Annotated in this window: 50 protein-coding genes (1 of these 50 only partly in view); 7 read left to right on the top strand and 43 right to left on the bottom strand. The window is 67.5% G+C overall.

All coding sequences use genetic code 11. The features are described 5' to 3' along the window. A protein-coding gene (uvrA, locus tag AVME950_RS09535) for an excinuclease ABC subunit UvrA (RefSeq protein WP_284429639.1) crosses the window boundary here: on the bottom strand, nt 1-1202 show its 5' end (the start). It extends 4645 nt beyond the left edge of the window; only the first 1202 of its 5847 coding nucleotides appear in the window; its start codon is at nt 1200-1202; its stop codon lies off the left edge, out of view. A 237-nt stretch (nt 1203-1439) separates the two neighbouring features. Between uvrA and AVME950_RS09530 the strand changes: the two genes are divergently transcribed. Both AVME950_RS09530 and AVME950_RS09525 read left to right on the top strand, forming a co-directional pair. Continuing rightward, complete coding sequence (locus tag AVME950_RS09530; RefSeq protein WP_272569813.1) at nt 1440-2540, top strand: ABC transporter substrate-binding protein; 1101 nt, start codon at nt 1440-1442, stop codon at nt 2538-2540. Nucleotides 2541-2730: 190 nt separating this feature from the next. Further along, nucleotides 2731-3840, top strand: coding sequence for an ABC transporter substrate-binding protein (locus AVME950_RS09525; protein ID WP_284429638.1), 1110 nt, complete (start codon nt 2731-2733; stop codon nt 3838-3840). Between the two features lie 101 nt (nt 3841-3941). On the opposite strand, the gene AVME950_RS09520 is transcribed toward AVME950_RS09525, so the two are convergent. From AVME950_RS09520 to AVME950_RS09465, 12 genes are all read right to left on the bottom strand, one after another. Continuing rightward, nucleotides 3942-4142, bottom strand: coding sequence for a hypothetical protein (locus AVME950_RS09520; protein ID WP_284404718.1), 201 nt, complete (start codon nt 4140-4142; stop codon nt 3942-3944). A 121-nt stretch (nt 4143-4263) separates the two neighbouring features. Next, nucleotides 4264-5226, bottom strand: a complete 963-nt coding sequence (locus tag AVME950_RS09515; protein WP_272565303.1) for a porin — start codon at nt 5224-5226, stop codon at nt 4264-4266. A gap of 241 nt (nt 5227-5467) precedes the next feature. After that, on the bottom strand, nt 5468-7126 hold the full coding sequence (locus AVME950_RS09510) for an MFS transporter (RefSeq protein ID WP_284404716.1): 1659 nt from the start codon (nt 7124-7126) through the stop codon (nt 5468-5470). Nucleotides 7127-7513: 387 nt separating this feature from the next. Next, a complete protein-coding gene (locus tag AVME950_RS09505; RefSeq protein ID WP_284429637.1) occupies nt 7514-8164 on the bottom strand; it encodes a 2-hydroxychromene-2-carboxylate isomerase in 651 nt (216 codons plus the stop codon). Further along, nucleotides 8161-8436 (bottom strand): DUF1289 domain-containing protein, encoded by a 276-nt coding sequence (locus tag AVME950_RS09500; protein WP_284429636.1) that lies wholly within the window; start codon nt 8434-8436, stop codon nt 8161-8163. Before AVME950_RS09500 ends, AVME950_RS09505 begins: the two co-directional genes overlap by 4 nt. After that, nucleotides 8433-8939, bottom strand: a complete 507-nt coding sequence (locus AVME950_RS09495) for a YbaK/EbsC family protein (protein WP_284429635.1) — start codon at nt 8937-8939, stop codon at nt 8433-8435. The genes AVME950_RS09500 and AVME950_RS09495 overlap by 4 nt, the downstream gene beginning before the upstream one ends. 85 nt (nt 8940-9024) lie before the next feature. After that, nucleotides 9025-10434, bottom strand: coding sequence for a M20 family metallopeptidase (locus tag AVME950_RS09490; RefSeq protein WP_284429634.1), 1410 nt, complete (start codon nt 10432-10434; stop codon nt 9025-9027). A 54-nt stretch (nt 10435-10488) separates the two neighbouring features. Beyond that, nucleotides 10489-11340 carry an ATP-binding cassette domain-containing protein gene (locus AVME950_RS09485; RefSeq protein WP_284404706.1) on the bottom strand — a complete coding sequence of 284 codons (852 nt, stop codon included), beginning with the start codon at nt 11338-11340 and terminating at the stop codon, nt 10489-10491. After that, complete coding sequence (locus AVME950_RS09480; protein WP_284429633.1) at nt 11337-12323, bottom strand: ABC transporter ATP-binding protein; 987 nt, start codon at nt 12321-12323, stop codon at nt 11337-11339. Before AVME950_RS09480 ends, AVME950_RS09485 begins: the two co-directional genes overlap by 4 nt. A 13-nt stretch (nt 12324-12336) precedes the next feature. Further along, nucleotides 12337-13254, bottom strand: a complete 918-nt coding sequence (locus tag AVME950_RS09475) for an ABC transporter permease (protein ID WP_272565313.1) — start codon at nt 13252-13254, stop codon at nt 12337-12339. A gap of 22 nt (nt 13255-13276) precedes the next feature. Continuing rightward, nucleotides 13277-14194, bottom strand: a complete 918-nt coding sequence (locus AVME950_RS09470) for an ABC transporter permease (RefSeq protein WP_272550879.1) — start codon at nt 14192-14194, stop codon at nt 13277-13279. A gap of 46 nt (nt 14195-14240) precedes the next feature. Beyond that, nucleotides 14241-15722 carry an ABC transporter substrate-binding protein gene (locus tag AVME950_RS09465; RefSeq protein WP_272569814.1) on the bottom strand — a complete coding sequence of 494 codons (1482 nt, stop codon included), beginning with the start codon at nt 15720-15722 and terminating at the stop codon, nt 14241-14243. Nucleotides 15723-15956: 234 nt separating this feature from the next. Between AVME950_RS09465 and AVME950_RS09460 the strand changes: the two genes are divergently transcribed. Further along, nucleotides 15957-16901 carry a LysR family transcriptional regulator gene (locus tag AVME950_RS09460; protein WP_349817231.1) on the top strand — a complete coding sequence of 315 codons (945 nt, stop codon included), beginning with the start codon at nt 15957-15959 and terminating at the stop codon, nt 16899-16901. A gap of 30 nt (nt 16902-16931) precedes the next feature. On the opposite strand, the gene AVME950_RS09455 is transcribed toward AVME950_RS09460, so the two are convergent. The 9 genes from AVME950_RS09455 to AVME950_RS09415 all read right to left on the bottom strand — a co-directional run bounded on the left by AVME950_RS09455 (nt 16932) and on the right by AVME950_RS09415 (nt 27283). Further along, nucleotides 16932-17846 (bottom strand): hydroxymethylglutaryl-CoA lyase, encoded by a 915-nt coding sequence (locus AVME950_RS09455; RefSeq protein ID WP_284404702.1) that lies wholly within the window; start codon nt 17844-17846, stop codon nt 16932-16934. A gap of 41 nt (nt 17847-17887) precedes the next feature. Beyond that, nucleotides 17888-18808, bottom strand: a complete 921-nt coding sequence (locus tag AVME950_RS09450; protein ID WP_284429632.1) for a 2-hydroxyacid dehydrogenase — start codon at nt 18806-18808, stop codon at nt 17888-17890. Between the two features lie 37 nt (nt 18809-18845). Next, entirely contained in the window at nt 18846-20867 is a 2022-nt protein-coding gene (locus AVME950_RS09445) for an acetyl/propionyl/methylcrotonyl-CoA carboxylase subunit alpha (protein WP_284429631.1), read from the bottom strand. Further along, complete coding sequence (locus tag AVME950_RS09440; protein WP_284429630.1) at nt 20860-20982, bottom strand: hypothetical protein; 123 nt, start codon at nt 20980-20982, stop codon at nt 20860-20862. The genes AVME950_RS09445 and AVME950_RS09440 overlap by 8 nt, the downstream gene beginning before the upstream one ends. Further along, nucleotides 20983-21702, bottom strand: coding sequence for a DUF4126 domain-containing protein (locus AVME950_RS09435; RefSeq protein ID WP_284429629.1), 720 nt, complete (start codon nt 21700-21702; stop codon nt 20983-20985). A gap of 174 nt (nt 21703-21876) precedes the next feature. Next, entirely contained in the window at nt 21877-22659 is a 783-nt protein-coding gene (locus AVME950_RS09430; RefSeq protein WP_284429628.1) for an enoyl-CoA hydratase/isomerase family protein, read from the bottom strand. Nucleotides 22660-22738: 79 nt separating this feature from the next. After that, on the bottom strand, nt 22739-23905 hold the full coding sequence (locus tag AVME950_RS09425) for a dienelactone hydrolase family protein (protein WP_284429627.1): 1167 nt from the start codon (nt 23903-23905) through the stop codon (nt 22739-22741). A 37-nt stretch (nt 23906-23942) separates the two neighbouring features. After that, nucleotides 23943-25547: a carboxyl transferase domain-containing protein gene (locus AVME950_RS09420; RefSeq protein WP_272565326.1), complete on the bottom strand. Its 1605-nt coding sequence runs from the start codon at nt 25545-25547 to the stop codon at nt 23943-23945. Beyond that, nucleotides 25544-27283, bottom strand: coding sequence for an AMP-binding protein (locus tag AVME950_RS09415; protein WP_284429626.1), 1740 nt, complete (start codon nt 27281-27283; stop codon nt 25544-25546). The genes AVME950_RS09420 and AVME950_RS09415 overlap by 4 nt, the downstream gene beginning before the upstream one ends. A 141-nt stretch (nt 27284-27424) precedes the next feature. Between AVME950_RS09415 and AVME950_RS09410 the strand changes: the two genes are divergently transcribed. After that, the gene (locus tag AVME950_RS09410) at nt 27425-28501 is read left to right on the top strand and encodes an AraC family transcriptional regulator (RefSeq protein WP_284429625.1); all 1077 of its coding nucleotides are present in this window, start codon (nt 27425-27427) and stop codon (nt 28499-28501) included. Nucleotide 28502: 1 nt separating this feature from the next. Here the strand turns inward: AVME950_RS09410 and AVME950_RS09405 are convergent, their stop codons facing one another. The 3 genes from AVME950_RS09405 to AVME950_RS09395 all read right to left on the bottom strand — a co-directional run bounded on the left by AVME950_RS09405 (nt 28503) and on the right by AVME950_RS09395 (nt 31833). Further along, nucleotides 28503-29723 carry a hypothetical protein gene (locus AVME950_RS09405; protein WP_284429624.1) on the bottom strand — a complete coding sequence of 407 codons (1221 nt, stop codon included), beginning with the start codon at nt 29721-29723 and terminating at the stop codon, nt 28503-28505. 203 nt (nt 29724-29926) lie between these two features. After that, nucleotides 29927-30610: an HAD family hydrolase gene (locus AVME950_RS09400; RefSeq protein ID WP_284429623.1), complete on the bottom strand. Its 684-nt coding sequence runs from the start codon at nt 30608-30610 to the stop codon at nt 29927-29929. 152 nt (nt 30611-30762) lie between these two features. Further along, complete coding sequence (locus tag AVME950_RS09395) at nt 30763-31833, bottom strand: hypothetical protein (RefSeq protein ID WP_284429622.1); 1071 nt, start codon at nt 31831-31833, stop codon at nt 30763-30765. Nucleotides 31834-32116: 283 nt separating this feature from the next. On the opposite strand from AVME950_RS09395, the gene AVME950_RS09390 reads away from it, so the two are divergent. Beyond that, nucleotides 32117-32818: a LuxR C-terminal-related transcriptional regulator gene (locus tag AVME950_RS09390; protein ID WP_284429621.1), complete on the top strand. Its 702-nt coding sequence runs from the start codon at nt 32117-32119 to the stop codon at nt 32816-32818. Between the two features lie 25 nt (nt 32819-32843). On the opposite strand, the gene AVME950_RS09385 is transcribed toward AVME950_RS09390, so the two are convergent. The 3 genes from AVME950_RS09385 to AVME950_RS09375 are packed head-to-tail and all read right to left on the bottom strand — an operon-like array spanning nt 32844 to nt 35900. Next, entirely contained in the window at nt 32844-34718 is a 1875-nt protein-coding gene (locus tag AVME950_RS09385) for an ATP-binding response regulator (protein WP_284429620.1), read from the bottom strand. Between the two features lie 10 nt (nt 34719-34728). Beyond that, complete coding sequence (locus AVME950_RS09380) at nt 34729-35196, bottom strand: YchJ family protein (protein WP_502869388.1); 468 nt, start codon at nt 35194-35196, stop codon at nt 34729-34731. Then, on the bottom strand, nt 35193-35900 hold the full coding sequence (locus AVME950_RS09375; RefSeq protein WP_284429619.1) for a DUF4197 domain-containing protein: 708 nt from the start codon (nt 35898-35900) through the stop codon (nt 35193-35195). Before AVME950_RS09375 ends, AVME950_RS09380 begins: the two co-directional genes overlap by 4 nt. A gap of 119 nt (nt 35901-36019) precedes the next feature. Between AVME950_RS09375 and AVME950_RS09370 the strand changes: the two genes are divergently transcribed. Then, nucleotides 36020-36499: a DUF421 domain-containing protein gene (locus AVME950_RS09370; protein ID WP_272565338.1), complete on the top strand. Its 480-nt coding sequence runs from the start codon at nt 36020-36022 to the stop codon at nt 36497-36499. Nucleotides 36500-36633: 134 nt separating this feature from the next. Further along, complete coding sequence (gene pepE, locus AVME950_RS09365) at nt 36634-37356, top strand: dipeptidase PepE (RefSeq protein ID WP_284429618.1); 723 nt, start codon at nt 36634-36636, stop codon at nt 37354-37356. A gap of 51 nt (nt 37357-37407) precedes the next feature. On the opposite strand, the gene AVME950_RS09360 is transcribed toward pepE, so the two are convergent. The 15 genes from AVME950_RS09360 to AVME950_RS09290 all read right to left on the bottom strand — a co-directional run bounded on the left by AVME950_RS09360 (nt 37408) and on the right by AVME950_RS09290 (nt 56122). Continuing rightward, nucleotides 37408-39060, bottom strand: a complete 1653-nt coding sequence (locus AVME950_RS09360; protein ID WP_284429617.1) for a hypothetical protein — start codon at nt 39058-39060, stop codon at nt 37408-37410. Nucleotides 39061-39212: 152 nt separating this feature from the next. Continuing rightward, nucleotides 39213-40754 (bottom strand): hypothetical protein, encoded by a 1542-nt coding sequence (locus tag AVME950_RS09355; RefSeq protein ID WP_284429616.1) that lies wholly within the window; start codon nt 40752-40754, stop codon nt 39213-39215. Between the two features lie 120 nt (nt 40755-40874). Then, complete coding sequence (locus AVME950_RS09350) at nt 40875-41507, bottom strand: hypothetical protein (protein WP_284429615.1); 633 nt, start codon at nt 41505-41507, stop codon at nt 40875-40877. Between the two features lie 16 nt (nt 41508-41523). Beyond that, entirely contained in the window at nt 41524-43218 is a 1695-nt protein-coding gene (locus AVME950_RS09345; RefSeq protein WP_284429614.1) for a hypothetical protein, read from the bottom strand. A gap of 135 nt (nt 43219-43353) precedes the next feature. Next, nucleotides 43354-44808, bottom strand: a complete 1455-nt coding sequence (locus AVME950_RS09340; RefSeq protein ID WP_284429613.1) for a hypothetical protein — start codon at nt 44806-44808, stop codon at nt 43354-43356. Nucleotides 44809-45158: 350 nt separating this feature from the next. Then, entirely contained in the window at nt 45159-46754 is a 1596-nt protein-coding gene (locus AVME950_RS09335) for a protein kinase family protein (RefSeq protein ID WP_284429612.1), read from the bottom strand. Between the two features lie 307 nt (nt 46755-47061). Continuing rightward, on the bottom strand, nt 47062-48192 hold the full coding sequence (locus AVME950_RS09330) for an acyl-CoA dehydrogenase family protein (RefSeq protein WP_284429611.1): 1131 nt from the start codon (nt 48190-48192) through the stop codon (nt 47062-47064). A 100-nt stretch (nt 48193-48292) separates the two neighbouring features. Next, nucleotides 48293-49432, bottom strand: a complete 1140-nt coding sequence (locus tag AVME950_RS09325) for an acyltransferase family protein (RefSeq protein ID WP_284429610.1) — start codon at nt 49430-49432, stop codon at nt 48293-48295. Between the two features lie 8 nt (nt 49433-49440). Beyond that, nucleotides 49441-50112 (bottom strand): SDR family oxidoreductase, encoded by a 672-nt coding sequence (locus AVME950_RS09320; protein ID WP_284429609.1) that lies wholly within the window; start codon nt 50110-50112, stop codon nt 49441-49443. A gap of 91 nt (nt 50113-50203) precedes the next feature. Beyond that, nucleotides 50204-51388: an acetyl-CoA C-acyltransferase gene (locus tag AVME950_RS09315; RefSeq protein WP_284397705.1), complete on the bottom strand. Its 1185-nt coding sequence runs from the start codon at nt 51386-51388 to the stop codon at nt 50204-50206. 77 nt (nt 51389-51465) lie between these two features. After that, nucleotides 51466-53277, bottom strand: a complete 1812-nt coding sequence (gene aceK / locus AVME950_RS09310) for a bifunctional isocitrate dehydrogenase kinase/phosphatase (protein WP_284429608.1) — start codon at nt 53275-53277, stop codon at nt 51466-51468. Nucleotides 53278-53305: 28 nt separating this feature from the next. After that, nucleotides 53306-53968, bottom strand: a complete 663-nt coding sequence (gene can / locus AVME950_RS09305) for a carbonate dehydratase (protein WP_284429607.1) — start codon at nt 53966-53968, stop codon at nt 53306-53308. A 29-nt stretch (nt 53969-53997) separates the two neighbouring features. Beyond that, nucleotides 53998-55185: an isovaleryl-CoA dehydrogenase gene (locus AVME950_RS09300; protein ID WP_284429606.1), complete on the bottom strand. Its 1188-nt coding sequence runs from the start codon at nt 55183-55185 to the stop codon at nt 53998-54000. 36 nt (nt 55186-55221) lie between these two features. Then, nucleotides 55222-55683, bottom strand: a complete 462-nt coding sequence (locus AVME950_RS09295; protein ID WP_284429605.1) for a PaaI family thioesterase — start codon at nt 55681-55683, stop codon at nt 55222-55224. A 40-nt stretch (nt 55684-55723) separates the two neighbouring features. After that, entirely contained in the window at nt 55724-56122 is a 399-nt protein-coding gene (locus AVME950_RS09290; protein ID WP_284429604.1) for a MerR family transcriptional regulator, read from the bottom strand. Nucleotides 56123-56568: the final 446 nt, after the last annotated feature.

Raw genomic sequence — 56568 nt, 5'->3', positions numbered from 1 at the left:
GCGCCACCGCAGGTGGGGCACGGCGTATAGCTGCGGTACTTGGACAGCAGCACGCGGATGTGCATCTTGTAGGCCTTGCTCTCCAGGTACTCGAAGAAGCGCTTGATGCCGTACCACTGCTTGTTCCACTGCCCGTCCTTGTAGCCGGGCGCGCCGCCGATGACCCACTGCTTCTGGTCCTCGGTGAGCTTGTACCAGGGCGTGTCGCGCGGGATGCCGGCGGTTTCGGCGTGCCGCATGAGGTCGTCCTGCGCCTCCTTCCACGCCGGCGTCTGGATGGTCTTGATCGCGCCCGCGCGCAGCGTGAGCTTCTCGTTGGGGATCACGAGCCCATAGTCCACGCCGATCACGCGGCCGAAGCCGCGGCAGGTGTCGCACGCGCCCACGGCGGAGTTGAACGAGAACATCGACGGAATCGGCTCGCTGTAGCGCAGGTCGCTGTCCGGGCAGTGCAGGCCGGTGGAAAACCGCCACAGTTCCGGCTCGCCGTCGTCCACCAGCCGGTACACGTTCAGCCGCCCGGTGCCGCGCTTGATCGCCACCTCGATGGCCTCCACCACCCGCGCCTTCTCGGCATTGCCCAGGCGGAACCGGTCGGCCACCACATCGAGCAGCTTGCGGGGCCCGGTGGGCGTCGCGACCTCGCGCTCGGCCTGGACCTTGGTGAAGCCGCTGGCGGACAGCCACTGCTCGACCTGCTCGGGCGAGGTGTTGGCGGGCAGCTCGACGGGGAAGGTCAGCACCACGCGCGGGTCGCCGGCCTCGGCGCAGCGGCGCTGCAGCTCGGCGTAGATGGTCTCGGGCGAATCGTGGCGCACCGGCTGCGCGGTCTGCCGGTCGAACAGCTGGCCGGCGCGGGCGAAGAGCAGCTTCAGGTGGTCGTTCAGCTCGGTCATCGTGCCGACCGTGGAGCGGCTGGAGCGCACCGGGTTGGTCTGGTCGATGGCGATGGCGGGCGGCACGCCCTCCACCTTGTCCACGGCGGGCTTGTCCATGCGGTCGAGGAACTGGCGCGCGTAGGCGCTGAAGGTTTCCACGTAGCGGCGCTGGCCCTCGGCGTAGAGGGTGTCGAACACCAGGCTGGATTTGCCCGAACCGCTGGGGCCCGTCACCACCGTCAACTCACCCGTGCGGATGTCCAGATCGAGGTTTTTGAGGTTGTGCTGGCGTGCACCGTGGATGCGGATCAATCCCTGGGTCATCGGGGGTCTTTCGGGTAGGGGAGGCGGAGCATTCTAGGGACGGCTTCCGCGCGCGGAAGGTAGGGCGATTTCCCATATCGGGGCGAGGCCGCCGTTGGCAACCGCCCGCGGCATGGAAAAGGCCTTCGACCCAGGGTGTTACCTATTGTCACGAATCGCCAACTTCGGCAAGGTGGCGCCCAGGCAGAGGGCTTTCCTCGGCAACCCCTCACGGATTGGAGACACACCATGGCATTCATGCGCAACACCGGCGCCGCACTGGTCCTGGCCGCCTTGCTGTCGGCGGCCCAGGCACAGATTCTCATCGGCCAGACCGCCGGATTCTCGGGGGCAGTGGCCTCGGGCGTGCAGGAGACGACCGAGGGCGCCAAGCTGTATTTGGACGCCGTCAACGGCCGGGGCGGGGTCCACGGGCAGAAGGTGGAGCTGGTCTCGCTGGACGACAAGTTCGATCCGCAACTGTCCGTCGCCAATGCCCGCAAGCTGATCGAAGAGCAGAACGTCTCCGCCCTCTTCCTCACGCGCGGCACGCCCCACACCGAGGCCATCATTCCGCTGCTGGACAAGCACGGCGTGGCCCTGGTCGGCCCCTCCACCGGCGCCATGGTGCTGCACAAGCCGGTGCGCAAGAACGTCTTCAACGTGCGCGCCACCTACCAGCGCGAAGCCGAAAAGGCGATCTCCCACCTGGTGTCCATGGGCATCACCCGGATCGCCGTGGTGCAGGCGGACGACAGCTTCGGGGCCGACGGCATGGTCGGCGCGCAAAAGGGGCTGGAAGCCGCCAAGCTCAAAGCCGTGCTGCAGGAAAAGTTCGACCGCTCCAAGCCGGACTTTGCGCCCATTGCGCCCAAGATCGTGCAGTCGCAGGCCCAGGCCGTGCTGATGATCGCCTCGGGCACCGCCGTGGCCGAAGGCTATGCGGCATTTCGCGCCGCCGGATCGGGCGCGCAGATGGTCACGCTGTCCAACAACGCCTCCGCCGGCTTTGCCAAAAGCCTGGGCGCCAACGCCCGCGGTGTGATCGTCACCCAGGTGTTCCCCAACGAACGGGCCATGAACTTCCCCCTGGTGCGCGAGGCGCAGGACCTTGCCAAGGCCCAGGGCAAGGAAATCAGCCCCGCCATGCTGGAAGGCTATGCCGCCGCGAAGGTTCTGGTGGAAGGCCTGCGCCGCGCCGGCCCCAAGCCCTCCCGCGACCGCATCCAGGCGGCCCTGGAAGGGCTGCAGAAGTTCGACCTGGGCGGGCTGGAGGTCAGCTACAGCCCCGAGGACCACACCGGCCTGGACTTCGCCGACCTGTCTATCATCGGAACCGACGGAAAATTCCGCCGCTGAAGGCCCGGGCAGCATGCCCGGGCGGCCGCAGTGGCCCGGCCCATCCGGGGGATATGAGGAAAGCCGCGGCCATCGCCTCGGCACGATCCTCGTACCTTTGGGTTACGTTCTTTCCTGAGAAGCGCTATCGCCGGACATGCCGGGGCCGGAGCGAGTCCGGCACGCCCCTCCATCCTTTGACCAGAGAGCTATGAGAACCCTCCAGAAAATCAGCGCGGGCGTGGCCTTGACGGCGCTGCTGTCGGCCGCGCAGGCGCAGATCCTCATCGGACAGACTGCCGGTTTTTCCGGCACGGTGGCCGCAGGGGTGCAGGAAACCACCGACGGCGCCAAGCTGTACCTGGACGCCATCAATGCGCGGGGTGGCATCCACGGGCAGAAAATCCAGCTCATCTCGCTGGACGATAAGCTCGACCCCCAACTGGCCGCAGCCAATGCCCGCAAGCTGATCGAAGAGCAGAACGTCTCCGCTCTCTTTCTCACGCGCGGCACGCCGCCCACCGAGGCCGTCATCCCGCTGCTGGACAAATACGGCGTGGCGCTGGTCGGCCCCTCCACCGGTGCCATGGTGCTGCACCGGCCCGTGCGCCGGAACGTCTTCAACGTGCGGGCGCCCTACCAGCGCGAAGCCGAGAAGGCCATCGCGCACCTGGCATCCACCGGCATCACCAAGATCGCCGTGGTCCATGCGGACGACAGCTTCGGCGCGGACGGCCTGGTCGGCGCGCAAAAGGGGCTGGACACCGCCAAGCTCAAAGCCGTGCTGCTGGAGAAAGTCGACCGCACCAAGCCCGATTTCGGAGCCCTCGTGCCCAAGATCGCGCAGTCGCAGGCCCAGGCCGTGCTGATGATCGCCTCCAGCACCGCCGTGGCCGAAGGCTACGCGGCCCTGCGCGCCGCAGGATCCACGGCCCAGGTGGCCACGCTGTCCAACAATGCCTCCGCGGGTTTCGCCAAAAGCCTGGGAGCCAACGCTCGCGGTGTGATCGTCACCCAGGTGTTCCCCAATGAGCGCGCCGTGAACGTGCCGCTGGTGAGCGAAGCGCAGGGCCTCGCCAAGAGCCGGGGCAAGGAAATCAGCCCCGCCATGCTGGAAGGTTTCGCGGCCGCCAAGGTGCTGGTCGAAGGCCTGCGCCGCGCCGGCCCCAAGCCCACCCGGGAGCGGATCCACGCCGCGCTGGAAGGCTTGCAGAAAGTCGATCTGGGCGGCCTGGAGGTGAGCTACGGCCCCGACGACCACACCGGGCTGGACTTTGCCGAACTGTCCATCCTCGGCGCGGACGGGAAATTCCGCCGCTGAGGGGCTGAAAACCTCGCTTTCGCCCGCCCGACCGTCTGCGCTCGGCAAAAAAGCCCGCATCAGCGGGCTTCTTCACGTCTGCATCGGGCAGCCGCCTGTTTTCAGGAAGCGCTGCTGGCTCCCGAGGCGGGCACCGCGGGCGCCGATGCGGGGCTGCTGGCTGCGGGGGCCGCCGTTTCAGGCACATGCACGGCATCGGCCCCGTGCTTTTCACCGCTCATGTCCACTTTGTCTCCGGCTTTCATGATGACGAAGAGCGACAGCGCTGCGAACAGAACGAAGCCCACGACAATTTTCCACATACCTATCTCCTTTTTAGTGAAACGAACGGCTGAAAAAAAGCCCCACACCCCTTTCGGGATGTGAGGCTCGGATCGTCTGGAACACGGGTTGGCAGCCGGGGCCGCCGACCCGCGTCAACCATCAGAATGCGTGGCGAACGCCCACGGCCACGGAGCTGAAGTCAGCGCCGGCGATGCCCGTCATGTAAGCGGCATTGCGGCTGTTGTTCACCTTCGTGTAGTAGCCGTACACCTTGGTGCGCTTGCTCAGGTTGTAGTTGTAGCCCAGCGTGTATTGCGTAGCGGCGCTGTCAGCCACGTTCTTGTACTTGCCGGCACGGCCCACGTTCACGTGGAATTCCGAAGCGCCCATCAGGTAGGCACCCGACAGACGGAACGTGTTGCGCTTGCCGCCATTCAGGACGTATGCGTCTTCGTCACGTTGGTAGTAACCGCCGAACATGAACGAACCCATCGTGTACAGGCCGCGCAGTGCGAACTGGTTCACGTCGCCTTGCTTGCTGTAGCCAGCGCCCAGGGCCAGAGCGCCCAGGTTGTAGTTGGCAGCCAGGTCATAGGCGTTCTTCACGCCGACAGCTTGCTCGTGCAGCGCCACGGCGCCTTCGACGGTCAGGCCGCCGAAATCGGGCGTGCGGTAGGAAATCTTGTTGGCATCGGGCATCACGTAGGCGTAGAACGCATCGGACGACGAACCGGTGTCGTGGTTGTGCAGGCTGACGTAGTCGGCCGTAGCGTAGTAGGACTCAGCCGTGAAGCGGCCCAGGCGCAGGGCGCCGAAACCACCCGACAGGTTCACTTCGCTTTGACGGGCGAAGAAGCCACGTGCATCGGAAGAACCGGTGTCGGAAGCGAAGCCGCTTTCCAGTTGGAAGCCAGCCTTCAGGCCACCGCCGAGGTCTTCCACGCCCTTGAAGCCGAAACGCGAAGCGTTGTTGAACAGACCGGTGGTCTTGGTGTCGCCCACTTCTTGGCGTTCCACCGTGGTGTTCACACGGCCATACAGCGTGACGCTGCTTTGGGCGAAGGCAGCGGTGCTACCCAGGAGAGCCAGCACAGCCAGTGCCAAACGATTCGTCTTTTGCATGTGATTTCCTTGAATGCTTTTATCCGTCAGATGGTGTGGTAGGCACTGCAGAGCGGGTGGCCGCCGGGCGTTGGTGCAACTACTTACGAAATTCTAGGGGGTGGCGCCTCAATACCACCCCCAAAAGTCATTTTCATAACAGCCTTGATGCATCGCCACCACACTTTGGCGTTTTTTGCCAACACATGCAGCCCTTTTCCATGCTGCGGGCCCCGGATTCCCGGGCGCCCGCGCGGTTCCATCAGTCGTTGGCGTAGATGTCCACGTCCTTGGTTTCGCGGATGAACAGCGTGCCGATCACCGCCGTGGCGCCCGCGATGATGATGGGGTACCACAGGCCGTTGTACATGTTGCCGGTCTGCGCCACGATGGCGAACGAGGTGGTGGGCAGCAGGCCACCGAACCAGCCATTGCCGATGTGGTAGGGCAGGCTCATCGACGTGTAGCGGATGCGGGTGGGGAACATTTCCACCAGCATGGCGGCGATGGGGCCGTACACCATGGTCACCAGCAGCACGAGGTAGGTCAGCAGGGCGACCATCATCCCCTTGTTCATCTTGGCGGGGTCGGCCTTCGTGGGGTAGCCATCGGCCTTGAGCGTGTCGGCCACCGTTTTCTTGAACTCCGCATCCTTGGCCTTGACCTGGTCGGCGGGCAGGCCCTTGGCGCTGTAGCTCGCGATGGTGGTGGCACCGATCTTGATCACGGCAGGCGTGCCGGCTGGCGCGACTTCATTGTCATAACTCACCGAACCGGCGGCCAGCACCTGTTTGGCGATGTCGCACGAACTCGTGAACTTGGACGTGCCCGTGGGGTTGAACTGGAACGAGCACTCGGCAGGATCGGCAACGATCACCACCTTGTTCTTGGCCTGCGCGGCGGCGAGGTCGGGATTGGCCGCTTCGGTCAGGGCCTTGAACACCGGGAAGTACGTCAGCACGGCGAGCACGCAGCCCAGCATGATGATGGGCTTTCGGCCGATCTTGTCCGACAGCGAACCGAACACGATGAAAAACGGTGTGCCGATCAGCAGCGCGGCGGCGATCATCAGGTTGGCCGTAACGGCGTCCACCTTCAGCTGCTGCGTAAGGAAGAACAGCGCATAGAACTGCCCCGTGTACCAGACCACGGCCTGGCCGGCGGTCAGGCCGATCAGCGCGAGGATCACGATCTTGAGATTCTTCCACTCGCCGAACGACTCCGACAAAGGCGCCTTGGAGGTCTTGCCTTCGGCCTTCATCTTCTGGAAGGCGGGCGATTCCGACAGCGACAACCGGATCCACACCGAAATGCCCAGCAGCAGGATGGACACCAGGAACGGAATGCGCCAGCCCCAATCACCGAACTGCTGCTCGCCCATCACGGTGCGGGTGCCCAGAATGACCAGCAGCGACAGGAACAGGCCCAGCGTGGCGGTGGTCTGGATCCACGAGGTGTAGGCGCCGCGCTTGCCCTGGGGCGCGTGCTCGGCCACATAGGTGGCGGCCCCGCCGTACTCTCCGCCGAGGGCCAGGCCCTGTAGCATGCGCAGCGCGATCAGGATCACCGGCGCGGCCACGCCGATGCTGGCGTAGGTCGGCAGGATGCCCACGATGAACGTGGACAGGCCCATGATCAGGATGGTGACGAGAAAGGTGTACTTGCGCCCGATCATGTCGCCCAGGCGGCCGAACACCAGTGCGCCGAAAGGCCGCACGATGAACCCGGCCGCGAAGGCCAGCAGCGCGAAGATGAAGGCCGAGCCCGCATCCAGGCCGCTGAAGAACTGCTTGGCGATGATGGCCGCAAGCGAGCCGTACAGGTAGAAGTCATACCACTCGAACACGGTGCCCAGCGACGAGGCGAAGATGACTTTTCTCTCTTCCGGCGACATGGGCCGGGATGCAACATTGGTAGCCATGGTGCTTGTCTCCATTGGTGGTCGGATGGATGCGGAAATGCACGGTGCGATGGGGTTTCCGGGCACTCGTCGCAGCCTGGGTCGCAATATCGGACGTGCATCTGACCAAACACTGACAAGCGCCGTTGGCTTGCCAGCACCCTGGACTGACTGCCAACTGACAAACTCCGGGCCAACCCTGTATTCGCATTTCTCGATGCGGTAAATCGGGGGTAAAACAGCGGTGCAGCCCATCTAACGGGCCACGGAGGCCACCACGACGCACCGCCGCGCCGCGGGAAAACCCTGCCGAGGACTAACCCTGAAAGGACGGGAACTCCAGGGAAATCAGCCGCGTCAGCGCAATAGCGTGAGTCCGCTTGGCGCTTGCCGCCGGGTCCGGCGGGATCAGGCGGCGGCTGGCGGCAAGCTGGAGGGCAGCGCCTCGGCACGGCCCCACGCGGGGCCTTCGAACCAGGGATCGCCGCTCAGGCAGGCCCGCAGCATGGGCAGGCTGTCCAGCCCCCAGAACAGGCGGCCTTCCACGTCGAACGCCGGCACGCCGAACACACCACGCTGCGCCGCCGCGTCGGTGTTGGCGCGCAGCAGGGCCTTGGCGGTGGCGCCTGCGGGATCCGGGCGCACCTGCTGCGTGAGTGCCTCGGCCAGCGCCTGCAGCCGCGCGGGGTCGTTGGCATCGTGCCCGCCCAGCCACACGTGGCGCAGCACCGTGCCGGCCACGAAACGGTTGATGGCGCCGTCCTCGCTGCAGGCCAGCGACTGGCGCAGCAGCGGCAATGGGTTGAACGGGTGCTGGGCCGGCATGGCCAGGCCCGTGCCGAGCGAATGGCCCAGCCATTCGGCATGGCGGTAGGTCCACAGCCGCTTGGCCGGAATGCCCGCCGGGCCGGGGTTGCCGTGGCGCTGCAGCAGCGCGCCCAGCAGCACGGGCCGGTACTCGACGCTGTAGCTCAGTCCTTCCAGGGCCTTCGGCAACTGCTCGAACGCCAGCCAGGCATAGGGCGAGACGAAGTCCAGGTAGAAGGTGATGTGCTTCACGGCAGGTCCGGGAAAGGGGATGGCGGGGGAAACTCGAAACCCGCGCGCTGCGCGAGGCGGGCCCAGATCGCGCGGCGTTCAGCATCATCCGCGCCCGACCATGCGCGGATCTCGTCCAGCGTGCGAAAGCAGCCGTCGCAGGAGGCGCCATCGGCGGACAGGCGGCACACCGAGATGCACGGCGAGGGCACGCCGTCCGTGCTGGCCTCGTCGAAATAGCCTCCCGCGCTCAACAGCATTGCGCGGTTAGCTATTGATTCAATATCACTCATGATTCGGTCGGCACTTGCACCACATCGACCACCGGCGCGCTGGTGAGCTTTTCCAGATCCTGCGGGCGCAGCGCGAACACGCTGTGCGGGTGGCCGGCCGCGGCCCAGATCTCCTCGAAGCGGAACAGCTCGCGGTCGATCAGCGTGACCGGCGGCGTGGCGTGGCCCACGGGGGACACCCCGCCGATCGAGAAGCCCGTGCGCGCCTTGACGAACTCGGCATCGGCCCGGCCGATCTTGCCGACGTGGGCCTCGACCTTCTTCTCATCCACGCGCCGGTCTCCCGAGGTGACGACCAGCACGGCCGCATCGTCGCTCTTGCGCCGGAAGATGATGCTCTTAGCCACCTGGCCGACCAGGATGCCCAGGCCGTCGGCCGCCTGTTGGGCGGTGCGCGCCGCGTCGTCGAGCATGCGCGGCATGTGCGGATGGCCCAGCGATTGCAGCGTGGCGGCGACGCGCTGGACGCCTTCGGGAAGGGGAATGAGTTCGGCTGCGCACATGGGTGTCTCAAGGCCGGAAGGCCGGTGGTCCAAAGCCGTGAATCTTAGCGATGGCCGCCGGGACGCGCAGCCCCTCGGGGGACCTTCAAGCCGCCGCGCGCTCCTGGTGTACCCCGGGCCCCTGCTCCGCCAGATCCCAGAACAGGCCGGCCATGATCTGCAGCGATTCGCGCGTGACGTCCGCCAGGATGTGCTCGTTGGGCGCGTGCTGCGAGCACGCCGGATACGAGTGCGGCACCCACAGCGTGGGCAGGCCCAGGGTCTCGGAGAACACATCGTTGGGCAGCGAGCCGCCCAGGTTGGGGAGCAGCGCCGGGCGCCGGCCGGTGGAGCGCTCGATGGAGGCCAGGCCCCAGCGCACCCAGGCGTCGTCCGGGTCCAGCCGGGTGGCGGCCATGTGCACGTCGGTGCCTCGCACTTCCACGTCGGTGAAGCCGCGGGCCCGCAGGTGCTCACGGATGTGGTCCAGGAACGCCGTGGGTTCGGAGCCCACCACGTAGCGCATGTGGCAGTGCGCGCGCGCCTCGGCGGGAATGGCATGCACCGGCATGGCCGGGTTGCCGGTGATGAAGGCCAGCACCTCCAGGCTGTTCCAGCCGATCACGCGCTCGGACGGGGTCAGGCCGGGCTCGCCCCAGTCCGGGTCGATCTCGGGGTCGTCCGGGCCACCGCCCACATCGATATCGCGCAGCGCCTCGCGCACGCTGGCGGGCAGCTCGGTGGGGCGCAGGCCCGGCACCTGGATGCGGCCGCGCTCGTCCACCAGGCTGGCGATGGCATGCGCCAGCCGGATGCCCGGGTTGCGCAGCAGGCCGCCCCAGTTGCCCGAGTGGTGGCCACCGTCGCGCAGCTTCACGTGCAGGTCGAAATTGAAGACGCCGCGCGACCCCAGGAACAGGGTGGCGCGCGAGGCGGACACCCGGGGCCCGTCGGAGGCGATGAACAGGTCGGCCGCGAGCGCATCGCGCTCGTTCGCGCACACCGCGTTCAGGCCTGGCGAGCCGTCCTCCTCGCCCATCTCCAGGATGATCTTGACGTTGTAGCCCAGGCGGCCGCCTCGCACCGCCAGCACTTGCTCCAGCGCGGTGAGGTTGATGGTGTGCTGGCCCTTGTTGTCGGCCGTGCCGCGGCCATACCAGCGGTTGCCCTCCACCACGATGTCCCACGGTTTGAGGCCCGCGCGCCATTGCGCGTCGTAGCCGCGCACCACATCGCCGTGGCCGTAGGTCAGCAGCGTGAAGGCCGCGCCCTCTTCGGCGCGCTCGGCCAGCAGGAAGGGGCTCTTGCCCGGCACCGGGTTGTCCACCACACGGCAGGCAAAGCCCAGCGCCTGCAGCTGCGGCACCATTTCCTCGGTCAGGTAGGCGTGCAGGATGGGGCCGCTGGCGGCGTCCTGGCTTTCGGTGCGGAAGGCGACCCGGCGCGCCAGCGTCTGCTGAAAGCGCCCGTCATCGAAGCAGGCCAGCGTCTGGGCAATGGCTTGGTCACGGCTCATGGAAAAGGTCCTCGGGTGGGGTGGGTGGAGTGAATGGAAGGTGCGTATAGCCGCTCAGGCCACGGCCGCACGCTCGATGTCGGGAATGCCCAGGCCCGGCTCGGGCGTGAGCGCGGAGGCCAGCAGCCGGCGGGTGTAGGCGTGTTCGGGCCGGGCGAAGATCTGCTCGCGCGTGCCCAGTTCCACGATGGCGCCGCGGTACATCACGGCCACGCGGTCCACCAGGTGCTCGACCACGCCCAGGTCGTGGCTGATGAACAGGTAGGTCAGGCCGAACTCGGCCTTGAGGTCGAGCAGCAGGTTCAGGATCTGCGCCTGCACCGACACGTCGAGCGCCGAGGTCGGTTCGTCGCAGATCAGGATGTCGGGCCGCAGCACCAGCGCCCGCGCGATGGCCACGCGCTGGCGCTGCCCGCCCGACAGCTGGTTGGGGTACTGCGCATGGGTGCGCTCGGGCATGCCGACCAGATCGAGCATCTCGCGCACGCGCCGGCGCTGCTCCACGGCCGTGCCCACCTGGTGCAGGCGCAGCGGCACGCCGACGATGTCGGCCACGGTGCGGCGCGGGTTGAGCGACGAGTACGGGTCCTGGAAGATGGGCTGGATGCGCCGCGCCAGCGCGCGGCGCTGACGCGGATCGATCTCCTTGCCATCGACCAGCACGCTGCCCGAGCTGGGCGGCAGCAGGCCCAGCAGCATCTTGGCGAGCGTGCTCTTGCCACAGCCGGATTCGCCGACCAGGCCCAGCGTTTCGCCCTTGCGAACGCGCAGCGAGACGTCGTTCACCGCGTGGATCTCGCCGGGCGCGCGGAACAGTCCGCGCTTCAGGCGGAAGCTGCGGTGCAGCGCGCACAGCTCCAGCGCGATGTCGCTGCCGGGTGCCGGGGGTAGGGGCTTGGGGGTCATGCGGCCTCCGCCAGGGGATGGGCCTGCACGCAGCGGACCGCGTGGTGGGCATCCACCGCCACATAGGGCGGCGTATGCGCGCAGGCCGGTTGCGCGTGCGCGCAGCGGTTGGAAAAAGCGCAGCCCTGCACGGTGCCGACCAGGCTGGGCACCACGCCGGGAATGGCCTGCAGCCGGCTGCCCGGCAGCGTCTTGCCGCGCACGGGAATGCAGTTGAGCAGGCCCTGCGTGTAGGGGTGCGTGGGCCGCGCGAACAACTCGCCCACCGGCGCGGTCTCGATCACCTCGCCCGCATACATCACCGCCACGCGGTCGGCGATGCGCGCCACCACGCCCAGATCGTGGGTGATGAAGACCACGGCCGTGCCGAACTCCTGCTGCAGCTCGCGCAGCAGCCGCAGGATCTGCGCCTGGATGGTCACGTCCAGCGCGGTCGTGGGCTCGTCGGCAATGATGAGGTCGGGCTCGCACATCAGCGCCATGGCGATCATCACGCGCTGGCGCAGGCCGCCCGAGAGCTGGTGCGGGTACTGGCGCAGGCGCTCGGGCGCCTGCGGCACGCCCGCCCGCTCCAGCAGGTACACGGCCCGCTCGCGCGCCTGGGCCATGCTCACCTTGCGGTGCGCGCGCAGCGCCTCGCACAGCTGGTCGCCCAGCGTGTACGACGGGTTGAGCGAGGTCATCGGCTCCTGGAAGATCATCGCCATGCGGGCGCCGCGCAGCGCCGCCATGCGGCGCTCGGGCAGGCTCTGCAGCTCGGCACCGTCGAAACGGATGTGGTCGGCCGTGCGCACCGCCTTGCGCGGCAGCAGGCCCATGAGCGCGAGCGAGGTCATCGACTTGCCGCAGCCCGATTCGCCCACCAGGCAGAGCAGTTCGCCGCGGTTCACATGGAAGTCGATGCCGCGCACCGCGTGCAGCATGCCGCGCTCGGTGGGCAGGTCCACGCGCAGGTTCTTCACGTCCAGCAAAGGGGTGGTCATGGGTCTTTGCCTTTCAGTTCCGGCCATCGGGGGCCGTGAGATCGCGGATGCCGTCGCCCACCAGGTTGATGGCCAGCACCAGCACGGCCAGCACCACGCCGGGGATCAGGATCACCCAGGGCTGGAAGAACATGTAGGCCTTGCCCTCGGCCACCATCAGGCCCCACGACGGCGTGGGCGGCTGCACGCCCAGGCCCAGGAACGAGAGGGTCGATTCGAGCAGGATGGCGTGTGCCATCTCCAGTGTGGCGACCACGGTGAGAGCGCTCATCAGGTTGGGCAGCAGCTCGCGCACCAGGATGTACGGCGTGGATGCGCCCAGCGCCTTGGCCGCCGCGATGAACTCGGCATCGCGCAGCTGCTGCGTGGCAGAGCGGGTCACGATGGCGAAGCGGTCCCACAGCAGCAGGCCCAGCAGCACGATCACCACCTGCAGCGAGCCGCCCACGAGCGAGGCCATGGCCAGCGCCACCAGCACCACCGGCATGGCCAGGCGCGTGGTGATGATGTAGCTGATGACCGCATCCACCCGGCCGCCGAAGTAGCCGGCCAGCACGCCCAGCGTGGTACCGATGGCCCCGGCGATGAGCGCCGTGACCACACCGATCAGCAGCGACACGCGGGCGCCGTAGATGAGGCGGCTCAGGTAGTCGCGGCCGAGCTTGTCGGTGCCCAGCACGTGCTCCCAGCTGCCCTTGGCATGCCAGACGGGCGGAATGAGGCGCTGGGTCACATCCTGCGCATAGGGGTCGTGCGGGCTGATCCAGGGGGCGAGCAGCGCGGCCACCAGGGCCAGCACGAGCACGATGGCGCCGAGCACCAGGCCGCGCTGGCCCAGCACGCGGCGCAGCCAGCGGCGCCAGGCCGGTGGCGACGGCAGGGCCAGGGTGGCCGCCGCGCCGGGGGAGGAAAGGGTGGTGGAAGCGTTCATGGCAGTCTCCGGTGCGGTGGCGTCAGCGGGTGCGCATGCGCGGGTCGAGCGCGGCGTTGAGCACGTCGGCCAGGAAGGTGAGCGCGATGTAGAACACCGCGATGATCAGCACCACGGCCTGCACCACGGGGTAGTCGTTGCGCGCGATGGAGTCCCACGCGAGCTGCCCCAGCCCCTGCATGGAGTACACCGACTCGATCACCACCGAGCCGCCGAGCATGAAGCCCAGCTCCACCGCGGCCAGCGCCACCACCGGAATGATGGCGTTGCGCAGCGCGTGCTTGAACACCACGCGCGAGCGGCTCAGGCCCTTGGCGCGCGCGGTGCGGATGTAGTCCGCGCCCAGCACGTCCAGCATGCCGGCCCGCGTGAGCCGCATCATGGCCGGCATGGCGTAGTAGCCCAGCGCCACCGCCGGCAGCACGAAATGCTGCCAGCTCGTGTTGCCCGCCACGGGCAGCCACTTCAGGCCCACGGCGAACAGCAGCACCAGCGTGAGCGCGAACCAGAAGGTCGGCATGGCCTGGCCCACCACCGCCACCATCAAGGCCAGGCGGTCGATCCACGTGTCGCGGTAGAGCGCGGCCAGCACGCCCAATGGAATGGCCACGGCCACGGCCAGCAGGAGCGCTACGCCACCGAGCTTGAGCGTGATGGGCAGGCGCTCGCCGACCAGCTCCATGACCGTGTTCTGGAAATAGAACGACCGCCCGAAATCCAGCCGCGCCGCCGCACCCAGCCAGTCAAAGAACTGCTCCACGATGGGGCGGTCCAGCCCGTACTGCACGCGGATCTTCTCCACGTCGGCAGCGCTCGATTCCGGGCCCGCGATCGCGGTGGCCAGGTCGCCCGACAGGTGCAGCAGCATGAAGCTGACGACCGCCACGGTCAGCATGACGCTCAGCGCCACCAGCAGGCGGCGAAAGATGTAGATCAGCATGGCAGGGGCCCGCGAGGGTGTGGGAGGGACACGAACGCCGGGGCCGTCACTTCCAGCTGGCCTGGAAGAAGCGCGGCAGCTCGTCGGGCTGGGCCTCGAACTTCAGGTCCGAGGTGAACGCGTAGTTGGTCGAGTACGAAAACAGCGGCGCCCACATGGCCTGGGTGGAGATGCGCTGCAGCGCCTGGGCGTACTTGGCCTTGCGCTCGGCCTTGTCCACCGTGGCGTCGGCCGTCTGCATCAGCGCGATGACCTGCGGGTCCTTGGCGGTGTCGTCGGGGCCGCCCTTGAAGAAGTTGCCCACGAAGGCCGAAGCGTCGTTGATCGAGAACGAGCCCCAGGCCTGGAACGTGAGCGGCGCACGGCCGGCGCGCAGCTCGGTGCGCAGCGCCGGGTACTGCACGAAGTGCAGCCGCGCGCGGATGCCGACCTTGCGCAGGTCGCCGATCATCGCCTCGGCGTACTCGCGCTCGCGGTAGGCCCACAGCGCGGTGTCGAAACCGTTCGGGTAGCCTGCCTCGGCCAGCAGCGCCTTGGCCTTGGCCGGGTTGTATTCGTACTGCTGCACCTTGCTGGTGTCGCAGCCGAACTGCGTGCGAAAGCACGGCGCATACACCGGCTGGCTGCCGCCGCGCACCAGGCTGTCGGCCAGCCCCTTGCGGTTGATGGCGTAGTTGAGCGCCTGGCGCACGCGGGGGTCCTTGAAGGGCGCGGCCTCGGGGGTGGTGCCGTTGTTGTTGATGGAGATGAAGCCCACGCGCATGGTCTCGCCGCTCAGCACCGAGAGGTTGGGCGCCGCCTTCAGCGAATCGGCCTGGTCGGCCGGCACGCGCCAGATCCAGTCCACCGCTCCGGTCATCAACTGGGCCATGCGGGCTTCAGGGTCGCGGATCACGGTGAACTTCACGGTGCCGATCTTGGGCTGGCCCGCAGGGCTGTCCTTGAAGTAGGCGGTGTTCTTCACCATCGTCACGCCCTGCCCCGGCACCACGCTGGTGATCTTGTAGGGGCCGCTGCCCACCGGCGCCTTGCTGAACCCTTCCAGCCCCACCTTGGTGAAATAGGCTGCGGGGTAGATGGGCGTGGGGCCGGCCAGGTATTCCAGCGCCGCGGGGAACGGCGTCTTGAGGTGGATGCGCACCTCGTAGTCGCTCACCTTGTCCACGCCCTTGATCCAGTCGGTGTTCTGGCGCGTGGCGATCTTGGCGTCGGGGCCGGTCACCACGTTGAAGGTGTAGGCCACATCGTCGGCGGTGAACTTGTCGCCGTTGTGGAAGGTGACGCCCTGGCGCAGCGTGACCAGCAGCGCGGTGGGCGACTCCCACTTCCAGGCGGTGGCGAGCTGCGGCTTGAGTTCGCCCGTCTTCGTGTCGCGGTAGAGCAGCGTGTCCCACGCCATGGCCGCGAGCACGACGCCCTCGCGCATGTTGTTGTGGTACGGGCTCACGTTCTCGACCTCGTTGTCCGACGCATAGGTCAGCGTGTCGTTGGCCTTGCCGGCGTGCGCGCCAGCCCCGAAAACCATCATGCCCAGTGCCAGACAGCCCCGGCGCACCCAGTGGGTGAATAAATGCCCCATTGCGAACTCCTTCATCGTGATGAAACAGGAAACACAGTGAACGGGAGCAAGAATGGGACCTCGGAGACGTTTCCGCCATTACCGAATATCGCGGCGAGCGATCTCAAAAAGGCAATGCTCCCGTCGCATTGCGCCTATGCTTGTGGGATTGCCGCAGTGCACCACGCCCCATCGCCCACCGCCATGAAACGCTCGCAGATCGTCGCCCGCCAATTGCAGGACACGGCCCTGCGCTACTTCCTGGAGGTGGTGCGCTGCGGCTCGATCAGCGAGGCCTCGCAGCGGCTGAACGTGGCGGGCTCGGCCATCAGCCGACACATCGCGCATCTGGAAGACATCCTGGGAGCGACGCTGTTCGACCGCCACGCGCGCGGCATGGTGCCGAGCGCGGCGGGCGAGCTGCTGGCGGTGCATGCGCAGAAGTCCGCGCACGACGCGGAGCGCGTGGTGCATGAAATGCAGGCGCTGCAGGGCATGGAGCGCGGGCGGGTGCGCCTGGCCTCGTCGGAGGGCTTCGCGCTGGAATTCCTGCCCCGGCTCATCAGCGATTTCCGGCGGCGGCACCCGGGCATCCAGTTCCACCTGGGGGTGTTTCCGCCGGCCGAAAGCACGCGGCGCGTGCTGCTGGGCGATGCGGACATCGGCATCACCATGAGCCGCAGCGCCGAAAAGGACATCCGCATCGAGCTGCTGCAGCCCTCGCCCGTGCTGGCCGTGGTGCAGCGCGGCCATCCGCTGACGCGCTTTCAGCAGGTCAGCCTGTCGCAGCTGCAGAACTACCCCGTGGCGCTGCCCGAAATGGACACCACCGTGCGGCAGCTGTTCGACATCGCGTGCAGCCGCCAGAAGGTGCAGATCGACCCCGTGCTCACCAGCAACTACATCGCCAGCCTGTTCGGGTTCGTCAAGCACGAGCCCGAGGGCGTGTCCATCTCGGGCGAGATCACCATGCGCTACCAGATCGAGCGCGAGGAGATGGCCTGCGTGCGCCTGCGCGACCGGGGGCTGGACCTGCGCAACATCGAGGTGCAGACGCTGATGGGCCGCACGCTGTCACGCGCGGCGCAATCGTTTCTCGCGCACCTCAAGGAGCAACTGCAGAGCGTGGCCGCGCCGCCCGGCGGCTGACCGCACCCAGCGCCCAGGCCCTGCGCGGCCTCAGCCCAGGCGCTTGGTCAGCAACGCCTTGGCGGCGCGCGAGTTGGACGGCCGGCCCAGGAAATCGCTGATGTACGCGCCCGCATCGATGAGCGCGTCCAGATCGATGCCCGTGTCGATGCCCATGCCGTGCAGCATGTAGACCACGTCTTCGGTCGCCACGTTGCCCGTGGCGCCCTTGGCATAGGGGCACCCGCCCAGGCCCGCCACCGACGTGTCGTACTGCCACACGCCCATCTCCAGCGAAGCCAGCGTGTTGGCCAGCGCCTGCCCGTAGGTGTCGTGGAAGTGGCCCGACACCGCGTCGACGCCGTAGTGCTGCAAGGTGGCCTCCATGGCGCGCTGCACCTTGCGCGGCGTGCCCACGCCGATGGTGTCGGCCACGCCGACGTGCTGCACGCCGATCTGCTTCATCAGGCCCGCCAGGTACGCCACGCGCTCGGGCGCCACCTCGCCCTCGTAGGGGCAGCCCACGGTACAGCTCATGGCGCCCCGCACGGCAATGCCCGCCGCGCGCGCCGCCTCGACCACCGGCGCGAAGCGCTCGATGCTCTCGGCGATGCTGCAGTTGATGTTCTTCTGGCTGAAGGCCTCGCTGGCCGAACCGAAGACGACGATCTCGTCGGGCCGCGTGGGCACGGCGGCCTCGTAGCCCTTGAGGTTGGGCGTGAGCACCGAATAGCGCACGCCGGGCTGGCGCTCGATGCCCGCCATCACCTCCACGTTGTCCGCCATCTGGGGCACCCACTTGGGCGAGACGAAGCTGGTGACCTCGATCTCCGTCAGCCCGGCCGCCTGCAGGCGGTGCACGAGACCGATCTTGACCTCGGCGGGCACGGGAGACTTTTCGTTCTGAAGGCCGTCGCGCGGGCCGACATCGACGAGTTTGACGCGGGAAGGAATGCTGCTGCTCATGGGGAAATCCTGCGGTAAGAATGCGGGGCGGTGCCCGAGGACTAGTAGCCGCGCCGGGGGTCCACGATGCCGGCCACCGGCTCGCCGCGCTGCATGGCGGCGATCTTGCGCGCGATCTGGGCGATGCTTTCTTCGCGCAGCGTGCGGGCGGAGGTGTGGGGCGTGGTCGTGATGCGGGGGTGCGTGCGCAGCGGGTGGTCGGCGGGCAACGGCTCGGTGCGGAACACGTCGAGCGTGGCCCCGGCCAGGTGGCCGGCGTCGATGAGGGCGATCAGGTCGTCTTCGACCAGGTGCGCGCCGCGCGCCACATTGACGACATAGCCGCCGGGCTGCAGGCGCGAGAGCGTGTCGCGGTTCATGATGTCCTGCGTGTCAGGCGTGAGCGGCAGCAGGTTCACCAGCACGCGGCTGGCAGCCAGGAAGCCGTCGAAACCCGCCGCGCCATGAAAGACCCGCACGCCCTCCACGGCCTTGGGCGAGCGGCTCCAGCCGTTCACCGGGAACTCGAAGTGCGCCAGCGCCTTCGCCACCCGCTCGCCCAGCACTCCCAGGCCCATGACGCCGACGGAGAAATCGCTGCGCAGGCGCGGCCGGCGGTAGGCCCAGCCCCCGGCGCGCATGTCGGCCTCATAGGCCTCGAACTCGCGGAAGTGGCGCACCACCGCGTGGCACACGTATTCGGCCATCTGCACGGCCATGCCGGCATCGTCCAGCCGCACCACCTGCGCGCCGGGCGGCAGGCGCAGGGCCAGCAGCGCATCCACGCCCGCACCGATGTTGAAGAGCGCCTGGATGCCGGCCTGCTCGTCCATGAACTGCTGGGGCGGCGCCCAGACCACGGCGAAATCGGCCGGGGGGGCGCCCGGTTGCCAGACGGTGATGTGCGCCCCGGGCAGCGCGGCCTGCAGGCCCTGCAGCCAGGGCTCGGCCTTGGTGTGCGTACAGCAGAAGGTGATGTTCATGGCGCAAGAGCGTATCGCGGCTGCGGATGGCGCGCTGTCACGCGGGCGAGAGCTTGAGCAGCTCGGCGCCTTCGGTCACCTGGTCGCCGGGCGCATAGAGCAGCTCCTGCACCGTGCCATCCACGGGCGCGGCGATGGTGTGCTCCATCTTCATGGCCTCCATCACGGCCAGGGCCTGGCCCTTGGTCACGGCATCGCCCGCCTTCACGGCGAACGACACCACCTTGCCGGGCATGGGCGCGGTCAGGCGTCCGCCTTCGGACTGCGCCTCGCCCGCATGGGCCAGCAGGTCGATGGCGACGATCTGCGTGGCGCCGCGCGGCGTGAAGACGTGGTCGGTCTCGCCCAGGGAATGCACCACGGCGCGCGTGCGCTGGCCGGCGAAGTGCAGGTCCAGGCCCTCGCCATCGGCGGTGAAGGCCAGCGGCCCGGCCACGGCCGCATCGCCCTCGCCCACCGCCAGTTCCATCGCGCCGCCCGCGGCGTAGGTGAGCCAGGCGTTGGCAGGCTGGCCGCCGAACTCGAACGCGAACCGGCGGCGCGTCACGCCGTGCGATTGCCAGCCGTCGCGGCGGCTGAACGGGTCGGCCCCCTCGGTGGCGCGCTCGCGCTGCAGCGTCCGCGCCACCGCCGCCGCCGCGGCCAGCGGCAGGCCCACCGGCTCCTGGTGGAACAGCACGGCCTGCTCGCGCGGGATCAGCGCCGTGTCCAGATCGGCCTGCACGAACGAGTCGGTGCGGGCCACGCGGCGCAGGAACTGCACGTTGGTGGACAGGCCCACGATGCGGGTCTGCGCCAGCGCCTCGTCGAGCCGGGCCAGGGCCTGCTCACGCGTGTCGCCGTGCACGATGAGCTTGGCGATCATCGAGTCGTAGAAGGGGCTGATGGCATCGCCCTCGCGCACGCCGTCATCGATGCGCACACCGCCGCTACCCAGGGGCGCGCGCTCGAAGCTGGTGGCCGCGGGCTTGCGGTACACCTGCAGCGTGCCGGTGGCGGGCAGGAACTGGTTGTCGGGGTTCTCGGCGCAGATGCGCGCCTCGATGGCATGGCCGCCGATGCGCAACTGGTCCTGCGCCAGCGGCAACGGCTCGCCGCAGGCCACGCGCAATTGCCACTCCACCAGGTCCTGGCCGGTGATGGCCTCGGTCACCGGGTGCTCCACTTGCAGGCGGGTGTTCATCTCCATGAAGAAGAAGTCCATGGACCCATCGGCCCGCTGCTCCACGATGAATTCCACCGTGCCCGCACCCACGTAGTTCACCGCGCGCGCAGCGGCCACCGCGGCGTTGCCCATCTCGGCGCGCATGGCCGGGGTCATGCCGGGGGCCGGGGCCTCTTCCAGCACCTTCTGGTGGCGCCGCTGCACCGAACAGTCGCGCTCGAACAGGTACACGCAGTTGCCCAGGGTGTCGCCGAACACCTGGATTTCGATGTGGCGCGGGCGCTGCACGTATTTCTCGATGAGCACCGCGTCGTCGCCGAAGCTGTTGATGGCCTCGCGCTGGCACGACGCCAGGGCGGCGGCGAAGTCTTCCGACCGGTCCACCGCGCGCATGCCCTTGCCGCCGCCGCCCGCGCTGGCCTTGATGAGCACGGGGTAGCCGATGCGGTCGGCCTCGCGCTGCAGCAGCGCGGGGTCCTGGTCGGCCCCGTGGTAGCCCGGCACCAGGGGCACGCCGGCCTTTTCCATGAGCTGCTTGGACTCGGCCTTCAGGCCCATGGCCTGGATGGCGGACGGGGGCGGGCCGATGAACACCAGCCCGGCATCCGCACAGGCCTGGGCGAATTCCTCGTTCTCCGACAGGAAGCCGTAGCCGGGGTGCACCGCCTGCGCGCCCGTGGCCCGGGCCGCGTCGATGATGCGCTGCCACTGCAGGTAGCTTTCCTTGGGCGAGCTGCCGCCGATGTGCACCGCCTCGTCGCATGCGGCGACGTGCTTGGCACCAGCGTCGGCATCGGAATACACGGCCACGGTCTTCACGCCCAGGCGACGTGCGGTCGCGGCCACACGGCAGGCGATTTCACCGCGGTTGGCAATCAGGATCTTCTTAAACATAGGCCACCTCCGCGGTGAAACCGCCTGCGCACGCTGCGCGTGCCACGCCATTGGCCGAAACGGCTGCGATGCGGCCGTTTTCACCGCGGTTGGCAATCAGGATTTTGGAGAACATTCAAACCACCTTCGCAGGACCGGAAAAAAGGGACGACACGCGCCGCAGCACGGCACGCAGAAATTTGAAAAGCACGATCAGCAGCAGCGCCGACAGCACCAGCATCACCACCAACGCGATGCCGAACAGCACCGGGTGCTGCGTGGCCATCCACACGACGGCCACCACCAGGCCGTCCTCGAAGAACGACAGCAGCCAGTTGGAGAACGGCTCGGGCGAGGTGTTGGCCGCGGCGCGCGTGGTCATCTTGGTGGCCAGGGCCGTGGCCGAGAGCGAGCCGCCCAGCAGCCCCGCGACGAGGCCCATGGTGGCGTTGTCGGCGCCGAACACGCCCGCGGCCAGCAGCGCGCCGCCGGGAATGCGGATGACGGTGTGCACCGCATCCCAGGCGCTGTCCAGCCAGGGCACCTTGTCGGCGAAGAACTCCACGCACAGCAGCAGCCCGCTCACGGTGAGGACGGCCGGGTGCTGCAGCGCGTGCAGCCCGGCAGGCAGTGGCAGCCAGCCACCCGCGCCCATGAGCCCCACGATGAAGACCACCGCATAGAGCCGGAACCCGCTGGCCCAGCCCAGCGCGGCGGCCAGCGCCAGCAGGCCCGGCAGGTCCATCGCCGAAGTGGCCTGGGCCGCGCCGGCCGCCACGTCGCGGGCGGTGCCGGGGTCCACGTGCAGCCCTGCGGCGTGAAGCCACTGAACGATGTGCAGCCAGAGCGCTTCCATCTCAGCACACCCGCAGATGATGGACCACCCGCAGCGCGGGGACCTGGCACGGCGTCACCTGCCCGATGGCCGCGGAGCAGGCCGCGCCAGCAGACGCCGTGGAACTGGCTTTGCCAGGCCACTGGCGGCGTCCCCCGGGGGGGAAGGCGCCGAAGGCGACACAGGGGGGATATCTCATGATTCCAGCCACGAGGGCTTGCGCTTTTGCAGGAAGGCCTGCACGCCCTCGCGGCCCTCGTCGCTGGCGCGGATGTCGGCAATGCCCTGCACCGTGGCGGCGATGAGCGCGGCATCGATGTCGCGGCCCGCCACGTCCTGCACCAGCCGCTTGCAGGCGCGCACGGCGGCCGGGCTGGCGCTGGTGAGCGCCTTGAGCCACGCATCCACCGTGTCGTCGAGCTGCTCGAACTCCACCACCGCATGCACGAAGCCCAGGTGCAGCGCCTCGGCCGCGCCGAATCGCTCGGCGGTCAGGAAATAGCGGTGGGCGGCGCGCGCGCCCATGGCGCGGATCACATAGGGGCTGATGGTCGCCGGGATGAGCCCCAGCTTCACCTCCGACAGGCAAAAGCCCGCCGTGTCGACGGCCACCGCCATGTCGCAGGCCGCCACCAGGCCCATGCCGCCGGCATACACGTCGCCCTGCACGCGGGCGATGGTGGGCTTGGGGCACTCGTAGATCGTGCGCAGCATCTCGGCCAGCGCGCCGGCGTCGGCCACGTTCTCCTCGCGCGTGTAGTCGGCCATGCGGCGCATCCAGTTCAGGTCGGCGCCGGCACAAAAGGCCGTGCCCTGCGCGGCCAGGACCACGGCACGCACGCCGTCGCGGCTGCCTGCCTGCGCGAAGGCGTCGGTGAGCGCGGCAATGGTTTCGTCATTGAAGGCGTTGCGCAGATCGGGCTGCGCCAGCGTGATGCGCGCCACGGCGCCGTCATAGGCCGTCTGGACGGAATTCATGGGTTGGGTCCTCGGTGCTCTGGAGAAAAAGCCGGGCGCGGATGCGGCCGGATGCGTGCGGCGGACCAATGCCGGGGCCTCATGGCGCCTCCCACACGACGTGGTCGTCCACGGCATACAGGTGGCAGGTCGCCGCCTTGGCGTTTTCGTTGCAGCGGGCCACCGCCGCGGCCATGGCATCGGCCCGGCCGTAGTAGTAGGCCCAGGCGCCGCTGGGCGCGATGGCGTAGGCCCGCGGCCACGGCGCCGCGAGAAACTTGCGGTAACCCTCGCGCGCCGCATCGCGCACGTAGGGGATGGCCGACGCATCGGCGACGGGGTAGGCGTCGGTGGCCCGGGGCACGGCGCTGTCGTGCGGCATCATCGGAATGTGCGTCACCGGCCGGGACGGCAGGCCCAGGCCGGCCAGGAAGCGCTCCACCTCCGGCAGCCAGATTGGCACGCCGCTTTGCGAGGCGAACAGCCGGTGCGAATCGGTTCCGAATCGGCCATACGCCACCAGCTGCGCCCGCCCACCGGCGGCCACGTAGCGCGCGTACATGTCGCGGTACAGCGAGGTGGGCCAGTACGAATCGTTGTCGCCGTAGAACCACAGCGACGGCAGGCGCGTGCCCTGGCCGTAGGCACCGAAGGCGCTGGCCAGGTTGTTTTCCCAGCCGGGGCATTGCTCCTGCCGCAGTCCGCCGGCGAAATTGATGAGGCCGCGCACGCCGGGCGGGTTCAGCGTGCCCAGCGCCAGGGTGGTCAGGCCGCCGTGCGACTGGCCGACGACCACGATGCGCTGGCTGTCCGCATCCGGCAGGCGGCGCACGTAGGCCAGCGCGGCCTGAACGTCCTCGGCCTGGTTGCGGCCATTGCCTTCCACGTTGCAGCCGCTGCCCAGGTAGGCGCCCGTGGACCGCGAGAAGCCCTGGCGCATCGGGATCACCACGAGGTAGCCGCGCTCCACGAACACGCGGGCGGCCGCCAGGTAGCGCGCACGCTCCTGCAGGCGCGGATTGCCGTTGGCCTTGCCGTGGTTGATCACGACGACGGGAAACGGCCCCGTGCCCGCAGGGCGGTACACGGTGGTTTCCAACTCGGTGGCCAGCAGCCCTTCGCCCTTGGGCACCATCACGATCTGCTCGCGCAGCGTGGCATCCAGCGTGGGCGGTGTGGACGGCGCCAGCTGCGCCAGGGCGGGCAAGGCGCCCAGCAGCAGCGCGCAGCGCAGCATCCAGGCCAGGGCGTGTCGGCGAAGGGTCATGGCGGGATCTGCGTCGGAGTCTTCGGCGGGCTGGCGGTCACATGCGGAACAGGCCGAACTTCGTGTCTTCGATGGGCGCATTGCGCGTGGCCGACAGGCCCAGCGCCAGCACACGGCGCGTGTCGGCAGGGTCGATCACGCCGTCGTCCCACAGCCGCGCGGTGGCGTAGTAGGGGTGGCCCTGGCTCTCGTACTGCTGGCGGATGGGGGCCTTGAAGGCCTCTTCTTCCTCGGCACTCCACTGGCCGCCCTTGCCCTCGATGCCGTCGCGCTTGACGGTGGCGAGCACGCTCGCGGCCTGGTCGCCGCCCATGACGGAGATGCGCGCGTTGGGCCACATCCACAGGAAGCGCGGCGAATACGCACGCCCGCACATGCCGTAGTTGCCCGCGCCGAACGAGCCGCCGATGACGATGGTGAACTTGGGCACGGCGGCGGTGGCCACGGCGGTGACCATCTTGGCGCCGTTGCGCGCGATGCCCTCGTTCTCGTACTTGCGGCCCACCATGAAGCCGGTGATGTTCTGCAGGAACACCAGCGGGATCTTGCGCTGGCAGCACAGCTCGATGAAGTGCGCGCCCTTGAGGGCGGACTCGCTGAACAGGATGCCGTTGTTGGCGATGATGCCCACGGGCATGCCCTCGATGCGCGCGAAGCCCGTGACCAGCGTGGTGCCGTAGCGCGCCTTGAACTCGTCGAACTCGCTGCCGTCGACGATGCGGGCGATGATCTCGCGCACATCGAAGGGCTTGCGCGTGTCCACCGGAATCACGCCGTACAGCTCATCCGCTATGAATTTAGGAGCGACGGAGGCATGCAATTCCCCGGCATGGGCCTTGTTTCTATTCAAATTGCGCACCGCGTTGCGGGCCAGCTGCAGCGCGTGCAGGTCGTTTTGCGCCAGGTGGTCGGCCACGCCGGACAGGCGCGTGTGCACGTCGCCGCCCCCTAAGTCCTCGGCCGTCACGACCTCGCCCGTGGCCGCCTTCACCAGCGGCGGGCCGCCCAGGAAGATGGTGCCCTGGTTCTTGACGATGATGGATTCGTCGCTCATGGCCGGCACGTAGGCGCCGCCGGCGGTGCACGAGCCCATCACCACGGCGATCTGCGCGATGCCCTGCGCGCTCATGTGCGCCTGGTTGTAGAAGATGCGGCCGAAGTGGTCGCGGTCGGGAAACACCTCGTCCTGGTTGGGCAGGTTGGCGCCGCCGGAATCCACCAGGTAGATGCACGGCAGGTGGTTCTGCGCGGCCACCTCCTGCGCGCGCAGGTGCTTCTTCACCGTCATGGGGTAGTAGGTGCCGCCCTTCACCGTGGCGTCGTTGCACACCACCATGCAGTCCACGCCGCTCACGCGGCCGATGCCGGCGATCAGCCCGGCGCCGGGCGCGTCGTTGTTGTACATGTTGAGCGCGGCCAGGGGCGCCAGTTCGAGGAACGGCGTGCCGGGGTCCAGCAGCATCTGCACACGCTCGCGCGGCAGCAGCTTGCCGCGGGCCGTGTGCTTGGCGCGGGCGGCTTCGCCGCCGCCCTGGGCCACCTGGGCGGTGCGGGCGCGCAGGTCATCGACCAGGGCGCGCATGGCGGCGGCATTGGCCAGGAAGTCGGCCGAGCGGGCATTGAGTTGGGATTCGAGGATCATGCGGTGGTGCTTTCCTGCAGGCCGAGCTGTTCTTTCATGGCGTCGCGGATCTTGAATTTCTGGATCTTGCCGGTCACCGTCATCGGGAACTCGGCGACGAATCGGATGTAGCGCGGCACCTTGTAGTGCGCGATCTGCCCCTTGCAGAACGCGCGGATGTCGTCCTCGGTGGGCGCGGCCGTGCCGGGCTTGGGAATGATCCAGGCGCACAGCTCTTCGCCGTAGCGGGCATCGGGCACGCCCACCACCTGCACGTCCTGCACCTGCGGGTGGCGGTAGAGAAACTCCTCGATCTCGCGCGGGTACACGTTCTCGCCGCCGCGGATCACCATGTCCTTGATGCGGCCGACGATGTTCACGTAACCCTCGGCATCCATGGTGGCCAGGTCGCCGGTGTGCATCCAGCCGGCATCGTCGATGGCCTCTCGGGTCCTGGCCGGGTCGTCCCAGTAGCCGTGCATGACCGAGTAGCCGCGCGTGCACAGCTCGCCGCGCTCGCCCACGGGCACCACGGCGCCGGATTCGGGGTCGATGATCTGGATCTCCAGGTGCGGCTGCACCTGGCCCACGGTGGACACGCGCTTGTCCAGCGGCGTCTCGGTGCTGCTCTGGCAGCTGACCGGGCTGGTTTCGGTCATGCCGTAGGCGATGGTGATCTCCGACAGGTGCATGTCGCTCACCACGCGCTTCATCACCTCGATGGGGCACGGCGAGCCGGCCATGATGCCGGTGCGCAGCGTGGACAGGTCGAACTCGGCGAAGCGCGGGTGGTCCAGCTCGGCGATGAACATCGTGGGCACGCCGTGCAGGCCAGTGCAGCGCTCGGCCTGCACCGTCTCCAGCACCTTGAGCGGATCGAAGCCGTCGCTCGGGTACACGATGGCCGCGCCGTGCGTGAGGCAGGCCAGGTTGCCCAGCACCATGCCGAAGCAGTGGTACAGCGGCACGGGAATGCACAGCCGGTCCTCGGGGGTGAGCCGCATGCACTCGCCGATGAAGAACCCGTTGTTCAGGATGTTGCGGTGCGTGAGCGTGGCGCCCTTCGGAAAGCCCGTGGTGCCGCTCGTGAACTGGATGTTGATGGGGTCGTTGGCGGCAAGCGTGGCGGCCACGGCATCGATGCGCGCATCCTGCGCGTCGCCGCGCGCCATCAGATCGGAAAACCGCAGCAGGCCGGGCGAGTCGTCGCCGCCCGCCACGTCTCCCGGCGCGCTGTCGATCCACACCACCGTGCGCAGCTGCGGCAGCCGGTCGGACTGCAGTGCGCCAGGCGTGCCGGCGGCCCACTGCGGCGCCAGTTCGCGCAGCATGCCCAGGTAGTCGCTGGTCTTGAAGCGCGCCATCGTCACCAGCGCCTTGCAGCCGACCTTGTTGAGCGCGTATTCCACCTCCGAGGTGCGGTAGGCGGGGTTGATGTTGACCAGCACCAGGCCCACCTGCGCGGTGGCCAGCTGCATGAGCACCCATTCGGCGTTGTTGTGCGACCAGATGCCCACCCGGTCGCCCGGGTTCAGGTCCAGCCCCAGCAGCGCGCTGGCCAGGCGGCGCACCTCGGTGTGCAGCTGGCCGTAGGTGTAGCGCAGGCCCTGGTGCACGCTCACCAGCGCCTCGCGGTCCGGCTGGCGCTGCGCCATGTCGCTGAAGAAGGCGCCGATCGTCTGCTCGATCAGGGGCACCGCCGTGCTGCCGCGTGCAAAGGCGGAAGTCAACGGGGCGGTCGGGCTCACTGGGTCCATGGCAATGTCTCCTCGTGTGGCACGCCCCCGGCCCGGCCGGGAACGGCGATGGGCCGCAGCATACGCCCGCCCGGGCCCGGACCGCATGACAGATGGGGTCACAAAGGTTGCAATATGCGCCACACAAGGCAAACTCCCCCCATGCCCGAACCCGCCACCGCCCTGCCCCGCACCGCCCCCCACGCGCCCACCGCCGCCACGCCCATGGCCTTCGTGCGGGCCATCGTGCAGGCCTACACCCAGCGCGGCATGGACGCCTCGGCCGTGCTGCGGCAGGCACAAATCACGCCATCGGACATCGCGCATCCGCACGGGCGCATCACGGCGCTGCAGATGGAGCAGCTCTCCGACGGCGCCATGCGCGAACTGGACGACGAGGCCCTGGGCTGGTTCGGCCGGCGCCTGCCCTGGGGCAGCTACGGCATGCTGGCGCGGGCCTCGATCAGCGCGCCGCACCTGGGCCTGGCCCTGCAGCGCTGGTGCCGCCACCACGGCCTGCTGACCGACGACATCGCCCTGCACCTGACCAGCGACGGCGCCACCGCCACGCTGGCGATCACCGAACACCGCGACCTGGGCACGCTGCGCGAGTTCTGCCTGGTCTCGATGCTGCGCAACGCGCTGGGGCTGGCCTGCTGGCTCATCGATTCGCGCCTGCCGCTGCAGGGCGCGGATTTTCCTTTCGCGCCACCGCCGCACCAGGCGGCCTATCCGCTGCTGTTCGCCGGCCCCATCGCCTTCCGCGCGCCGCATGCCGCGCTGCGCTTCGATGCGCGCTATCTGGCGATGCCGCTGCAGCGCGACGAGAACGCGCTGCGCACCATGCTGCAGCGCGCGCTGCCCCTGACGGTGCGCCAGTACCGGCGCGACCGCCTGCTGGTGCAGCGCGTGCGGCAGGCGCTGGCAGCCGACACTGGCACGCTGCAGGGCGCGGACGCGCTGGCCGAGCGGCTGCACCTGTCGCCGCGCACGCTGCACCGCCAGCTCAAGGAAGAAGGCGCATCGCTGCAGGCGCTGAAAGACGAGGTGCGCCAGCACCGCGCCATCGAATGGCTGCACCGCACCGACCGGCCGATCAAGCAGGTGGCGCAGGCCGCGGGCTTTCTCAACGAAAAGAGCTTCATCCGCGCGTTTCGGGGCTGGACGGGGCAGTCCCCCGCCGCGTTCCGCCGCGCCGCCCGGCTGGCGGGCGGGGGTGGATTCGGCCAGGGCGTGTGACCTAAGCCTTGCCGGCGGCGGCCTCGTCAGGAATGGGGCGCACGAACAGCTTGGCATAGCTGCGCAAGGTGCCCGATTGCGACAGGTCGTCGGTGATGAACGCCCGGTACTTGGCGCTCAATGCGTCGCCCGACGCGCCGCTGCCGTGGTTGACCTGATCGAGAAAATCCTGCCGCATCTGCTGCAGTTGCGCGTGCGACATGCCACGGTCCTTCAGCGCCTGGAACGCCGCCTCCCGCTTCATCCCGGCGAGGGCGATGGGCTTGGCTCCTGCGGCCGCGGGCACCGTCGCCGGCGCTTGCTGCACCTTGGCGGAGAACTTCGGCGCCTCCTGCCGCCCGGCGCCCGCATTCGGCCGGGGACCTGCATTCGGCTTGGGCTCCGCGTTCGGCCGAGGCCCGGCATCGGCCTGGGGACCGGTGTCTGGCTTGGGGCCGGCATCCGCCTTGGCACCTGCGGCGCCCGCTTTCGGCGGAGGCGGCAAAGCCGTCAGAAAATCCACCACACCGGCGGTGTCGTTCAACAGCAACTGCTTCAGCTCCGGCTCGGTGAAGTTCTCGCGCAGCCGCTGCCAGTTCTCGGCACGGACCTCGGGGCCCTTGCCCGGGGCATGGCCGCCCAGGATCGCCACGAGATCCTTCAGCCTCGGTGGGTCCATGCGATCGATTTCATGCAGCTGGAACACGGCCAGCACCTGGGCCGCAGGCGATTTCGGCAGTGCCGGCGTTGTCAGGAACTTCATCACGGCGGCAGTCTTCTTCAGCAGCAACTGCTGCAGTTCAGGCCCTTTGAACTGGCTGCGCAGCAGCTTCCAGTTCCGGGCCAGCAGCGCCGGGTCCACGCCCAGGGTGCGCCCGCCCAGGAGCTTCGTGAACTGCTTGACCTGCATCGGGGTCATGCGGTCGACTTCATGCAGCAGGATGCTGGACAGCACCTGCGCGACCGTCGGCTTCAGCGGAACGATCGGTGGCGCGCCCGGCCGCCGGGCATGGGCGCTGGCGTGTCCCGCGAACTTCTGCGGCGCAGGCCCCCGGCGGTCGGTGGCGGTGGCGCTGTCGGCCGGGTGGCCCGCCGCCCTGCGCTGCGGCATCGGCCCCGTGCCCACACCGGGCTTGGAGCGGCCCTGCCGCGCGGGCTCCCGGTACTCCGGAACGGCATTGGCACCGCGTTCGGAGGCGCTGTTGAAACGGGAAGAAGGGCTCTTGGGAATGTGAATCGACATGGGCGGCTCCTGAGAGAGGGCAGGAAGCGGTGCCACGCACCACGCCCCATCCCACCGCACCGGATCGTGGGCGCGAAAGCCCCGGACCGGCCGCGGCGGAGCGAACCCATGCCCCGCGCTGCGAAGGCGCGTCGGCATGGCCGCCCCGGTCACCCGCCCCGACGGCACCGGCAGACCGTGGCCGCCGTGCCCCCGCCTCTCCGTCAACCCAGCAGTTCGGGCAACTCGGCCATGTGGACCATCACGTGCACCGCCCCGGCGGCGCGCAGCGCCTGGGCCGACCCGTGTCCCACGGGCGCCGGGCTGTAGCCGACCACCGTGGCGCCCGCCGCCACGCCGGCCTGCACGCCCGTGACCGAATCCTCCACCACCAGGCAGCGCGCCGGGGCCACGCCCAGCGCGGCGGCCGCGGCCAGGTACACATCGGGCGCGGGCTTGGTGCGGGGCATTTCGTGGCCGCTGAAGACGCGGCCCTGGAAGAACGGCGTCAGCCCGACCTTGGCCAGTTGCAGCTCCACCTTGAAGCGGTCGGCACCCGACGCGCAGGCGATGCGCCCCCCGAGCCGCGCATGCACGGCACGCACGGCATCGGGGGCGCCGGGAATGGGGCCCAGCTCGGCCTGCAGGGCCGCATTGCGGCGGGCGTAGAAATCGGCCATCCAGGCGTCGGTCAGCGGCTGGCCGGTTTCGGCCTCGATGCGCGCCGCCTCGCTGCGCACGGCCTTGCCCAGGAAGATGGCCAGGCATTCCTCGGGCGTGAGCGACCAGCCCGAGGCTTCGAGCCGGTCGCGCAGCACGCGGTGGGTGATGGGTTCGCTGTCCACGAGCACGCCGTCGCAGTCGAACAGCACGGCGTCGTAGGAAGAGGGCAGGACGGATGGGGGCATGGCAGGGTCGGGGCGAGAGCGCGCAGGATCGGCGCGAGGGGCAGGCAGCACAGGCACTGCGTGCGATGCATCCGGCGGCGCCGAAGCCGGCGCCGCTGGAAACCAGCCCGGAATCTACCGCATGCCTGCGGCGGCCCGGACGCTGCCGGCCTTCACGGGTAGGTGATGCCCGCCAAGGGGTTGCGCATGGCGAGCGCGCCGCCGACCGAGACCGAGAACCGCGCACTCTGGCTGGTGCCGAGATCGGTGACACCCACGTCGCTGTAATAGAACAGGCCCTGGGCCGCCCGCGCATTGAACTGGGACTGCAGCTGCGCCAGGCTCTGCGCACCGCTCGACGGCTCCACGCTGTAGCGGATGGCACCGCTCTGGGCCGCGCTCTTTTCGAAGATGCTCGCGCTCGCGCCCGCCTGCAGCACGAAGTCCCCGATCCACAGGCGGCCTTGCCCGCCCTGCTCGTCCAGCCGCTGGCGCAATGCGTCGCCGTAGGTGGCCGGGGACGACGGCAAGCCGTCCAGGCCCACGTAGGCATAGGTATTGGCCGACGAATCCTTCATGTAGAGGTTGAAGGATTCACTGCCTTCCACCATCGGCCCCACCAGGCGAAAACCGCGCGCGCCCTGCGCGTTGAGCTGGGCCACGAAGCCGTCGCGCGACAGTGCGGACGACATCGGCTGCCGCTCATAGGTGTAGGTGAGGGACTTGGAGGTGTCCTTCACGAAGAGCCCCTGGATGCCTGATGCCGAGCCGAACGACAAAGGCGCCTTGTACGCGAAGCCGCCCGCGCCCTGCTGGTTGAGCAGCGCCAGCAGCGCGTCCGCCGTGGCGGGCTGCGCGATGGCCGCGTATTGCAGGCGCGATCCGGCATGGGCCGTGTCCTGCAGGTAGAAGTCGCCCGATGCCTGCGCGCTGCCACCGGCATCGGCCACGAAGGTGGACACGAACGCGTAGCCCTGGGCGCCCTGGGCGTTCATGGCCGCCAGGGCGGCCTCCATCGACGTGGCCGCGCTTTCCTGGCGGTATTGGCCGGTCACGCTGGCGGGGGCCGGAGCGGGCGAAGGCGCCGGGGTGGGCGTGGTCGGCTCGGGCGAGGGGGCGGGTGCGGGCGTTCCCGGGGCGGTCGGCGCCGTGGGGTCGCCACTGCCGTCGCTTCCGCCGCAGGCGGCCAGCAGGGAGACGATCAAGGCCGCAGCCGTTCGGCGGGTCAGGTCCGCAGTGTTCATGTTTTGTTTCCTGAAAAGGGGTTGAACAGGTGCCCTCCCGGAAGGGAGAACACCCACGATCGCAGCGGACGCGCGTGGTCCGGCCACAAAGGCGCCGGCACGTCCCTGCGTCGGGGTGACTGGCATCAAAGCAACGGACGCGGACGATATCCCCCCGGTTCGGTGCAAGGAGCGGGTGATTTTCAGTACATTGCATCCCATGCCCTCCCCCCTTTCGGGGGGTATTTGTTACGCGGTGCACCGGTTCCGAGGGCGGGCAGCCTGCACCGGCACGGAAGTTTCCTTGAGCTTTTCTGAACCCCTGCGCCCTGGCGGCGACTCTTACGGGCTGGTCGTGGACGACCACCCTCTCGTCGCACACGGCATGGCCGCGTTCCTGCGGTTACACAAGAAACTGGACGATGCGGTGAGCGCGGGCAGCCCGGCCGAAGCCCTGCGCACCATCGCCCAGCGCGGTGCCCCAGCCATCGCACTGGTGGATTTCTGGCTGGCCGACGGGGCCACCGACCTGTTCGTGCGCGACGTGCTGGCGCTCGCGCCGGCCACCCGCGTGCTCATGGTCAGCGGCGACAGCCATCCGGCCATCTTGCTCAAGGCGCGGGCCAGTGGCGCCCATGGCTTCGTTCACAAGCAGGAGGCGCCCGAGGCGTTCGCTGCCGCGGTGAGCGCAGTGCTGGACGGTGGCACCTGGTTCGACGCGGCGCCGGACGGCCCCCCGCCCGTGGCCGACACGCCGCTGGCGCGCGAGGTGCCGTTGGCCCCGGCCGACCTGGGGCTGACGCCGCGCCAGGGCGAGATCCTCGCCCTGCTGCTGCAGGGCCTGCCCAACAAGCCCATCGCCGCCGCGCTGAACGTGTCCGAGCACACCGTCAAGGAGCATGTGACGGCCATCCTGCACAAGCTGCAGGCGCGCAACCGGGTGGAGGCCATCGCCAAGCTGCGCGGCGTGCGGCTGGAAGTGCCGCCAGCGCACTACCCACGCTGAGCCCGCGGCCGAGCCGCCTGCCCGGTCACGCCGGGTCCGTGCGCGCCAGCCAGCGCGACAGCACCGCGTGCAGCGCCTGCGGCGCCAGCGGCTTGCGGAACACGAGGTAGCCGTCGTCCTCGGCCTGCACCAGCGCCGGGGCGTCGTGCTCGCCGCTCACCATGGCGCCGTGCGCATGGCCGCAGCGCGCCAGCAGCGCCTGCAGCACGGCCAGGCCGCTCTCGCCCGCGCCCAGCCGGTGGTCGCACAGCACGGCATCGGGCACGAAGCCGCCGTCCACCCGGGCCATGGCCTGCGCCCCGGTGGCCGCCCATTGCACCTGCAGCCCCCACGACTGCAGCAGTTGGGACAGCGAAGCGGCGATCTGCGGATCGTCCTCCACCAGCAGGCAACGCCCCTGCAGTGAGGCCATGCGTTCGGCCCAGAGCGCCGCCGGCTGCAGCAAAGGCTCGGCCGGCAACGGGCCGCCGGGCTGCGCCGCCGGCAACTCCAGCCAGAAGCACGAGCCCCGGCCCGGCGTGGATTCGAACCCGTGCCCGGCGCCGATCAGCCCCGCCGAGCGGGCCACCACCGACAGCCCCAGGCCGTGCCCTTCGGCCTGCTGCACCTGGGCCTGATCGCTGCGGTAGAACGGTGCATAGATGCGGTGGCGGTCCTTGGGGGCCACGCCCGCACCGGTGTCCCACACCTCGATGCGCCAGCGGCCACCCCGCGCCCGCGCCCCCAGCAACACCCCGCCCGAGGCGGTGTAGCGCAGCGCGTTCTGCGCCAGGTTGAACACCATCTGGCGCAGCAGTGCCGGGTCGCCGCGCACCGCCGCCTCGCGCTGGCGCGGCAGGCGCAGGCGCAGGTGCAGGCCGCGCAGTTCGGCGTCGGGCGCGAACACGGCGGCCACGTCGTCGAACAGGGCGCGCAGGGACACGGTCTCCTCGCGCACCGTGAAGGTGCCCGCCTCGATGCGCGACAGGTCCAGCAGCGCGTTGAACATGAAGTTCAGCGATCGCACGCAGCTCTGGACGTCCTGCAGCACGGCGTTCAGGCGAACGTCGCCGTTGCGCTGCAGGGCCGTTTCCAGCAGCAGGCCCATGGCGTGCAGCGGCTGGCGCAGGTCGTGGCTGGCGGTGGCGATGAACCGGTTCTTTTCCTCCAGCGCGCGCTCGGCGGCCTCCTTGGCGGCGCGGTACTGCTCTGCCAGCCGCGCGCGCTGGCGCTCCATCTCCACCTGCTGCACCACGAAGCGGCGCGATCCCCAGGCATGGCGGCACAGCACGGCGCCGTACAGCAGCATCAGCGGCAGCAGGTAGTGCCAGCGCTGCGGGAAGTACCAGTAGATCGCCAGCGTGGGCGGCAGGTAGCTGGCCGCGAAATAGCGCCAGAAGATGACCGGCACCGGAGCGAGGAACGTCGTGGCCGACGCGATGACCGCGCACAGCACCATGTACAGGAAGAGCCGGAATTCGAGCGGGGCCGCGGACATCGTGAGAAAGACAGGCAGCGTCCACATCAGCCCCGTCCCCAGGGACAGCCACTGGAAGATGCGCTCCCATTTGGGCACGGCCACCGCATCGGGCAGCGCGGCGTCGCGCTGCAGGCCGCGGCGCAGCCGCAGCAGCCCCAGGGCCACGACCCCGAAGAGCACCCACCAGACGATCAGCGGACCGGGCGGCGCGAAGCGGCCGTAGAACCCCACCAGCACGCCGGGGATGACCACTGCGGCGATCTCCGAGGAGCCTCGCGAGGCCAGCGACTGCAGCAGCCGGCGGCGCACGGCCAGGTCCAGCGCCTGCCCGCCGGCCTCCTCGATCCCGCCGGCCCGGGATGCTGGCGGGCCCAGCACATCGGGGACTGCGGGTACGGATGCGGAAACGGGCGTCACCGCGCCGCCGGAGCGATCGGGCATGCGGCAGCGCCTAGCGGAGGTCGCCGTCCACGTAGAACCAGCGCCCGTCCTGCCGCACGAAGCGGCTCAGTTCATGCAGGCGGTGGGCACGGCCGCCGGGCATGCGCTGGCGGGCGACGAACTCGACCTCGGCGCGCTCGCCATCCAGGCGGCGGTGCGCACGCACTTCCAGGCCCAGCCAGCGCACGCCCGGATCGAACGCCACCTGCGCGGGCCGGTGCGCCACCTCCCAGGTGGCGAGCAGGTAGGGCGCCTGCTCGCGCACGAAGGCGGTGTAGCGCGAGCGCATGAGGCTTTCCGCATCGGGCGCGGGGGTGGTGTCGAAGTGGTCGATGTAGCGGCCGCAGCACCCGGCGTAAGGCAAGGGCCGGCGCTGCGGCGAGGGGCCGCAGGAACGGCCACAGGGGCACGCGGCAAGGCCCTCGGGCGGGGCGGGCGATCGTGGGGTGGCCGGGTTCACCGTCTCGCCCCCTGTCATTTCAGCGCCCCGAACACCTTGCGCAGGATGGCGCTGCCCGAGCCGACCGGGTCCTGGCGGATCTTCTTTTCCTCCTCGCCGATCATGAGGTACAGGCCGTCCAGGGTCTTGCCCGTGACGTACTGCGACAGGTTGGCATCTTCCTGCCGGATCAGGCCGAACCCCGCGGCCTTGCTGGCGAAGGCGTTGTACTGCTGCGTGAGCCCCACCTGCTCGATGGCGCGGTTCACCACGGGCAGGAAGCGCTCGCCCAGTGGCACCCGGGTCCTGCGCGCGAAGAACTCGGTCACCGAGGTTTCGCCACCGGCCAGGATGCCCTTGGCATCGGCCACGGTCATCGTCTGCACCGCGCCCACCAGCAGGTCGCGGCCCATCGGCACGGCCTGCTCGGCTGCGCGGTTCATGGAAGTCACCAGTTCGTCGATGCGGCGGCCCTGCCCGAAGCGGCGCATCAGCTCCGCGGCTTTTTCCAGGCGCGCCGGCAGCGCGATGCGCACCTGCGGGTTGCCCAGAAAGCCGTCGGGCCGCCCGAGCAGGGACACGGCGGCCTGCGCGCCCTGCGCCAGCGCAGCTTTCACGCCGCTGGCGGCATCGGCGCCGGACAGGTCGCCCAGCGACAACGCCAGCGCTTGGCCGCGGGCGGCCAGCAGCCCCAGGGCCACGGCCCCGGCGCACGCGCGGTGGTGGAAGGTGCGACGCTGCATGGCGGTCCTTTGCTGCAAAAACGGAAAGCAAGAAAGCGGCCCGGCTCGGGCCCGAGGGGCGCATTCTTGCAGATGGCACACTGCACCCCGCCCATGTCGGGCGCAACTGGAGAATGGCCATGTTGGCAATGAGCGTGCCGTGGTGGGAATTCATCGTTCGCGGGGTGATCGTGTACCTCTTCCTGCTGGTCTTCCTGCGCCTGACCGGCAAGCGCCAGACCGGGCAGACCGCGCCGTTCGACCTGGTGCTGCTGCTGATCCTGTCGAACGCAGTGCAGAACTCGATGAACGCGGGCGACAACTCCCTGGTGGGCGGGCTCATCTCGGCCCTGACCCTCATCGCCTGCCATGTGCTGCTGGCCCAGCTGACCTTCCACTTCCCGCGCCTGGCGCACTTGGTGGACGGCAAGCCGGAGGTGCTGGTGCAGGGCGGCCAGGTCAACGCCGCACTCATGCGCAAGGAACTGATCTCCACCGAGGACCTCGCCGCCGCGCTGCGCGCCGGGGGCAGCCTGCACCTGCACGAGGTGGAGCGGGCCACCATCGAGACCAACGGCCAGATCACCGTGGTGCTGCGCGAGCGGGGCACGGGATCATGACAGAATAGGCCTCCAGCGCAATACCTTCTAGGGCATATAGCTACAAATTTAATAGCAAAATATGACCCAGGTCATTGCCCCCTTCTTCGTTTCCCACCACCCCACACCTCTCTGGATCCCATCGGAACACCCCCATGAATCTTCTGCTCCTGAGCAACTCCAGCAGCGACGCAGGCTATCTCACCCATGCGCTGGACTGGGTCCGCGACTGGGCCGCGCTGCCCTCCGGTCCCGGCGGCGCGGAAGCCGGCGAGGCGCTCTTCATTCCGTTCGCCGGCGTCACGCGCGGCTGGGACGACTACGAGGCCCTGGTGGCGCAGGCCCTGCGGCCGCTGGGCCTGACCATGCGGTCGGTGCACCACGCGGCCGATCCGCTGGCCGCCGTGCAGGGCGCGCGGCGCATCGTGGTGGGCGGAGGCAACACCTTCGCGTTGCTGGGCCACCTGCGCCGCCAGGGCCTGCTGCCCGCGATCGCCGCCCGGGTGCGCGCCGGCGATGCGTCGTACCTGGGGTGGAGCGCGGGCTCCAACATCGCCTGCCCCACCATCCGCACCACCAACGACATGCCCATCACCGATCCCGGCGGGCTGGAGGCGATGGGCCTCGTGCCGTGGCAGATCAACGCGCACTACACCGAGGCCCACCCGCCCGGCCACCGCGGCGAGACGCGGCAGGAGCGCCTGCAGGAGTTCTGCGCGCTCAACCCCGGCACCCCGGTGCTGGGCCTGCCCGAAGGCACGGGCGTGCGGGTGCGGGGCGATGCGCGCACCCTGGTGGGCGACGTGCCCGCCCGGCTGTTCCATGGCGCGGCCACGCCCCGGCTGTTGAATGCGGGACCGTTGCCGGCCGACCTCTGAACCAGCGGCGGCGTTTGCGCCGGGCGCCAAACCGGTGCGCCAGGTGGAGGGCTAGAAGACCTGGTGCGTGGTGCGCTCGCGGCCGATGTAGCTGTTTTGCGCAGTGAAGCGCGCCTGTATCGCCGGATCAGCCCATTGGCTGGGCTCGATGACCAGGCCCAGACCTCTCAGCTGATCGACGTGAAGCCTGAGGCCCTGCAGGCGAGAGCCCGTGGCTTCGACCTCGTCGTCGCTCAGTTGGTTGTCCAGCATCGCGTGCAGTTCATCGTCCACCAGATCATCGATCATGGCCGCCATCGTGGTATCGATCACGGGGGGCAGCGCCGTTCCATAGAACGGCAGGCCACTGCGCGGCCGGATATCGGATGGCCTGCGCAGGTCCTTGCCGAAGCACTGATCGTTGTCGATGCCCGTGACCTTGACATCCCCGTTCGGTCCGACGTCGATGAAGTAATTGTTGTCATGGCGATCGACCTGGCCCGTCAGGTGGTCCAGCAACTGCAGCTTGGTGACCTCCGCGAAGACCGCCGGATTTTTGAACCAGTCGGCATCGGCGTTGCTCGCCTGCTTGCCGGGTGCGCGCTCCATGAGCAGGCCGAGATCGGGGTCCAACGGGCCCCGTCCGGTGTCGATCAGTGCCAACCGGGTGTCCGCGATCACATCAAGGCCGAGCTTCTTCGCGCAGGACAGGGTCGCGATGTTGCGGATGGCCACTTGCGGATCGTCCATGGGAATGCCGGAAGCACTGCCCACCCAGCCTTTTTCCGTTGCCTTCAGCGGCTTGAACACACTGTCTTGCGCAACGCCATCGGCGTTCTGGACCTTGAGCGCGAAGACGGAAGCGAAGCTGCCCGACGTGAGGTGCTTGGGCTTTTCCAGCACCTGCGCGTCCGTGTAGGCCAACCGAGTGTCGGGCGTGATCTTCAGGTTCAGCTGCCGGTAGAGATGATCGGCCGGGTCTGCCAGCTGGCCCAGGACCTCCAGCAGCAATTCACGGTCTTCCTTCAAGACGTTCTGGCCCAAGGTGCCATCCTCGACCGCCATGCGGATCCTGTCCACCGCAACGCGGGCATCGAGCTGACCGGCTTTGGCCACCGCCATCGCATCGGCACGCACCCGCGCCACGAACGCCTCTCTGCGCCGGCCCTCCATGGGCTTTGGTGGCCCATTCAGGCGCGCGCGCCATTTGTCGGCCATCGTGACGGGGGTTTCTCGGCCCGCTCGTTCCTTCAGCCGCTTCATCGCCCGGCCGCCATGGGGCAAGGCCAAATGCAAAAGCTGGTTGCGTTCGGCTTTTTCTTGCTGCCGCGCCTGCTCGACCAGCGCACCCAATGTGGAACGGGGCACGGGGCGGGTGACTGGCTCTGGCTGGATCTCGCTGCTGGAATGCCTCGAATGGATGGCGGGCGAGGACGGCGCCGTGACAAAAGGCGTCAGGGAAGGCGACACGGAAGGCGATGCCGCACCGGCCGGGTCAGCGGCTGCGGGCGGTTTTTCAGCCGGGGCCTTGGGCAACGCACTGCGCAAGGGGGAAAGTTGCCCGGCCAGCCCCGAGGGCCGCGTGGGCGCGCTGCTCACCAATCCAGCAGGTCCCTGCAGCGCACCGCGGGAAGGCGAAGCGGGCGTGGAGGGCACGGCGTCGAGGTCGACGCGCGGCGCACCGGGGCTGGAACCCCGGGTGATACGGAACGGGCTTTCTGGCAAGGCGACTCTCTCTGCCACCCAAAATCACAGGATGGCACCCGGAAGTGTGCGGATGAGCCGGCGCTGAAGGCCGCCGGGTTGCGAAGCCCCAGCACGGGGGGCGAAGCGGGCCGCTACGCCGGCGCCAGCCCACGTCCTGCACGACAAACCTCTCACCAGCTGCTTTGCAGGCCCGCGGCATAGAACGGCACCCACTGGCGCTCGCGCCCGATGTAGCTGTTGTGCTCGGTCAGCAGTTCCTTCACGCCGGGCTCTCCCCAATGTCCAGGGTCGATCACCCGGCCGATCTCGCGCAGCTGGGCAATGTGCGCCTTGACGCCCTGGTGGCGCTGTATCGCCGCGCTGATTTCAGCCTCGTTCAACTTGTCTTCGAGCATCGAACGGATATCGCCCTCCGTGAGCGCCTGGATCGAACGCTCCATGTCGGTATCCACGACTGGAGGCAGCCCCACACCCCGGAACCGGGCTTGGGCGGTTCCATCCGCCCCGGGCCGGATATCAGCGGGATCGGTGAGCTTTTGGCCAAAGCACTGGTCGTTGTCGATCCCTGTGACCTTGACCCGCCCGTCCGGCCCGATATCGATGAAATAGTTTTCATGGTAGCGGTCGGTTTGCCCCGTGAGGTGGTCGAGCAGTTGGAGCTTGGTCACCTCCGCACACACGTCCGCGCGGTCCAGCGTCTGCACGTCGGTGTACAAGGCTGGCTTGCCGGGGGCACGCTCCATGACCAACCCCAACTGGAGGTTGGAAACCGAAGGGGCTTGCCGGGTGTCGATCAACGCCACTTGCGTGTCCACGATCACGTCCATACCGAGTTTTCTGGCATAGGCAAGCGTCGCGATGTTGCGCATCGCGGTCTGCGGATCGCTCTCTGGAATGCCGGTGCCTGCGGTCGTCGGATTGTTCTTCTCCGTGGCCTTGAGGGGCTTGAAGATGCCATCGAACACCGAACCGTCCAGCTTCGCGAGACGGACCCCGAACACGGTGTGAAAGCTCCCTGATCTGAAAGCCCTGGGTGGTTCCAGGACCTGGACGTTGGTGAAGGCGGGCGACGTCTCGGGCGTGACCTTCAGGTTGATTTTTTGGTAGAGGCGGTGGATGGACAACTGGTCCAGCGCGGCCAGCAGCGCCTGCCGGTCCGTAGGCAGGATGCCTTGGCCCAGCATGCCCTCCTCTATGGCGGCGCCCAGCGCGTCGGCGGCCAACGAGGGCTCCATCGCGCCGGCCTTGGCAATCGCCATCACGTCCGCGCGCACCAATGCAGCGAATGCCGCATCGCTGTGCACATCCAAGGCTTCGGGTGCGCCTTTGAGTTGTGCATTCAATCGCTCGGCCAGCGTGGCCGGGTGCTGCCTGGCCGCGCGTTCCTTCAAAAGCTTCAGGGTTCCACCACCGCTTGGCAGGGCCGATTCGAGCAACCGCATCCGGCCGGCTCTGTCTGGCGTGTGCAGGCCGGGTGGCGATCGTCTGGTGCTTGCTGGCGAAGGGCCCGTCAGTGGGCGGGGTGCCGAATTGCGCACAGGCGAAAGCGGCCCTGCCACGGCCTGATGCCGCCGAGGTGCCAGGCCCGGTCCCAAGGGCCCCTCCAGTGCGCGGGACGAAGAGGCAACCGGCCTGGCTGGCAAGGTGCCGGGCTCGATGCGCGACGGGCCCGGGTTTTGGCTCCGGGTAACCCGAAACGGACTGTCTGGCAAGGCAACTCCCTCCACCGTTCAAAACGCACGGCACCGGGCAGTGTGTCGGCCAACGGCACTCGCGATCCAGCCTGTGGCGAAACGGCAGCCCGGCAGCCGAAGGAAGGCGGCGCCCAGCGACTAAGTCATCGGCCCCTGCGGAGTCGCCCCACCCGCCAATGCCCGGCCAGCGATCACCGCCTCAAGCTCCTGAAGCACGGCCGCTCTCATGCCGCCGGCCGGGTTCCACGGCGTCTCGGCCGCGTTCTGCCCTGCGGCCACCCAGCGCCAACCCGCGTGATCAAAACGGCTCGCCGCCACGTGCAGCCGCATGCCCGGCGGTATCTTGCCGGCCGATTCGGCACGTTGCAGCTGCGACAGCAAGGCAGCGGCCCAGTCGAACATTTCAGTGATGTGCGCGCGGGCGGGCTCGGGCTCCAGGTAGGCCCCACCCCAGGGAAGCTTGATGAAAAGCGCCAACCCCTGGCCGACCAGGTAGAAATGCACCGCCCAGCTGTTGGTGCCATGGCCGTCGAAACCCACCACGGCGTAGTCCGCCACATCGGGTTGCGTTTCGACTTCATCCAGGAAGTGATGGAAATCGTAAGGGGACGAGGCCACGGGACGCGTGGCGAACCATGCCCGCCCCTGGACCTGCAATGCGCTCGCCAGCGCTGCCGGTACGGGAGGAAACGGCAGTCCTTCATCAGCGAAGAGGGTCAGGGCTGAGGGCGCGCCGGTATCGCGTTCGGCTTCGTTGGCAGAGAGGTTCATGTGGGTCGTTCAATGTCTATGGTTGGCTGGCAACCCAGGCAAGTTCGCGATCGCGGCCCAGGTAGCTGTTTTCCGGGGTGAAGAGTTCCTGGATGTCGGATCGGCCCCATTCGTGCGGCGCGATGACGCGCCCCGCCTCGCGCAATTCGACCATGTGCTGCCTGACGCCTCGGTACCGCTGGATGGCGGCATCGACCTCGGCATCGTTCAGCTTGTCTTCCAGGATCGAAACAATGCCTTCCTCCGTGAGTGCAAGGACTGCGCTTTCCATGTCCGTGTCCACCACAGGGGGGAGCGCCGTGCCGCGGAGCCCCAGGCGCGACGGATCGATCGCGACGCCTTTCGGGTCGGTCCGCGGCGCTTTGGCGCCGGCTGGATCAGTCAGTGCTGCGCCGAAGCTGGTGTCGTTATCGATGCCCATGACCTTGGCCCGGCCATCGGAGCCGAGCTCGACAAAATAGTTTTTGTCGTAGCGATCCGCCTCCCCGGTCAGATGGTCAAGCAACTGGAGCTTCGTCACTTCCGCGCACACGGAGCCCTCCTTGAACACTTCCGCATCGACCTCTTCAGCCGGTTCACCACGGGCGCGTTCCATGATCAGCCCCAAGGCAGGGTTGAACGGGTCATCTCCGATGTCGATCAACGCCACGCGCGTGTCGGTAACCACATGAAAACCAATCATCTTCGCGTAGGCGACGGTTGCAAGGTTGCGCATCGCCGTCTGCGGATCTTCTCTCGATATGCCCGCCAGTCTGGCAGCCGCACTCCACTCCTCCACGTCGGGCACCTCGGAGTTCAGCGGCTTGAAAACGGCATCCAGTTCAGAGCCATCGGTGTCCTCAAGCTTGACTGCGTAAACCTTGCTGATTCGCCCCTCCCCCAGTTCCACAGGCGCCTCCAGCACCTGCGCGTTGGTGAACGCGGGCATGGTGTCGTCCGTCATTTTCAGGTTCAGCCGCGTGTACAAACGGTCGATGGCCAAGTCGTCCAGCACTTGCGTCAGCAATTCAAGATCGCTCTTCAAAATACCTTGGCCGAGTATCCCCTCATCCAAAGCCTCGGCCATCTTGTCGACCGCCACCAAAGGATCGACCCCACCAGCCATGGCCATGGCCCACAGGTCGTCACGCACCAGCGCCTCGAACGCCGTTTTCCGGGGGCCTTCCATCGGCTTGGGGGTTCCATGGCGGATCAGAAGCAACCTGTCGGCCAAAGTGGCCGGGTGCTCTCTGGCCGCGCGCGCCTTCAATCGTTTCATGGCCTGACCGCCATCCGGCAATGCCGAGTGCACCCATTGCGCCAGCGCAGCACGGCGGGCCTGTTTGGCTTGCCGGGCCTGCTCCGCCTTCTCGGCCTTTTCTTCTCGCAGGGCCTCGTCCAGCAGTTGGCGCAGCGTCTGGCGTCGTACCGGCTGAGAAGGCGAGGTCTCGTGCGTCGGCGAGGTATGGCCGTCGGAGACATGGGGCTGGATCTCCGTCTGCGAGCGGCCGATGACCGGTTGGCGGTTCAGTGCGGACGGTGGCAACGGACTGCGCACGGGGGAAGACTGCTCACCAGCGCCCTGCAATCGCTTTGGCGCGCCCATGAGACCTTCAGGCCCCTTCAGCGCCACCGGAGTATGCGGCGTACGCGCGGGAGGCACGCCGCCAGACTCGACGCGCGGCGCATTGGGCACGGAACTGCGAGCGGTCCGAAACAGGTGATCCAGCAAAACGACTCTCTCTCTGCCGTCAAAGGGAACGGTACAAATGAGTGTGCCGGCCAAGGGCCCCGGACGAACTCGCTGCAGCGAAGCGCGAGGTCGGCACGCGAAATGTCATGACCTTCCGCCGCAGAGCCCCGTGGCTCAAACGCCTGCCACTCGTTGAAGATCGCGTGCCAGATAGCTGTTCTGCGGAGTCATGAGCGCCTGCACCTGCGGCGTCTCCCAATCTTTCGGATCGATGACCCAGTTCTGCTCCCGCAACTGAACGATGTGCGCTTTCAAGCCTCGGTACCGCTGAAGCGCGGCGGCAATTTCCGCGGTGTTCAATTTGTTGCCGAGCATGGCATGGATGTCGTCCTCCGTCATCGCCTCAATAGCGCGCTCCATGTCGGTATCCACCACGGGAGGCAGCCCGACTCCCTGCAAGAACCTGTGCTGCGAGTCATCGGCGTATCGGGCACCGGCGGGATCGGTCAACTTCTCGCCAAAGCACTGGTCGTTGTCGATGCCCATGACCGTGGGCCGATCGTCCGCATCGATATGGATGAAGTAATTGAAACCATGGCGGTCCCCCTCCCCCGTCAGGTGGTCGAGCAGCTGGAGCTTGGTCACTTCCGCGCGAACATCTGCCCGGGCCAAAACGCTCGCAGGCGTGCGCTCGGCCGGCTCGCCCGGGGCCAGCTCCATGAGCAGGCCCACGGAGGGATCAAACGGTTTTTTATCGACGTCGATCAGTGCCACGCGGGTATCCGGAATCACATGAAACCCGAGCTTCCTGGCGTAATCGACGGTGGCGAGATTGCGCATCACGGTCTGCGGGTCATATCTCGGAATGCCGGTCGCCCAACCGGCATAAGACCAATCCTCCCTCGGAATCGGCTTGAAGAGGGCATTCAGCACCGCGCCGTCGGTTTCCTTGAGCTTGACTTCATAGACGTGGGTGAATTCTCCAGCGCCGAACGGTTTAGGCACTTGCAGAAGGTCTGCGTCGGTAAAGGCAGGCTTGGTGTCGTCTGTCATTGCCAGATTCCACCGCCGGTAGAGACCTTCCAAGGACAGGTCACCCAATATTTCCAGCAAAAGCGCTCGATCCCTTTTGAGGATGCCTTGGCCGAAGATGCCTTCGCCGAGCGCCTCGGTCAATTGGTCGACCGCAGCCCTGGGTGCAATCTGGCCAGTGGATGCCAGCGCCCGCAGATCAGCGCGCACCAACGTTTCGAAAGCCGACCTGCGCTGGTCCTTCATGGTTTTGGGCAGTCCGGTCTGGATCGAATGCCATATCTGGGCCGCCGTCTTCGGGTGCTTTCTGACTGCGCGCTCCTTGAGCCGTTTCATGGCCTGCCCCCCGTCGGGCAGCGCCGAATGCACCAGTTGCTCCAGTGCGGCACGCCGTTGCTGACGGTCTTGCTCGGCCTTTTCGGCTTGATCAATTTTTTCCTGCCGAAGCTCCTGCTTCAAAAGTTCGCCCAGTCTCGGACGGCCAACCTTCTGTGATGGCGGAGCCGCATCCGGCCCTTGCGATGGATTGGCGCCAGAAGACAACTCTTGAATCTCACTTTGCAGTCGAATGCTGGGCTGCCTGTTCAGGGAGGGCAACGGGCTGCGAAGGGGTGAGAGTTGCTCCAACGATCCTTGGGGCCGTTTGGGCGCATGCCGGAGTCCCGCAGGACTTTCCGAAGCGAGGGGCGAAGGCGTCTCAGGAGGCTTCGGTACATCGGCGGAGGTGCGGGGCTTATTGTGTATAAGGCCTCGGGCAAGCCGGGAAGCGATATTCGACAACATGGCTTTCTTTCTGCCGCCAGAATGGTTCGGCCCGAGCGACTATGCCGAACAACAACACGGGCCTGCACGCTGCTGCGAAGCCCGCGGCCGAAAGGCGAAAAAACGAAGAGCGATTGGCAATGAGCCACTCGCAATTCGATGGCCATGCGTTGGCGATCAATGCCTCACCAGGTGGTGATCAACAGCGCATGGTCACGCTCGCGCCCCACGTAGCTGTTTTGGCTGTTCAGGAGTTGCTGCACGCTCGCATCGCCCCACTCGGCCGGATCGATCACGCGGTTGGTGGAACGCAGTTGCGCAATATGCTGCTTGACGCCTTCGTGCCGCTGGACCGCCGCGTCGATCTCGGCCTCACTCAACTTGTCTCCCAGCATCGAACGGATGTCGGTTTCAGTGAGCGCGCCAATCGATCGCTCCATTTCGGTATCCACCACCGGAGGCAGCCCCGTCCCGCGGAACCCTTTACGCGAGGGATCATTCCGGATTCTTTCGATTCCGGCCGGGTCCGTCATTTTGTGTCCGAAGCATTGATCGTTATCGATCCCCGTCACCTTGGCACGACCGTCCGGTTCGATGTTGATGAAATAGTTGCCGGCATGGCGATCGCCTTGCCCCGTGAGGTGATCCAGCAACTGCAGCTTGGTCACTTCCGCGCATACGTTCGCTTGCCTGAAAAGTTTTGGATCAGTGTCGGCGGCCGACTTGCCGCGGGCCCGCTCCATCACCATACCCAGTTGACGGCCTTGTCCGGTATCGATCAACGCGACGCGTGTATCGGCCACCACGCGCATGCCGAGCTTTCTCACATAGGCAACCGTGGCCACGTTGCGCATTGCGATCTGTGGATCGTCAGGCGGAATACCGGTTTCCATGGCCACCCATCCACGCTCCTCCGTGCGGAGCGGCTTGAAAATGGCGTCGATCGGAACGCCATCCGGGCCCGTCAGCTTGACCGAAAACACCGTATTGAACGTTCCCGATCCCAGCTTCTCGGGCTTTTCAAGAACCTGGTCGTCGGTAAAGGTCAGCCGCGTATAGGGAGTGATTTTCAGGTTCAGCTCATCGTATCGGCAGTTGACGGCCCATCCTTCAAGCACTTCCAACAGCATCTGCCGGTCTTGCTCCAGGATGGAAGGGCCTGCGGTGCCATTTTTCAACGCGTTGATCATCTCGTCGATCGCGCGTGAGTTTTCGAGATTGCCAGCCTCGCCAAGCGCCACGACGTCCGCCCAAATCAGATCCTCGAACGCCTCTTTGCGTTTCCCCTCCATGGGTTTGGGCTTTCCATTCAAGATGGCGTGCCATCGCTGGTCCATCGTGGACGGATGCATCCTGGCCGCGCGGTCCTTCAACCGCTTCAGTGCGCCACCGGCATTGAACAGTGCCAATCGCGCCTGCTCGGCCTCCTCCCGGCGCTCCTGAGCCAGCAATTGCCCCAGTGTCGTTCGGGGCACACGCGCGGATTGCTGGGCGCCTGCAGCGCGCTGCAGGGGATCAGACGCGCCACGGATGCCGGCGTGTGGCTGGACGAAGGCCGTATGGCGTACCACCGCAGGCAGAGGCAACGCCGATGCTGCGGCAGACGCCTTGGTGCTTGCCTGCGCCTTGCCTAACAGCGACTGTGGCAACGGGCTGCGCACGGGAGAGCCATGCTCTTGGGCGCCCGGTGGGCGCCTGGCAGCGCTGCGCAGTCCGGCTGGTGCATCCAGCACTGACGGAGAGGGCGATGCCGACCGGGATGGCTCCACGTCGGTGTGCATGCGCTGCGATCCCAGGCCGGGGTTTCGATCTATCCGAAATGAGTTCTCCGGCAACATGGCTCTCTTTCTGCCGCCAAGACCTGCCGGCTTCTCAGAGCATCCGATATCTGCGCGCGCGCCAACCCATCATGGCGAAGCACTGGGCAAACCAGCGAAAAATGCAGGCCGTCCTTCTAGACCTTGAAGGAACAGCACGCCCGGACCACTCGCCCCTCACAGCGCCGGAAACCCATCCCCCGCCGCGCCTGACGGCGCGGTCAGCCCACGCGAGGATGGCCGCACCCGCACCACCACCGCGCCATCAAACTCAGGCCAGCGCGCGCTGGATGATGATCTTCTGCACGTCGCTCGTGCCTTCGTAGATCTGGCACACGCGCACATCGCGGTAGATGCGCTCCACGGGAAAGTCGTTCACCACGCCGTAGCCGCCCAGCGTCTGGATCGCCGCGCTGCACACGCGCTCGGCCATCTCGCTGGCGAAGAGCTTGGCCATGGCGGCCTCTTTCAAACACGGCCGGCCGGCATCGCGCAGCGCCGCCGCGTGCCAGATGAGCTGGCGCGCCGCCTCGATCTGCGTGGCGCAGTCGGCCAGCCGAAATCCCACCGCCTGGTGGTTGAAGATGGGCGTGCCGAAGCTCTCGCGCTCCTTCGAATACGCCAGCGCGGCCTCGAACGCGCTGCGTGCCATGCCCACGCTCTGCGCGGCGATGCCGATGCGCCCGCCCTCCAGCGCGCCGAGCGCGATCTTGTAGCCCTCGCCCTCCGCACCGATCAGGTTCTCGGCCGGCACGCGGCATTGGTCGAACTGGATCTGTGCCGTGTCGCTGCTGTGCTGGCCAAGCTTGTCTTCCAGCCGCGCGACGGTGTAGCCCAGCGAGTCGGTGGGCACCAGGAAGGCGCTCATGCCCTTCTTGCCCGCGCCCTTGTCGGTGACCGCGATGACGATGGCCACGTGGCCGTTCTTGCCGCTGGTGATGAACTGCTTGACGCCGTTGATCACGTAGCCGTCGCCGTCCTTCACCGCCGTCGTGCGCAGGGCCGAAGCGTCCGAGCCCACATGCGGCTCGGTCAGGCAGAACGAGCCCAGCATCCGGCCCTGCGCCAGCGGCGCGAGCCAGGCCTTCTTCTGCGCGGCATTGCCGTAGCGCATGAGGATGGCGTTCACCGGGCAGTTGGTCACGCTGATGGCCGTGCTGGTGCCGCCGTCGCCGGCCGCGATCTCCTCCAGCACCAGGGCCAGCGTCAGGTAGTCGAGCCCCGCGCCGCCGTCCTCTTCAGGCACGCAGATGCCGTAGGCGCCCAGCGCGGCCAAGCCCTGGTGGGCCTCGCGGGGAAAGTGGTGTTCGCGGTCCCAGCGGGCCGCGTGCGGCCACAGCTCGCGCTGGGCGAAATCGCGCACCGCGTCGCGGATCATTTCCTGGTCTTGGTTCAACAGCATGCTTTTTGTCTCCGTCGTCGAAAGAAATGGCTCTGAAGGGGCCTTGAAAATTCGTTTGCCGAACCCGGCGCGTCCGCCTCGCGGTGCCGGCCAGCGCCGGCTACACCGGCGTGCCGTGCATGCCCAGGCCGCGGCGGCGCGACCAATGCTCCACCACGCGCCGCCCATAGCGCACTCCGGGCTTTTCGATGCAGAACCACGAGAACGCCGCCATGGCCAGCGTCAGCGCGAGCGACACCGCGATGCACACCGCCAGGCTCCAGCCGCGCCTGAGGCTGATTTCCGTCACGGCCTGCTGGATCGGAAAGGCGTAGATGTAGACGCCATAGGACAGGTCCTCGCGCAGCCAGCCGCCCGAGCGGCCACCGCCCACGTGCGCGGCCCAGAAGATGCCGGCCGCCACCAGGGCCCACACGCCGATCTGCACGCTCCACGCCTGCGGCGTGAACCACGCCAAGGCGCCGCCCAGCACGGCCACCACCAGCAGCCACGGGCCACTGCGCACGCGGTAGGCCGCGAAGGTGCAGCCGAGCAGGAACGCCACGCCGAACCCGGAAACCTCCCCCCAGTGGAACAGGTGGAAGAGCGCCGTGAGCCACCGCGGCCCGGCATCGACCCAGGCATCCCAGCCGGCCACCCGCGCCCACTGCCAAGATACCGCCATGAGCAGCGCAGCCACGGGATACACCCAGCGCCGCCGCGTCCATCCCGCCACGCCCGCCATCGACAGCAGCAGGTACATCAACAGCTCGTAGCGGATCGTCCACAGCGAGCCGTTCACCGACCGGGCGAAAGGGTTGTTCTCAAACACGCCCGGAAGCACCTGCACGACGGCCATCCCCACGGCGTTGTTGAGGAAATGGATCCACGTGCGGGCATCGGACCAGTACTGCGCCGTCGGCAGCTGCGTCATGGCCCAGCCCAGCACGAACACCGAGAACGCGGTCGCCACCACCAGCCCGGGAAAGATGCGCGCCACGCGCTTGGCCCAGAACACGCCGATGTCCGGCTCGCGCTCCCAGCTCTGGCACACGAGGTAACCGCTGATGAAGAAAAAGCAGTACACCGCCAGCGAGCCCAGGCTGTGTCCGGCAAAGGGCACGGGCATGCTCAGGCGGTAGAGGAACTCGCCATGCGACAGCAGCACGGCGATCGCCGCCGCCAGACGCAGCAGGTTGAAATGGTTCGCGCCATGCGCGGTCGGCGCGATCACCGCCGCCCCGCGCGGGGCATTTAGCACTGCGGCGCTCACCAGTGCGCGGCCCGGCGGCCGTCGTGGTGCAGCAGCCGGCCCCGGTCGGCCGGGGTGACGCCCGCCAGCACCGCGCGCATGCCGCGCACGCTCGCCTCGGGTGTGAGCGCCGCGCCCTCGCCCCCCATGTCGGTCTGCACCCAGCCCGGGTCGAGCGTGATGAGCGTGGCCTCCGGATAGTCGTGCTGCGCCGCGGCCACCGCCATGTTGAGCGCGGCCTTGCTCGTGCGGTACAGCCACGAATCGCTGCCCGGCACGCTGCCGATCAGCGACATGGCGGACGACAGGAACGCCAGGGTGCCGCCCGCCATCGCCACATGGGGCGCGACCTGTGGCAGCGCCTGCATGGCGCCGAGCACGTTGGTGCGCATGACGGCGTCGAAATCCTCGCGCGTGGGCGGGGTGAGCGCCGAGGGCCGGCGGATCACGCCCGCCACGTAGAGCGCCACGTCGAGCTTTTCGCCGTCCAAAAGCCAGGCCAGGCCGCTGACGCTGGCCGGGTCGGCCACATCCACGCGCATCGGCTCGGCCCCCAGGGACTGCACGCGCTCGCGGCCGGCGTCGTCGCGCACGGTGGCGATCACGCGCCAGCCGGCCTCGCGGTATTGCCGCACGAATTCGAGCCCGATGCCGCGCGATGCGCCGATGACGAGAACGGTCTGGGTCACTGCCTGAATCCTTGTATCCAATCGGCTTCCACCGCAATCAATTCTAAGGCGTGCTGCTATACATTTAATAGCAATACGCCACGGGCCTCGATCAGATCAGTTCCAGCGCGACGGCCGTGCCTTCGCCCCCGCCGATGCACAGCGTGGCCAGGCCGCGCTTCTTGCCGCGCGCCTTCAGCGCATGGATCAGCGTGACCATGATGCGGGCGCCGCTGGCACCGATGGGGTGGCCCAGGGCGCAGGCGCCACCGTTCACGTTCACGATGTCGTGCGACACGTTCAGCTCCTTCATGAGCGCCATGGGCACGACGGCAAAGGCCTCATTGACTTCCCACAGGTCCACGTCCAGCACGCTCCAGCCGGCCTTGTTCAAGGCTTTCTGGGTGGCGCCGACCGGCGCGGTGGTGAACCATTCCGGAGCCTGGGCGTGCATGGCATGGGCCACGATGCGGGCGATGGGCTGGCGGCCGAGCTTGAGGGCGGTGGACTCGCGCATCATCACGAGCGCGGCCGCGCCGTCGTTGATGCTGGAGCTGGAGGCGGCGGTGATGGTGCCGTCCTTCTTGAACGCGGGCTTGAGCTGGGGAATCTTGTCCAGCTTGACCTTGCCCGGGCCTTCGTCCACCGACACCACGGTCTCGCCCGCGCGGGTCTTGACCGTGACCGGTGCGATCTCGTCGGCGAACGCGCCGGAGTCGCTGGCCGCCTTGGCGCGCTGCACGCTGGCCACGGCGAAGGCATCCTGCTGCTCGCGCGTGAACTGGTACTTGGCGGCGCAATCCTCACCGAAGGTACCCATCGAGCGGCCGGGCTCATAGGCGTCCTCCAGGCCGTCGAGCATCATGTGGTCGAAGATGCGGTCATGGCCCAGGCGGTAGCCGCCGCGGCCCTTTTGCAGCAGGTACGGCGCGTTGGTCATGCTCTCCATGCCGCCGGCGACGATCACATCGTGCGTGCCGGCCAGCAGCAGGTCGTGCGCGAACATCGCGGCCTTCATGCCCGAGCCGCACATCTTGCTCAGCGTCACGGCGCCGGCGCTCTGCGGCAGCCCGCCCTTGAAGCCTGCCTGGCGCGCGGGCGCCTGGCCCTGGCCGGCCATCAGGCAATTGCCGAACAGCACCTCTTCGACCGACTCCGGCGCGATGCCAGCGCGCTCGACGGCGGCGCGGATGGCCACGCCGCCCAGGTCGTGCGCCGCCAGGCTGGAGAAATCGCCCTGGAAGGCGCCCATGGGGGTGCGCGCGGCACCGACGATGACGATGGAATCACTGCTCATGCTGTTGCTCCTGCAAAAAGAGGGGGGAAGGGGTTAAAAAGCCGAAGGGATGGGCCAGGGTGCTGCCACGGCGGCGCTCAGGAAGGCGGTGCGGTCCCGGACGAGAACCGCCGTTCGTTGTCATAGGGAAAGACGTCGTACACATGGCCCGCCTGGATGCGCTCCTTGTGCGACTGCCAGAAGTCCGCGTCCAGCAGATCGGCGTGGTGGCGCATGAACACATCGCGCACCGCGTCGTTGCCGAGCAAAAAGGGGGCGAAGGTTTCCGGGAATACGTCGCGCGGACCCACGGCATACCAGACCTCGCCGCTCATCTCGTCCTCTTCGTTGCGCGCCGCGGGCACGCGGCGGAACTGGCAGTCGGTGAGGTATTCGATCTCGTCGTAGTCGTAGAACACGACCTTGCCATTGCGCGTCACGCCGAAGTTCTTCCAAAGCATGTCGCCGGGAAAGATGTTGGCTGCCACCAGATCCTTGATCGCATTGCCGTATTCGACCACGCTGCGCTCCATCTGCTGGCGCGCGCGCGGATCGTGCAGGCCGGCCTCGAAGGCCTCCTGCAGGTAGATGTTGAGCGGAATCATCCGCCGCTCGATGTACAGGTGCTTGATGATGACTTCGATCTGGCCGTCGCCGTCGCGGTCGCTGATCTCCAGCTGGCTCGGGGCGAATTTCTCGATCTCGGCGATCAGCCCGTCTTCGAATCGCTCGCGCGGAAAGGCCACCTCGCTGTATTCGAGCGTATCGGCCATGCGGCCCACGCGGTCGTGCTGCTTGACCAGCAGGTACTTGGATTGGATCTGCTCGCGCGTCGTGTCCTTCGGCGGCGGGTAGTAGTCCTTGATGAGCTTGAACACGAATGGGAAGCTGGGCAGATCGAACACCAGCATCACCATCCCCTTGATGCCCGGCGCGATGCGAAAGCGGTCGCTGGAATAACGCAGGTGGTGCAGGAAGTCGCGGTAGAAAAGCGTCTTGCCTTGCTTGGCCAGGCCCAGCGCGTTGTACAGCTCGGCCCGGGGCTTGCGCGGCATCAGGCTGCGCAGGAACTGCACGTAGGCGCTGGGGATTTCCATGTCCACCATGAAATACGCCCGCGCGAAGCTGAACAGCATCTGCAGGTCGTCCTCGCCGAACAGGGCCGCATCGATCACCAGGCGGCCCGCGCTGCCGTGCAGGATCGGCAAGGCAAACGCCAGTTCGTTGAAGCCGTTGATCACCTTGCCCACCAGGTAGGCGCCCTTGTTCCGATAGAACAGGCCCGACAGCACCTGCACCTGGAAATTGGCGCGCAGCTTGGTGTGTGGCCCCAGGCGATGCTGGAGCGCTGCCAGCACATGGCGGGTATCGCGGTCCAGGTCTTCGAACTCGCGCTGCAGCTGGAAGTTGTCCACGATGCGGACCAACGTCTCGTGCAGTGTGTCCGGCGACGGGTAATAGGCGCGGTACGTCGGCCGGGCGGCCGGCTCCTCGTTTTCGATGTACTCCGTGCTCACGGCCGGCCGCACGAAGATGAAGTTGTTGTGGAAATGCGTGCGGTGCAGGATCTTCGTCGTGACCGAGTTGAAGAACGTCTCGGCCAGCTCGGGCTGGTGGTGGTCCACGAGCAGGCCGATGTAATGCAGCTTGACCTGGTGCCACACGTCCATGGGCTGCTCGCCCGCGTTGAACTCCTTGTCCAGCCGTCGCACGCATTCCTTCACGCGCAGATCGTAGAACTCGATCCGCTCGCGCTGGGCCCGTTGCTGCCCGAGCCAGTCGGCCGTCTCGAAACGGTGCTTGGCGCGCGCGGACTCCGTGCGGAACAGCTGATAGTGGCGGTTGAAGCCATCCATCATCGCCTTGGCGATCGCGTAGGCGTGGGGGGAATCCAGTCGCTGGGGAAACATGGGCCGCGTCCTGCGAAGGAGAGCGAGCTTACTCGCGGCGGGTGGCCGCAATGCCGGCAACGGCCGCCTGATAAAGCGCGTCGAGGCCTTCGGTGCCGGAGACCTCCAGGTTCAGGTTCTTGATCAACCCATCCTTGAGGCCGTAGCACCAGGCATGCAGGGTGACGTTCTGGCCGCTCGCCCAGGCATCGAGCATCACGGTGGTCTGCGCGACGTTCATCACCTGCTCGATGGCATTGAGTTCGCACAGCACGTCATGGCGCCACGCCTGTGGCGTCGCGGCGATGAGCTCGCGGTGGCGGTCGCGCACATCCTTCACGTGGCGGATCCAGTTGTCCGCCAGGCCCACACGCACATCCTGCAGCGCGGCCAGCACGCCGCCGCACCCGTAATGGCCGACCACCATCAGATGTTCGACCCGCAGCTGGTCAACCGCATACTGGATGGTGGAAAGACAGTTCAGATCGGTGGGCACCACCACATTGGCCACGTTGCGGTGCACGAACACCTCTCCGGGCTCCAATCCGGTGATCTGGTTGGCTGGCACGCGGCTGTCGGAACAGCCGACCCACATGTATTTGGGCTTTTGCTGTGCCATGAGGCCCGTGAAAAACCCGGGACGTTCCCGCTCCATCTGCGCTGCCCACGCACGGTTGTGGACGAAAAGTTGTTCGATGTCGGGAACGGCCATGTCGGTTCTTTCGAAGATTGTTCAACAAATCAGCATGTTTCCGCGAACAATTCGCGGCCGATTAGCATACGGCGAATTTCGCTGGTGCCGGCGCCGATCTCGTAGAGTTTTGCATCTCTCCACAAGCGGCCCAACGGGTATTCGTTGATGTAACCGTTTCCGCCAAAAATCTGAACACCCTCGCCGGCCATCCAGGTGGCTTTTTCGGCGCACCACAGGATGACGGACGCGCAGTCCTTGCGTACTTGGCGCACATGGTCGGTCCCCAGCATGTCGAGGTTCTTCGCCACCGTGTAGGCAAACGAGCGGCCCGCCTGCAGCACCGTGTACATGTCGGCCACCTTGCCCTGGATCAGCTGGAACTCGCCGATGCTCTGGCCGAACTGCTTGCGGTCGTGGATGTAGGGCACCACGTTGTCCATGACCGCCTGCATGATCCCCAACGGCCCGCCGGTCAACACCGCCCGTTCGTAGTCGAGCCCGCTCATGAGAACCTTGGCACCACCGTTGACGGTGCCCAGGACTTGGCTCGCTGGAACTTCGACATTCTCGAACACCAGCTCACCCGTGTGGCTTCCCCGCATGCCAAGCTTGTCGAGCTTTTGCGCAATGCTGAAGCCCTTCATACCCTTTTCGATCAGGAAAGCCGTGACGCCGCGTGCCCCCAGTTCGGGCTCCGTCTTGGCGTAAACCACCAGCGTGTCGGCGTCCGGGCCGTTGGTGATCCACATCTTGGTGCCATTGAGCAGGTAATAGCCGCCTTTGTCTTCGGCCTTGAGCTTCATGCTGATCACATCGGAGCCGGCGCCCGGCTCGCTCATGGCCAGCGCGCCCACATGCTCGCCACTGATCAGGCCGGGCAGGTACTTGTGCTTTTGCTCTTCGGAACCGTTGCGGTTGATCTGGTTCACGCACAGATTGCTGTGGGCGCCGTAGGACAGGCCCACCGATGCGCTGGCCCGGGAAATTTCTTCCATCGCCACCATGTGCGCGAGATACCCCATATGCGCACCTCCGTACGCCTCCGGCACGGTGATGCCGAGCACGCCCAACTCGCCCATCTTGCGCCACAAGTCCATGGGGAACTGGTCGGTGCGATCGATCTCCGCCGCACGCGGTGCGATCTCGGCTTGCGCGAAATCGCGCACAGCGTCGCGCAAGGCATCAATGTCTTCGCCCAGTTGGAAATTCAGGCCGGGAAGGCTGGCGAGGGTCATGGAGTCTCCTATTTTGGGAATTAATGAAGAAGAAGTTCAGCCGGCAATGCCATCGCGCCCAATGACGGACATGAGCGTGCAGCCCATGGTGGCGATCAGTTTTTCCTGGCCGCCGTCAACACCGTAGGCCCGGCCTTCGCACACCGTGATGGTCCGGCCCGGCTTGACGACACGGCCTTCCATGCGAAAGCGGGGCCCGCGCGCCGGCGCCAACAGGTTGATCTTGAATTCGATTGTCAACACCGCGGCCTCGTCAGACATCAGGGTAAAGGCCGCGTATCCGCAGGCGGAATCCAGCGCGGCGGACACCATTCCCGCATGTAAAAAACCATGCTGTTGTGTCAGCGACGCGGCCCAGTCCAATTCGATGTCCACCTCGCCCGGGGCAATGTGCCCCAGCTGCGCGCCCAAAGTGCGCATGGCGCCCTGAAGGGCAAAACTCTGAGAAACGCGGTGCACATGGTCGGGATGGGCAAGGTCAGACAGCGTGATCGGCATGGCTTTGCTGAGTTACGTTTACGTAAACGTCAATTATGGCCTATTTCTTCTTTTCCGCCTTGAGGAGCAGTGCCCTCGCTTCCCTTTCATGTTCCCGCACCTCCTCTAGGTTCGCCTGAAGATCGGCCATCTGGGCCTCCAGTTGCTTGCGGTGCCCCGCCAGCACGTCCAGGAATTTGCGGAGCTGCACACCGGTGTCCCTGGGACTGTCGTAGAGATCGATGATTTCCTTTGCCTCGGTCAGCGAAAGCCCCAGGCGTTTTGCCCGCAAGGTGAGCCGCAACCGAGTGCGATCACGTGCGGTATAGATGCGAGTTCGAGCGCCAGGTCCGGTGCGTTGGGGTTGAAGGAGGCCCATGTCTTCGTAGAAGCGCATGGCGCGGGTGGTGAGGTCGAACTCTTTGGCGAGGTCGCTGATGGTGTAGGTGGTGGCGGCCATAGGAGGTGGGGGAGACTCGTGGAGCGGAGATCCATCCCTGTCAGCGGCTGCGGTGGTGGGGAGGGTTCGCTGGCGTTGACGTAACGTCAATCGTAGCGTATCCGCAGGGCCGGGAGCGGATTGAACTGGCCTGGATCGGGGCCTGGCTGATCGGAATGGCAGCGTGGTCGCGTGGTCCGTTGAATGCCTGAGGCCGACGAACAGCGCCGCATTGAAGCCTGCAATGCGTTGTCAGGCTTGGGCCTGAGGCTAAGGGGCGTATCTGACTGGAGACTGGTTCAACCAAGCAGGCTACGTCTAGCAAAGGTTTGCAGGAGAGATTTTCATTCCCCAAAGCAAAACGCCCCGACATCGTTGGATGTCGGGGCGGTTTGGGCTGTAAGAGCCTGACGATGACCTACTTTCACACGGGAACCCGCACTATCATCGGCGCAAAGTCGTTTCAC

This window comes from Acidovorax sp. SUPP950, assembly GCF_030158935.1.
GTDB lineage: Bacteria > Pseudomonadota > Gammaproteobacteria > Burkholderiales > Burkholderiaceae_C > Paracidovorax.
The sequence above is the reverse complement of the archived record's forward strand: the minus strand, read 5'-3'. Positions and strand labels throughout refer to the sequence as shown.

What these genes read in the sequence shown, in the direction of transcription:
- AVME950_RS09350 (WP_284429615.1), bottom strand. Translation starts at nt 41,507, where the DNA reads ATGAACCTCTCTGCCAACGAAGCCGAACGCGATACCGGCGCGCCCTCA.
- AVME950_RS09430 (WP_284429628.1), bottom strand. Translation starts at nt 22,659, where the DNA reads ATGAATTCCGTCCAGACGGCCTATGACGGCGCCGTGGCGCGCATCACG.
- AVME950_RS09455 (WP_284404702.1), bottom strand. Translation starts at nt 17,846, where the DNA reads ATGAGCAGCAGCATTCCTTCCCGCGTCAAACTCGTCGATGTCGGCCCG.
- AVME950_RS09440 (WP_284429630.1), bottom strand. Translation starts at nt 20,982, where the DNA reads ATGTTCTCCAAAATCCTGATTGCCAACCGCGGTGAAAACGGCCGCATC.
- pepE (WP_284429618.1), top strand. Translation starts at nt 36,634, where the DNA reads ATGAATCTTCTGCTCCTGAGCAACTCCAGCAGCGACGCAGGCTATCTC.
- AVME950_RS09475 (WP_272565313.1), bottom strand. Translation starts at nt 13,254, where the DNA reads ATGAACGCTTCCACCACCCTTTCCTCCCCCGGCGCGGCGGCCACCCTG.
- AVME950_RS09485 (WP_284404706.1), bottom strand. Translation starts at nt 11,340, where the DNA reads ATGACCCCCAAGCCCCTACCCCCGGCACCCGGCAGCGACATCGCGCTG.
- AVME950_RS09385 (WP_284429620.1), bottom strand. Translation starts at nt 34,718, where the DNA reads ATGCCCGATCGCTCCGGCGGCGCGGTGACGCCCGTTTCCGCATCCGTA.
- can (WP_284429607.1), bottom strand. Translation starts at nt 53,968, where the DNA reads ATGGCCGTTCCCGACATCGAACAACTTTTCGTCCACAACCGTGCGTGG.
- AVME950_RS09330 (WP_284429611.1), bottom strand. Translation starts at nt 48,192, where the DNA reads ATGCTGTTGAACCAAGACCAGGAAATGATCCGCGACGCGGTGCGCGAT.
- AVME950_RS09515 (WP_272565303.1), bottom strand. Translation starts at nt 5,226, where the DNA reads ATGCAAAAGACGAATCGTTTGGCACTGGCTGTGCTGGCTCTCCTGGGT.
- AVME950_RS09520 (WP_284404718.1), bottom strand. Translation starts at nt 4,142, where the DNA reads ATGTGGAAAATTGTCGTGGGCTTCGTTCTGTTCGCAGCGCTGTCGCTC.
- AVME950_RS09490 (WP_284429634.1), bottom strand. Translation starts at nt 10,434, where the DNA reads ATGAGCCGTGACCAAGCCATTGCCCAGACGCTGGCCTGCTTCGATGAC.
- AVME950_RS09415 (WP_284429626.1), bottom strand. Translation starts at nt 27,283, where the DNA reads ATGGACCCAGTGAGCCCGACCGCCCCGTTGACTTCCGCCTTTGCACGC.
- AVME950_RS09495 (WP_284429635.1), bottom strand. Translation starts at nt 8,939, where the DNA reads ATGTGCGCAGCCGAACTCATTCCCCTTCCCGAAGGCGTCCAGCGCGTC.
- AVME950_RS09380 (WP_502869388.1), bottom strand. Translation starts at nt 35,196, where the DNA reads ATGACAGGGGGCGAGACGGTGAACCCGGCCACCCCACGATCGCCCGCC.
- AVME950_RS09370 (WP_272565338.1), top strand. Translation starts at nt 36,020, where the DNA reads ATGTTGGCAATGAGCGTGCCGTGGTGGGAATTCATCGTTCGCGGGGTG.
- AVME950_RS09290 (WP_284429604.1), bottom strand. Translation starts at nt 56,122, where the DNA reads ATGGCCGCCACCACCTACACCATCAGCGACCTCGCCAAAGAGTTCGAC.
- AVME950_RS09500 (WP_284429636.1), bottom strand. Translation starts at nt 8,436, where the DNA reads ATGAGTGATATTGAATCAATAGCTAACCGCGCAATGCTGTTGAGCGCG.
- AVME950_RS09395 (WP_284429622.1), bottom strand. Translation starts at nt 31,833, where the DNA reads ATGAACACTGCGGACCTGACCCGCCGAACGGCTGCGGCCTTGATCGTC.
- AVME950_RS09450 (WP_284429632.1), bottom strand. Translation starts at nt 18,808, where the DNA reads ATGAACATCACCTTCTGCTGTACGCACACCAAGGCCGAGCCCTGGCTG.
- AVME950_RS09425 (WP_284429627.1), bottom strand. Translation starts at nt 23,905, where the DNA reads ATGACCCTTCGCCGACACGCCCTGGCCTGGATGCTGCGCTGCGCGCTG.
- AVME950_RS09480 (WP_284429633.1), bottom strand. Translation starts at nt 12,323, where the DNA reads ATGACCACCCCTTTGCTGGACGTGAAGAACCTGCGCGTGGACCTGCCC.
- AVME950_RS09465 (WP_272569814.1), bottom strand. Translation starts at nt 15,722, where the DNA reads ATGATGGTTTTCGGGGCTGGCGCGCACGCCGGCAAGGCCAACGACACG.
- AVME950_RS09295 (WP_284429605.1), bottom strand. Translation starts at nt 55,683, where the DNA reads ATGCCGATCACGCTGTCTGACCTTGCCCATCCCGACCATGTGCACCGC.
- AVME950_RS09435 (WP_284429629.1), bottom strand. Translation starts at nt 21,702, where the DNA reads ATGGAAGCGCTCTGGCTGCACATCGTTCAGTGGCTTCACGCCGCAGGG.
- AVME950_RS09510 (WP_284404716.1), bottom strand. Translation starts at nt 7,126, where the DNA reads ATGGCTACCAATGTTGCATCCCGGCCCATGTCGCCGGAAGAGAGAAAA.
- AVME950_RS09315 (WP_284397705.1), bottom strand. Translation starts at nt 51,388, where the DNA reads ATGAGCAGTGATTCCATCGTCATCGTCGGTGCCGCGCGCACCCCCATG.
- AVME950_RS09525 (WP_284429638.1), top strand. Translation starts at nt 2,731, where the DNA reads ATGAGAACCCTCCAGAAAATCAGCGCGGGCGTGGCCTTGACGGCGCTG.
- AVME950_RS09470 (WP_272550879.1), bottom strand. Translation starts at nt 14,194, where the DNA reads ATGCTGATCTACATCTTTCGCCGCCTGCTGGTGGCGCTGAGCGTCATG.
- AVME950_RS09530 (WP_272569813.1), top strand. Translation starts at nt 1,440, where the DNA reads ATGCGCAACACCGGCGCCGCACTGGTCCTGGCCGCCTTGCTGTCGGCG.
- AVME950_RS09405 (WP_284429624.1), bottom strand. Translation starts at nt 29,723, where the DNA reads ATGTCGATTCACATTCCCAAGAGCCCTTCTTCCCGTTTCAACAGCGCC.
- aceK (WP_284429608.1), bottom strand. Translation starts at nt 53,277, where the DNA reads ATGTTTCCCCAGCGACTGGATTCCCCCCACGCCTACGCGATCGCCAAG.
- AVME950_RS09410 (WP_284429625.1), top strand. Translation starts at nt 27,425, where the DNA reads ATGCCCGAACCCGCCACCGCCCTGCCCCGCACCGCCCCCCACGCGCCC.
- AVME950_RS09460 (WP_349817231.1), top strand. Translation starts at nt 15,957, where the DNA reads ATGAAACGCTCGCAGATCGTCGCCCGCCAATTGCAGGACACGGCCCTG.
- AVME950_RS09300 (WP_284429606.1), bottom strand. Translation starts at nt 55,185, where the DNA reads ATGACCCTCGCCAGCCTTCCCGGCCTGAATTTCCAACTGGGCGAAGAC.
- AVME950_RS09375 (WP_284429619.1), bottom strand. Translation starts at nt 35,900, where the DNA reads ATGCAGCGTCGCACCTTCCACCACCGCGCGTGCGCCGGGGCCGTGGCC.
- AVME950_RS09335 (WP_284429612.1), bottom strand. Translation starts at nt 46,754, where the DNA reads ATGCACACCGACGTGGAGCCATCCCGGTCGGCATCGCCCTCTCCGTCA.
- AVME950_RS09445 (WP_284429631.1), bottom strand. Translation starts at nt 20,867, where the DNA reads ATGTTTAAGAAGATCCTGATTGCCAACCGCGGTGAAATCGCCTGCCGT.
- AVME950_RS09400 (WP_284429623.1), bottom strand. Translation starts at nt 30,610, where the DNA reads ATGCCCCCATCCGTCCTGCCCTCTTCCTACGACGCCGTGCTGTTCGAC.
- AVME950_RS09420 (WP_272565326.1), bottom strand. Translation starts at nt 25,547, where the DNA reads ATGATCCTCGAATCCCAACTCAATGCCCGCTCGGCCGACTTCCTGGCC.